48 protein-coding genes, 11 pseudogenes and 1 CRISPR repeat array (1 of these 60 running past the window's edge) are annotated in these 57,671 nt (G+C 35.3%); of the genes and pseudogenes, 44 read left to right on the top strand and 15 right to left on the bottom strand.

Annotated features, from left to right (window positions below; translation table 11 throughout):
- The 3 genes and pseudogenes from ATHE_RS13550 to csx2 all read left to right on the top strand — a co-directional run.
- On the top strand, positions 1 to 185 hold the 3' end of the coding sequence (locus tag ATHE_RS13550; RefSeq protein ID WP_015908985.1) for an ATP-binding protein. Its footprint begins 1,207 nt before the window's first position; the window shows 185 of its 1,392 coding nt (coding positions 1,208-1,392); its start codon lies off the left edge, out of view; the stop codon is at positions 183 to 185.
- A 203-nt stretch (positions 186 to 388) separates the two neighbouring features.
- Positions 389 to 876: pseudogene (locus ATHE_RS13545) on the top strand (AAA family ATPase); the annotation flags it as partial.
- Between the two features lie 707 nt (positions 877 to 1,583).
- A complete protein-coding gene (csx2, locus tag ATHE_RS13540) occupies positions 1,584 to 2,909 on the top strand; it encodes a TIGR02221 family CRISPR-associated protein (RefSeq protein ID WP_015908984.1) in 1,326 nt (441 codons plus the stop codon).
- A 260-nt stretch (positions 2,910 to 3,169) separates the two neighbouring features.
- Here the strand turns inward: csx2 and ATHE_RS14710 are convergent, their stop codons facing one another.
- Positions 3,170 to 3,325: a hypothetical protein gene (locus ATHE_RS14710; protein WP_156046815.1), complete on the bottom strand. Its 156-nt coding sequence runs from the start codon at positions 3,323 to 3,325 to the stop codon at positions 3,170 to 3,172.
- 180 nt (positions 3,326 to 3,505) lie between these two features.
- On the opposite strand from ATHE_RS14710, the pseudogene ATHE_RS13535 reads away from it, so the two are divergent.
- From ATHE_RS13535 to ATHE_RS13500, 8 genes and pseudogenes are all read left to right on the top strand, one after another.
- Positions 3,506 to 3,859, top strand: a pseudogene (locus ATHE_RS13535) (DUF1848 family protein); the annotation flags it as partial.
- Positions 3,855 to 4,129 (top strand): annotated as a pseudogene (gene tnpA / locus ATHE_RS13530) (IS200/IS605 family transposase); the annotation flags it as partial. The pseudogenes ATHE_RS13535 and tnpA (ATHE_RS13530), both read left to right, overlap by 5 nt.
- A pseudogene (locus tag ATHE_RS15410) lies at positions 4,113 to 4,190 on the top strand (helix-turn-helix domain-containing protein); the annotation flags it as partial. The pseudogenes tnpA (ATHE_RS13530) and ATHE_RS15410, both read left to right, overlap by 17 nt.
- 18 nt (positions 4,191 to 4,208) lie before the next feature.
- Positions 4,209 to 4,733: a zinc ribbon domain-containing protein gene (locus tag ATHE_RS15190; protein ID WP_306426534.1), complete on the top strand. Its 525-nt coding sequence runs from the start codon at positions 4,209 to 4,211 to the stop codon at positions 4,731 to 4,733.
- Between the two features lie 97 nt (positions 4,734 to 4,830).
- Positions 4,831 to 5,136 (top strand): STAS-like domain-containing protein, encoded by a 306-nt coding sequence (locus ATHE_RS13520; RefSeq protein ID WP_015908983.1) that lies wholly within the window; start codon positions 4,831 to 4,833, stop codon positions 5,134 to 5,136.
- 689 nt (positions 5,137 to 5,825) lie between these two features.
- Positions 5,826 to 6,821 carry an Rpn family recombination-promoting nuclease/putative transposase gene (locus ATHE_RS13510; protein WP_015908982.1) on the top strand — a complete coding sequence of 332 codons (996 nt, stop codon included), beginning with the start codon at positions 5,826 to 5,828 and terminating at the stop codon, positions 6,819 to 6,821.
- Positions 6,822 to 6,906: 85 nt separating this feature from the next.
- A complete protein-coding gene (locus ATHE_RS13505; protein WP_041727251.1) occupies positions 6,907 to 7,230 on the top strand; it encodes a hypothetical protein in 324 nt (107 codons plus the stop codon).
- A gap of 126 nt (positions 7,231 to 7,356) precedes the next feature.
- Positions 7,357 to 7,533: pseudogene (locus ATHE_RS13500) on the top strand (ISLre2 family transposase); the annotation flags it as partial.
- Positions 7,534 to 7,787: 254 nt separating this feature from the next.
- Here ATHE_RS13500 and ATHE_RS15090 read toward each other — a convergent pair.
- The 3 genes and pseudogenes from ATHE_RS15090 to ATHE_RS15085 all read right to left on the bottom strand — a co-directional run bounded on the left by ATHE_RS15090 (position 7,788) and on the right by ATHE_RS15085 (position 8,644).
- Entirely contained in the window at positions 7,788 to 7,976 is a 189-nt protein-coding gene (locus ATHE_RS15090; RefSeq protein WP_231503194.1) for a hypothetical protein, read from the bottom strand.
- Between the two features lie 15 nt (positions 7,977 to 7,991).
- Positions 7,992 to 8,183 carry a transposase gene (locus ATHE_RS15185; RefSeq protein WP_252864506.1) on the bottom strand — a complete coding sequence of 64 codons (192 nt, stop codon included), beginning with the start codon at positions 8,181 to 8,183 and terminating at the stop codon, positions 7,992 to 7,994.
- Positions 8,132 to 8,644 (bottom strand): annotated as a pseudogene (locus tag ATHE_RS15085) (transposase). The gene ATHE_RS15185 and the pseudogene ATHE_RS15085 overlap by 52 nt, the downstream one beginning before the upstream one ends.
- 192 nt (positions 8,645 to 8,836) lie before the next feature.
- On the opposite strand from ATHE_RS15085, the pseudogene ATHE_RS14415 reads away from it, so the two are divergent.
- The 16 genes and pseudogenes from ATHE_RS14415 to cas2 form a co-directional block, all read left to right on the top strand.
- A pseudogene (locus ATHE_RS14415) lies at positions 8,837 to 9,187 on the top strand (UPF0236 family transposase-like protein); the annotation flags it as partial.
- An 874-nt stretch (positions 9,188 to 10,061) separates the two neighbouring features.
- The gene (locus tag ATHE_RS13485) at positions 10,062 to 11,024 is read left to right on the top strand and encodes an Rpn family recombination-promoting nuclease/putative transposase (protein WP_015908979.1); all 963 of its coding nucleotides are present in this window, start codon (positions 10,062 to 10,064) and stop codon (positions 11,022 to 11,024) included.
- A gap of 430 nt (positions 11,025 to 11,454) precedes the next feature.
- The gene (locus ATHE_RS13480; protein WP_015908978.1) at positions 11,455 to 11,811 is read left to right on the top strand and encodes a helix-turn-helix domain-containing protein; all 357 of its coding nucleotides are present in this window, start codon (positions 11,455 to 11,457) and stop codon (positions 11,809 to 11,811) included.
- Entirely contained in the window at positions 11,804 to 12,571 is a 768-nt protein-coding gene (locus ATHE_RS13475) for an ImmA/IrrE family metallo-endopeptidase (RefSeq protein ID WP_015908977.1), read from the top strand. Before ATHE_RS13480 ends, ATHE_RS13475 begins: the two co-directional genes overlap by 8 nt.
- Positions 12,543 to 13,097 (top strand): hypothetical protein, encoded by a 555-nt coding sequence (locus ATHE_RS13470; protein ID WP_015908976.1) that lies wholly within the window; start codon positions 12,543 to 12,545, stop codon positions 13,095 to 13,097. The genes ATHE_RS13475 and ATHE_RS13470 overlap by 29 nt, the downstream gene beginning before the upstream one ends.
- 273 nt (positions 13,098 to 13,370) lie before the next feature.
- Entirely contained in the window at positions 13,371 to 15,053 is a 1,683-nt protein-coding gene (locus ATHE_RS13465; protein ID WP_015908975.1) for a hypothetical protein, read from the top strand.
- An 8-nt stretch (positions 15,054 to 15,061) separates the two neighbouring features.
- On the top strand, positions 15,062 to 16,159 hold the full coding sequence (locus tag ATHE_RS13460; RefSeq protein WP_179122070.1) for an Athe_2463 domain-containing protein: 1,098 nt from the start codon (positions 15,062 to 15,064) through the stop codon (positions 16,157 to 16,159).
- A gap of 63 nt (positions 16,160 to 16,222) precedes the next feature.
- On the top strand, positions 16,223 to 16,630 hold the full coding sequence (gene tnpA / locus ATHE_RS13455) for an IS200/IS605 family transposase (RefSeq protein WP_041727460.1): 408 nt from the start codon (positions 16,223 to 16,225) through the stop codon (positions 16,628 to 16,630).
- Positions 16,624 to 17,166 (top strand): annotated as a pseudogene (locus ATHE_RS13450) (RNA-guided endonuclease TnpB family protein); the annotation flags it as partial. The gene tnpA (ATHE_RS13455) and the pseudogene ATHE_RS13450, both read left to right, overlap by 7 nt.
- Before the next feature lie 774 nt (positions 17,167 to 17,940).
- A CRISPR array of direct repeats spans positions 17,941 to 21,423; the repeat unit is 30 nt; unit sequence GTTTCAATCCCCAAAGGGAAGGCTACAAAC.
- A 431-nt stretch (positions 21,424 to 21,854) separates the two neighbouring features.
- Positions 21,855 to 23,915: a TIGR02556 family CRISPR-associated protein gene (locus tag ATHE_RS13440; RefSeq protein ID WP_015908970.1), complete on the top strand. Its 2,061-nt coding sequence runs from the start codon at positions 21,855 to 21,857 to the stop codon at positions 23,913 to 23,915.
- Positions 23,916 to 23,935: 20 nt separating this feature from the next.
- Entirely contained in the window at positions 23,936 to 24,841 is a 906-nt protein-coding gene (cas7b, locus tag ATHE_RS13435) for a type I-B CRISPR-associated protein Cas7/Csh2 (RefSeq protein ID WP_015908969.1), read from the top strand.
- A gap of 20 nt (positions 24,842 to 24,861) precedes the next feature.
- On the top strand, positions 24,862 to 25,614 hold the full coding sequence (gene cas5b, locus ATHE_RS13430) for a type I-B CRISPR-associated protein Cas5b (protein WP_015908968.1): 753 nt from the start codon (positions 24,862 to 24,864) through the stop codon (positions 25,612 to 25,614).
- 91 nt (positions 25,615 to 25,705) lie between these two features.
- Positions 25,706 to 28,129: a CRISPR-associated helicase/endonuclease Cas3 gene (locus ATHE_RS13425; RefSeq protein ID WP_015908967.1), complete on the top strand. Its 2,424-nt coding sequence runs from the start codon at positions 25,706 to 25,708 to the stop codon at positions 28,127 to 28,129.
- Positions 28,130 to 28,157: 28 nt separating this feature from the next.
- Positions 28,158 to 28,655 carry a CRISPR-associated protein Cas4 gene (cas4, locus tag ATHE_RS13420; protein WP_041727458.1) on the top strand — a complete coding sequence of 166 codons (498 nt, stop codon included), beginning with the start codon at positions 28,158 to 28,160 and terminating at the stop codon, positions 28,653 to 28,655.
- Positions 28,656 to 28,701: 46 nt separating this feature from the next.
- Complete coding sequence (cas1b, locus tag ATHE_RS13415; protein ID WP_015908965.1) at positions 28,702 to 29,694, top strand: type I-B CRISPR-associated endonuclease Cas1b; 993 nt, start codon at positions 28,702 to 28,704, stop codon at positions 29,692 to 29,694.
- A 5-nt stretch (positions 29,695 to 29,699) separates the two neighbouring features.
- The gene (cas2, locus tag ATHE_RS13410) at positions 29,700 to 29,963 is read left to right on the top strand and encodes a CRISPR-associated endonuclease Cas2 (RefSeq protein WP_013404366.1); all 264 of its coding nucleotides are present in this window, start codon (positions 29,700 to 29,702) and stop codon (positions 29,961 to 29,963) included.
- Between the two features lie 197 nt (positions 29,964 to 30,160).
- Here cas2 and ATHE_RS13405 read toward each other — a convergent pair whose 3' ends face one another.
- Positions 30,161 to 30,607, bottom strand: a complete 447-nt coding sequence (locus ATHE_RS13405; RefSeq protein ID WP_015908964.1) for a hypothetical protein — start codon at positions 30,605 to 30,607, stop codon at positions 30,161 to 30,163.
- 170 nt (positions 30,608 to 30,777) lie between these two features.
- On the opposite strand from ATHE_RS13405, the pseudogene ATHE_RS13400 reads away from it, so the two are divergent.
- Positions 30,778 to 32,184, top strand: a pseudogene (locus tag ATHE_RS13400) (transposase); the annotation flags it as partial.
- A 4-nt stretch (positions 32,185 to 32,188) separates the two neighbouring features.
- On the opposite strand, the gene ATHE_RS15405 reads toward ATHE_RS13400, so the two are convergent.
- The 3 genes from ATHE_RS15405 to ATHE_RS13385 form a co-directional block, all read right to left on the bottom strand.
- Positions 32,189 to 32,545: a DUF975 family protein gene (locus ATHE_RS15405; RefSeq protein WP_408605152.1), complete on the bottom strand. Its 357-nt coding sequence runs from the start codon at positions 32,543 to 32,545 to the stop codon at positions 32,189 to 32,191.
- Between the two features lie 55 nt (positions 32,546 to 32,600).
- On the bottom strand, positions 32,601 to 33,710 hold the full coding sequence (locus ATHE_RS13390; protein WP_015908963.1) for a hypothetical protein: 1,110 nt from the start codon (positions 33,708 to 33,710) through the stop codon (positions 32,601 to 32,603).
- Positions 33,711 to 33,807: 97 nt separating this feature from the next.
- The gene (locus ATHE_RS13385; RefSeq protein WP_015908962.1) at positions 33,808 to 36,162 is read right to left on the bottom strand and encodes a hypothetical protein; all 2,355 of its coding nucleotides are present in this window, start codon (positions 36,160 to 36,162) and stop codon (positions 33,808 to 33,810) included.
- A 638-nt stretch (positions 36,163 to 36,800) separates the two neighbouring features.
- Here ATHE_RS13385 and ATHE_RS13375 point away from each other — a divergent pair.
- Entirely contained in the window at positions 36,801 to 37,724 is a 924-nt protein-coding gene (locus ATHE_RS13375) for a hypothetical protein (RefSeq protein WP_015908961.1), read from the top strand.
- Positions 37,725 to 37,761: 37 nt separating this feature from the next.
- The gene (locus tag ATHE_RS13370) at positions 37,762 to 38,844 is read left to right on the top strand and encodes a DUF1848 domain-containing protein (RefSeq protein WP_015908960.1); all 1,083 of its coding nucleotides are present in this window, start codon (positions 37,762 to 37,764) and stop codon (positions 38,842 to 38,844) included.
- A gap of 89 nt (positions 38,845 to 38,933) precedes the next feature.
- Here the strand turns inward: ATHE_RS13370 and ATHE_RS13365 are convergent.
- A pseudogene (locus tag ATHE_RS13365) lies at positions 38,934 to 39,884 on the bottom strand (transposase).
- Positions 39,885 to 40,233: 349 nt separating this feature from the next.
- On the opposite strand from ATHE_RS13365, the gene ATHE_RS13360 reads away from it, so the two are divergent.
- Positions 40,234 to 41,619 (top strand): ATP-binding protein, encoded by a 1,386-nt coding sequence (locus ATHE_RS13360; RefSeq protein WP_015908959.1) that lies wholly within the window; start codon positions 40,234 to 40,236, stop codon positions 41,617 to 41,619.
- An 854-nt stretch (positions 41,620 to 42,473) separates the two neighbouring features.
- On the opposite strand, the gene ATHE_RS13355 is transcribed toward ATHE_RS13360, so the two are convergent.
- Positions 42,474 to 44,918, bottom strand: a complete 2,445-nt coding sequence (locus ATHE_RS13355; protein ID WP_015908958.1) for a transglycosylase domain-containing protein — start codon at positions 44,916 to 44,918, stop codon at positions 42,474 to 42,476.
- A gap of 182 nt (positions 44,919 to 45,100) precedes the next feature.
- Between ATHE_RS13355 and hydE the strand changes: the two genes are divergently transcribed.
- Positions 45,101 to 46,156 (top strand): [FeFe] hydrogenase H-cluster radical SAM maturase HydE, encoded by a 1,056-nt coding sequence (hydE, locus tag ATHE_RS13350; protein ID WP_015908957.1) that lies wholly within the window; start codon positions 45,101 to 45,103, stop codon positions 46,154 to 46,156.
- 94 nt (positions 46,157 to 46,250) lie between these two features.
- Positions 46,251 to 46,907 (top strand): hypothetical protein, encoded by a 657-nt coding sequence (locus tag ATHE_RS13345; protein ID WP_015908956.1) that lies wholly within the window; start codon positions 46,251 to 46,253, stop codon positions 46,905 to 46,907.
- A gap of 44 nt (positions 46,908 to 46,951) precedes the next feature.
- Here the strand turns inward: ATHE_RS13345 and ATHE_RS13340 are convergent, their stop codons facing one another.
- Positions 46,952 to 48,376, bottom strand: coding sequence for an MFS transporter (locus ATHE_RS13340; RefSeq protein WP_015908955.1), 1,425 nt, complete (start codon positions 48,374 to 48,376; stop codon positions 46,952 to 46,954).
- Between the two features lie 234 nt (positions 48,377 to 48,610).
- Between ATHE_RS13340 and ATHE_RS13335 the strand changes: the two genes are divergently transcribed.
- Entirely contained in the window at positions 48,611 to 49,261 is a 651-nt protein-coding gene (locus tag ATHE_RS13335; protein WP_015908954.1) for a hypothetical protein, read from the top strand.
- A gap of 21 nt (positions 49,262 to 49,282) precedes the next feature.
- Here the strand turns inward: ATHE_RS13335 and queF are convergent, their stop codons facing one another.
- Positions 49,283 to 49,678 carry a preQ(1) synthase gene (gene queF, locus ATHE_RS13330; protein WP_013291477.1) on the bottom strand — a complete coding sequence of 132 codons (396 nt, stop codon included), beginning with the start codon at positions 49,676 to 49,678 and terminating at the stop codon, positions 49,283 to 49,285.
- 163 nt (positions 49,679 to 49,841) lie between these two features.
- On the opposite strand from queF, the gene ATHE_RS13325 reads away from it, so the two are divergent.
- A complete protein-coding gene (locus ATHE_RS13325; RefSeq protein ID WP_015908953.1) occupies positions 49,842 to 50,756 on the top strand; it encodes an AraC family transcriptional regulator in 915 nt (304 codons plus the stop codon).
- A 200-nt stretch (positions 50,757 to 50,956) separates the two neighbouring features.
- Here the strand turns inward: ATHE_RS13325 and ATHE_RS13320 are convergent, their stop codons facing one another.
- The 3 genes from ATHE_RS13320 to ATHE_RS13310 are packed head-to-tail and all read right to left on the bottom strand — an operon-like array spanning position 50,957 to position 52,509.
- Positions 50,957 to 51,202: a thioredoxin family protein gene (locus ATHE_RS13320; protein ID WP_015908952.1), complete on the bottom strand. Its 246-nt coding sequence runs from the start codon at positions 51,200 to 51,202 to the stop codon at positions 50,957 to 50,959.
- 32 nt (positions 51,203 to 51,234) lie between these two features.
- On the bottom strand, positions 51,235 to 52,206 hold the full coding sequence (locus tag ATHE_RS13315; protein ID WP_015908951.1) for a permease: 972 nt from the start codon (positions 52,204 to 52,206) through the stop codon (positions 51,235 to 51,237).
- Between the two features lie 6 nt (positions 52,207 to 52,212).
- Positions 52,213 to 52,509, bottom strand: coding sequence for an ArsR/SmtB family transcription factor (locus ATHE_RS13310; protein WP_015908950.1), 297 nt, complete (start codon positions 52,507 to 52,509; stop codon positions 52,213 to 52,215).
- A 551-nt stretch (positions 52,510 to 53,060) separates the two neighbouring features.
- Here ATHE_RS13310 and ATHE_RS13305 point away from each other — a divergent pair.
- From ATHE_RS13305 to ATHE_RS13280, 9 genes and pseudogenes are all read left to right on the top strand, one after another.
- Positions 53,061 to 53,537, top strand: coding sequence for a type II toxin-antitoxin system VapC family toxin (locus tag ATHE_RS13305; RefSeq protein ID WP_015908949.1), 477 nt, complete (start codon positions 53,061 to 53,063; stop codon positions 53,535 to 53,537).
- 5 nt (positions 53,538 to 53,542) lie between these two features.
- Positions 53,543 to 53,716 (top strand): hypothetical protein, encoded by a 174-nt coding sequence (locus ATHE_RS14855; protein ID WP_015908948.1) that lies wholly within the window; start codon positions 53,543 to 53,545, stop codon positions 53,714 to 53,716.
- A gap of 67 nt (positions 53,717 to 53,783) precedes the next feature.
- Positions 53,784 to 53,963 (top strand): annotated as a pseudogene (locus ATHE_RS14410) (helix-turn-helix domain-containing protein); the annotation flags it as partial.
- 46 nt (positions 53,964 to 54,009) lie between these two features.
- Positions 54,010 to 54,228 (top strand): M48 family metalloprotease, encoded by a 219-nt coding sequence (locus ATHE_RS13300; protein ID WP_015908947.1) that lies wholly within the window; start codon positions 54,010 to 54,012, stop codon positions 54,226 to 54,228.
- Positions 54,229 to 54,331: 103 nt separating this feature from the next.
- The gene (locus ATHE_RS13295) at positions 54,332 to 54,760 is read left to right on the top strand and encodes a hypothetical protein (protein WP_015908946.1); all 429 of its coding nucleotides are present in this window, start codon (positions 54,332 to 54,334) and stop codon (positions 54,758 to 54,760) included.
- Positions 54,757 to 54,888 carry a hypothetical protein gene (locus ATHE_RS15180; RefSeq protein ID WP_256861283.1) on the top strand — a complete coding sequence of 44 codons (132 nt, stop codon included), beginning with the start codon at positions 54,757 to 54,759 and terminating at the stop codon, positions 54,886 to 54,888. The genes ATHE_RS13295 and ATHE_RS15180 overlap by 4 nt, the downstream gene beginning before the upstream one ends.
- Before the next feature lie 387 nt (positions 54,889 to 55,275).
- Positions 55,276 to 56,895 carry a hypothetical protein gene (locus tag ATHE_RS13290; RefSeq protein WP_015908944.1) on the top strand — a complete coding sequence of 540 codons (1,620 nt, stop codon included), beginning with the start codon at positions 55,276 to 55,278 and terminating at the stop codon, positions 56,893 to 56,895.
- Between the two features lie 25 nt (positions 56,896 to 56,920).
- Positions 56,921 to 57,286 (top strand): hypothetical protein, encoded by a 366-nt coding sequence (locus ATHE_RS13285; protein ID WP_015908943.1) that lies wholly within the window; start codon positions 56,921 to 56,923, stop codon positions 57,284 to 57,286.
- 37 nt (positions 57,287 to 57,323) lie between these two features.
- Entirely contained in the window at positions 57,324 to 57,521 is a 198-nt protein-coding gene (locus ATHE_RS13280; protein ID WP_015908942.1) for a hypothetical protein, read from the top strand.
- Positions 57,522 to 57,671 lie beyond the last annotated feature (150 nt).

The raw sequence follows: 57,671 nt of genomic DNA, 5'->3' as shown, positions 1-57,671 counted from the left end.
GCAAATATTCGCAAAGTGTGGTTGATATTGATGTATTTTTTAATTTGAAGAAAAAAGCAGAAAATGTAAAGGTATTTCCTGATCAAAAAGAGCTTTATATTCTCTTTAGCAGAATGGGATTTTCAGAAAGGCTTTTGGAGTTTGCAAAAGAGACAAAGAATTTGATACTGATAAAGTTTCCTTAGTTATAGCACGGATATCAAAAATAAAATATAATACCAAAACAAAGTGATAATATAGATTTTGTCAGCAGTTGGAAAAACTTTCAAAAAAACAAAAAACACAATAGAAATCTAACTGAAAATATACTATAATATTTATCAACTTCAATGTAATTAACTTTAAAGTAAATAACTCAGAAGTTAGTAACTTTAAAGTAGTTGATTTTATGTTTGATGGAAGAAAGTATGAACTTGAAACATTAAACAGACTGTATAACGAAGACAAATTTCACTTTGTTGTTGTGTATGGAAGAAGACGTGTTGAAAAACTACTTTGCTTATGGAGTTTTGTAAAAACAAACCCTCAATATTCTTTGTTGCTGAAGAGTACAATGATAAAATTAACCTTGAATCTTTTTCAGATAATGTACTCTCTTATTTTAACCTTGGAGAGTTGATAAGTCGATTTGAATCATGGGAGAAAGCATTTGTGTTTTTGGCACAGCAAGCAAAGGATAAGAGATTGATTGTTGTAATTGACGAATTTCCTTATATAGTAAATACAAACAAAAGTATACCATCACTTTTGCAAAATTTGATTGTTCATCATTTAAAGAATACCAAACTTTTTTTGATTGTTTGTGGTTCTTCTGAAAGTTTCATTGAAAAGGAAGTTTTAAGCTATAAAAGTTCTTTGTATGGCCGAAGAACAGCGTACTACCCGTTATTTACATTGGAAATATCTCTTTGAAATCTTTTGCCTGTTCAAGAGTTAATTGTTCAACCAGTCTTAGAACTTGCCTTTCAATCCCTAAAGGGAGGCTGCAAACTAACATACAATACACCTGTTAAGATTGCAGGTGCAATCTTTCAATCCCTAAAGGGAGGCTGCAAACTGGATGAAAAGCTTGATTTTATTATATCAATTTTATGCACCTCTGTTAATGTTTTTATTTTAATACATCCCCTCAAAATCAACACAAACTAAGGTGCATCAAATGGAAGGATCCTTTCAACCCTTTCCGTCTATCCAGCGGCTGCCAGCAATCCATTAAAACCTATGTCCCGCATGGATGAAACCGAATATAAACCAATCAATAAAAATTTTGAACCTGAATTCGACGGATATGACTTATAGTCAAAATGAAGATATATTTGTAAAATTAACGTATTATGTGAATAATCATAAAATAAGCGCAGGTTGTTTTTTCAGCAGGAAGAAATTTATTTAAATTACACCTGTAGAAGATATTTGGATGTTATATTGTTAACAATAATAACCAATTATAACTATATTATTAAAAAACAAAATTTAATTTTTTGCAGGTATTATCAAAACGAAAAGCAAAAGCTTTTAAAAAAGGAAAAATTGGTTTATAATTTTGTTTAAATGAATAGCTAAAACAAGGGGGTTTTTTAAAGGTGAATGTACACAAAGCCTCGAATATTCTAATTTCCGTAATAGGCAAAGGTCGGCTTAAAAAGGACCAAACAGTAGGTTATGAACAAACTGAATACGTTTTTAATCCTGACAAAGAAAAGAATAATAGATATACAGCCTCAAAGACAGCTTTTTTTGGTATTGCATTATATGAATATCTTACGAATGTTGAATGTATTCAAATTGACAAGTTTATCATAATTGGAACTGATAAATCTGCATGGTCAGAACTTTACCAAATTCTCCCCCATTATATACAAAACTCAGAAGACATAGCAGAAATGTGCTTGAAAGTGTATGAAGAAGAAAAGGAAGGTATTTCAGAGCAAACGCTTATAGAGTGGCAAAGTACTTTAACAAAATACGTACCAGGCCTTAAGTTTTATAAAATAGAGCCAGTTGAGCTTGGTAAAGGCGTTGACATACTTTTAGAAGAGCTTGAGAAAGATGTTGATAACAATGTGATCTTTGATATGACACATGCCTTTAGGAACATTCCTATTGTTTTTTCCTATGGTATAATGCTTTTGAAATATTTGAGAAAAATAAACAAGATAAGAATATTCTATGGTGCACATGAGATGAGAGAATACTTTTCAGGGCTTGTGGATGGACAATCTCCTGTAATTGAAATTTCTTTTATAGACAAACTGGTCAAAATGATTGAGGCGATGGCTACCTTTGAAAATTCTGGCTACTTTGTGCCCATTTTGAATCAACTTGGTTTTGGCAACAGAGAGAAGACATATTTCAAGCTGGAGATGAACCGCCAGCCACGAAGAGAGATTGAAGAGATAATAAAAGGGCTTGAGGATAAACTAAATACAGCTGAGCATGTTTATGAAAGAGAAATAGTTGAGATAATGTACGAAGAATTTTCTGAAATGAACAGGCAAGAAAAACTCTTTCAGAGAATGTACAAAAGATCTCAGTTTTTCTATGAAAGAAAACAGTACCTCAAGGCTTTGATTCTTCTTTATGAAGCAATGATTGTTCTTTGTGCAGATGTATACAACAAAAATAATATGAATTATGAGGGACGAGAAGAAGCAAGAAAAATATTAAAAGAAATAGAATGCAAAAATGTTAACTTCTACCCAGAAAACAATAAGCTCATAAAAGACCCAAACGAAGTAGAGATAATAAAAGAGTTAGAATATGTAAGAAATGCCGCAGTACATGGTTCATCATCAAAAGGTAATCAAAACTATTTAGAAGATATAGAGTCGTTCAAAGTTCTATTTAACTCTGCGTTAAATGTATTTGAAAAGATGTTGCAAAGAAGAAACCAGATTAAAAAAGGTTAGAGATTTCTGAATATTCCTTTTAGTATTCCTATAATAAAACGTCATATGTAGTATGTTAAAAGCAGTGCAGTATACAAAAGAGGAATTAAAATTGGTGCAAGAAGAACATGAATGATAATTTTCCAAATATTACCTCATGCCAAACACCATCTTTTATGTGTCAGTATTCTACCTTCTGTATTATTCTTACACTTTAAAAGCCCTGTAAATTAGAAGCGGTGGGAGAAAGCAGAAAGTTAAAAACTCAGGTAGCTTTCTCCCTATGTTCTAAAACCCGTAATCAGGTTATAAAAGTCGTTGAGCTGGCTGTGCGGCACATAGAGTATAAGATTTTCAAAATTAACAGGGATATTATCTATCAGTGGCACAGAGATGACGTAGTGGTAAAAACTCTTGCGAATTTCCAAAAACCTCAATAAAATATTACTTCCAATACAATGATGACCTAAATCTTAAATTTGGTGCTGCACATTCAGATTTCAGAATTGACTTTTCTGATTTATCTGTTGACTTGAGAAACTATTTTGAGATATGGGACGAATACAAAAGTGCTCAACTTGTTTTATTTAAAAATGATTAAGTAGGAGATGACGCAGTTGATTATAAGTGCAAGCAGAAGAACAGATATCCCAGCATTTTTTGGTGACTGGTTTATAAACAGAATAAAAGAAGGTTTTGCGATGTACTGAAACCCGATGCGACCATCTCAGGTTTTTGCAGTATCGCTATTGCCTGAGGATGTTGATGCTATAGTCTTCTGGACAAAAAATCCCAAAAACTTTTTGGACAAGCTAAAATATCTTGAACATTATATATATTTTTTTCAATTTACAATCACATCCTATGGCAAAGATATAGAACATAACATTCCTCAAAAGGATGAGGTTGTTCAAACTTTCATAGAGCTTTCAAATTTGATAGGGAAAAAGAGAGTTATCTGGCGATATAACCATAGTTGAGTGGAATCATGATAAAGACCACATTCATGTTTTGTTCAAGGCAACTCCTACAACACCACTTTCTAAGTTTATAAATGCTTATAAAAGTGCCTCTTCAAGACTCATAAAAAAAGAATTTCCTGAAATTAAGCAAAAACTATGGCAGGAATATTTTTGGCAAGAAGTTATTATTTGCTGACAAGTGGTGGTGCTCCAGTTGAGGTAATTAGAAAATACATTGAAAGTCAAGGTGAAAAAAAAGAAAATGCTGAAAGCATATAAGTATCGAATATATCCTGAAAAAAGTCAGGAAGAATTTTTTGAAAAGACTTTTGGCTGTTGTAGATTTGTGTGGAACAAGATGTTAGAAGAAAAGTTAGAAGCACTGAGACAGGGTAGAAAGGTTCCAAGAATAACCCCAGCAAGATATAAAAAAGAATACCCTTTCGTGAGAGAAGTAGACAGTCTTGCTCTGGCAAATGTTCAACTTGAGCAGGAAAAGTCGTTCAGAGATCATTTCAAAAACCCGAAACATTTTAGAATGCCTAATCAAAAAATTCATCAGTGGTGTTTCAGAAAGATGGTGGAGATGATAACCTACAAAGCACAGCTACTGGGGATTGAAGTGGAACTTGTTCCAGAAGAATATACGAGTCAGGTCTGTCCTGTATGTGGTAGCAAAAATCGTCCAATAGGTCGCAACTATGAATGCAGGAGTTGTGGATTTAGATATCACAGGGACGGAGTGGGAGCGATAAACATTTGGCAAAGGTATCTTGGGAGAGAATCCCAAGTAGTGGCGGGATTGGCACCCGTCAGAGGAGTGAGATTTAAACCACACCTCTGTGGTCATGGAGTATCAAATGCTCCATGGAAGGCAGCCTGAAAAGAGCTGCTAAGAATCCCATCCCCTTCAGGGGATTGGGAGTGTCAAAGCATGTTTGAAGACCTATAAGAAAACAGTGACAAGGAGGTGGAAAATTATGATAAAACTTAATGAGTTTGGGAGCATTGTCTGCTCAAGAAAAAATGGGGAAATAGTAAGAGAAAAAATATTAGAAGAAATAAAAAACGGTAACACAGTTGTAATTAACTTCGAAGGTGTTGAAATGATTAATCATTCTTTTGCAGATGAAGCATTTGGGAAACTACTCTATGATCTGCCAGTAGATGTATTTAAAAACCAAATAAAATTCATCAAAGCTAATGATGATGTAAAAGGGATTATAAAAATGGCCGTTGCAGAAAGGTATAGACTTATTGAAGAAGAGAAAAAGATAGCAATCTGAGAAAAAACAAAAAATGTAGTAAACACAAAAGTCTTCCTTAAACAACCCCTGTTCGCCGGGAGCCAGACCTATTCAAAAAGCCAGTTAAAGACTTTCCTTAGCAACTGAAACCGTTGATAATTAGTTTTGCTTTTATTCACCCCAACAAATGTTCGCTATTCTAAAATGAAAATGAAGCAATTGAACTTTCTGAAACTCCAGCAGGCGCAGGGTAGCTCGAAAGCCCAAAGTGGACTTTGGTACATGACTCAAAGCAAGAATACAACTGGCTTTGCGAGAAGCAGACAAGTCCGAAAAGGGCTTTTGAGCCGGGGTTTGGGTGGTAGAGCAAGCAATAAAATGGGGAAGAGAGATTGTAAACGATTGCATAAGGACAAGGTGGGTAAAAAATCATATCAGTTGCAAATTCAGCCATCTCAAAAGCCCAAACAGGACTTTCGCCAGTAGTCAAAACTCTTGAAAAACCTGCATTCAAATTGTGTTGAAAAAACTGAAACTCGGATGTATAATAAAAACAGTTGAGGAAACCATATTCAAAACCTGTCTACAAAAATGTAAAAATAGAAACTGCCGCAGCAAAAGTTGTGGTTTTTGTTTTTAGTAGCATAACTGATTGGTTTTGTGGTATAATCTAAATATAAGGCAATATGCCCCCTGGAAGTTTGCCGTAAAAAGGGGGTTTGCAGATTGTGAAGTTATCAAGAAGTTATGATGTGGGATTCAAAAAGCTCTTTTCAGACAAGATAAATGTTTGCTGGTTTATAACTGAAATAATACCGGAACCAAGACTCAAAAACTATACACAATCGGATATTGAGATTGTTGCAACAGAGTCTATAAACGCTCAGTGGAAAGCACGACGCTCTGACATGGTGTACAGACTCCCCTATTCGTCATCGTGGATATACTTGCTGGTGGAGTTTCAAAGCAGGCCAAATAAACAAATGCATTGCAGAATCTATGAGTACGTATTTCTTATTCAAAGGAAGTATCAGATAGACAAAAGACTTCCTGTGGTTGTGCCAGTAGTTTTGTATAACGGGGTAGAGAAATGGCAACCTGTAACGCAATTTGCTGATAACGTTGAATATGCAGAAGATTTTCCTGAGTATGTCCAGAGATTGAATTATATTTTTATCGACGTAAGAGATATACCGGAGGATAAACTGCTAAACGGCAACAACGTGCTTGCTGCTGCCCTGTATGTAGACCAGGTTGCAACAAACCCGGACAGTGTTGTAGAAAGACTTCTGGAACTGGGCAAAAACATCAGAATTCCGGACGAGCAAAGAGAAGAGCTGGCAGAATGGCTTTATCATGCAGTACTGAAAAGTTATAAGATACCCCGGGAAGAAATAAACGAGTTGTTTGCAAAATCAAAAATTTTGGGGGTGGAAGAGATGTTTCAAAGTACTGCGATGAAAATTAAAAAAGGACTTGCAGAAGAAAAGAAAAAAATAAGACTGGAAAGCAAAATTGAAGGAAAGATTGAAGGTAAGATTGAAGGTAAGATTGAAGGAAAGATTGAAGGAAAGATTGAAGGAAAGATTGAAGGCAGAATGGAAGCACAACTTGAGATAGCAAGGAATCTGATACTTGAAGGAGCAGAAGATAGTTTTATAGCTAAAGTGACAGGACTTGATATTGAGAAAGTAAAAGAGCTTAGAAATCAGCAACAGAAATAATAGATTTCGAGGCAGGGGTTAAACCCTGCCTTTTGTTTTCAGGGACAGGGGGAAAGTGTAGCTAACAGGTGTTCGCTATTAGATAGTGATAAAATCCAATTGCGAAGGATCTCTCAATTGTGTCTGCAAAAAAGCTGAGTCCAAAGCTCAAACAGGACACAGGAGTGCGGCAAAAACACAGATATACTCAGGGGTTGCAGACAGTAGCCAAATCCAAGAAGGGCTTTCGAGCCGGGCTTTGAGTGTTGGAACAGGCAACAGGGTGGAGAAGGTGATTGTAAACGATTACATAGAGATGCGACAGAAAAAACATGTCAGCTACAAAACAGCTGGCTCAAAAGCCCAAACAAGGTTTGTGCCAGTATCTAAAACTCTTGAGAATCCTGGCATCAAACTGTGCTTAGTGTAAAATATTTATAGGACATTGGATGGAAAAAAGCTCCCTCCTCTTGGTAGAAGAGAAAAAATGAAGTAGAATATAATGATGAAAAAATAAAAAAAGAAAAAGGAAAAACAAACCAAAGGAGGGAGCAAAATGACTGAAAATATTGTATCAAAAATAGAAGAACTTTTAAAGACTTTTGAGGAAGGATTAGAGAAGATAGTGAAAAGGGAGAAGGATTTAGCGGAATATTCAATTGAACTTAAGAAGCAGTTAGACCTGATAGGCAAGGAGATGATAAAGGAAGCATGTGAACTTATAGATGAATCGAGACTTGTCAAGAATTTTGTGTTTCCAATTTATAACGCAAATTATAGAGTTGGGTTATGTTGTTAATGCATTTTCTAATGCTGGGAACTCCATTTTTCCATTTTGTACGGCGTAAGTTCTCCCGCTGTAAGTAAATATTAATTTCTAAGACTTCAACAGACTGAAAGTATCCACCTGAATTTACTCTAATCTTTTCAATCATGCTATTTACACTTTCAACGGCGTTTGTGGTGTAGATATGCTTCCTTAATTCCTCAGGGTATTTCATATGAACAGAATAAAACTCTGCTTTTTCTGATATTGCAGCAATAAAATCGAGGATATTTTGAAAGGTATCCATCGCAAAGTTCTTTAAATTTCAGTACAGCTTCGTCAAAATCGGAGGAAGAAATTCTAAGTCTGTCTAAACTCTTGTTAAAAGCTGAAGCATCCTCTTTTGTCATATGTTTTCTGCTATTTCATTGGAGGTGGACAAAAGCAAGCTCAAGGTCAGCAAGAGGATAAGCAAGTTTGACAGCATCTATAATACCAGGGAAGTCATCACTTATGACAATTAGAATCTCTTTTAGCCCTCTTGTAATTAAGTCTTCAAAAACTTTCATCCAATCAGCCTTATTTTCTTTGCCGAAGAAAGTGTAGACACCGAAAATGTCTTTTTTACCTTTCTTGAGTCGATACCGAGGCTGGTATTACAAGTAGCTTGTTTAACCTTAGAATTATCCTTAACTTCACAATGATAACCATCGATGATGAGAGCAAAAGCACTTGTTGGTAGTTCTCTTTGTTTGAATAACTGAAGCTCATTTTTAAGGTCTTCTTTGATTTTTAGTATTTCATTTTCGGAATATGGAAGATTCAAAGCTTTCAAAGTCTGGACAAGGGAACGCTCAAGAATGACCATTGATGTACTTGCGACATAAGCAGGTCAGTGTATGAACTATCAACTCTTTTGTAGCGGAAAGAAGAGAATAGAAGGTCGAAAGTTATCAGAACGTGTACGAGGGACAGAGATTTCAAGACACAAGGCAGGTGTTGCAAGTTTTCTTTCATAGAAGCCATTGCCTTTGTCGTTTTCGTTTTTAGCAAGGTAAACAGTTCTTTCTGATAACATAAAGCAATCGAGCAAGTTTTACTTTTAGCTGTTTTAGAGCTGGGCGAGTAGGATCATCACAGGAAGCAATACATATTTAGCACTTGTTCGATAGCCATATTTTTAGCGGTCTCAAAAATTTCATTTTTCTCCATAATCGTGAACCCCCTTTGGTGATTATTTCAATACTAATTATACAGTGGACACAATTTTATTTTAACTCCCCACTGGGATAATATAGTATTAGAAGCAGCGAATGTTAATATAAAGGGATGTAGTGCAGAAGGGCATGTAAGTCATGTATTAGCAGAGAGGATGAGTTCAAGACCAAGAGGATGGAGCGAAGATATAGCGGAGACCATGGTAAAGTTATTGAGTTTAAAATACAATGGTTTTGAACTTATGAATGTATATTTAGAGAAGATAAAAGCCAAGAAAGCAGAAAGGCAAGAAGTTAAAGAAATAGCAAAAGGAATTATAAAGAACGGGAAAAGAGTACGAAAAGGTACGGAAAAGTGGAATAATATACCAGTTATAGCAAATGGTAAAGTTAACCAGTTATGAAGAGCATTAAAGTCTTTGATTAGTTGTAGCTTCTATAATGCAGGTATATTCTGATAAAAATTTTTTCCTACAAACTCTTGACACTATCCACTATCTCAAACTGTGTTGCAAATTTTAAAGTTAGAGTATATAATAAAAACTGTCAGGGAAAGTGTATGAAAAATACGTCTACAAAAATGTAAAAATAAAAAATACGTTTTCAAATTAAGCTAAGAAGGGTATAATAAAAGTAGAGGATTTTTAGAATACTCATCGAAGAGAGCAAGTAAGGTGTGGTATGCACCTTAAAAGCATACCGGGCTGTGGCAGCGAGCCTCTCCCTAGCTTCGGGACGTAAAATATAGAAGCGCATTGGGGCTTTTCCTTCGTGTTGGCGCCCTGCTGCCTAGGGATGAGAAATTCATCCCGAAAACAAAACACGAAGGCATAGTGTTTATAGGTGAACAGGAATGTAATAAAAACAACCAGGAACAATATATTCAAAATGCGTCTACAAAAATGTAAAAAATAAAAATCAAACCGCAGATTCTCTGCGGTTTTTGTTTTTTCGGGGTGTTCAAAATGCCAAAAAGACCATCAAGGCTTTGTATTCGGGAAGAAATTCAAACTCTAAAACTGCTCCTGCAGAAGTTATCCTATTCCTCTTAATGCTTGCAATGCTTGTAATTCGAATTCTTGTTGCTTTGCTGTATTGAGCTCTTGAAAATAAGCTGCAGATGTGATACAATATACTAAAATATATTGCCAGAAATACAACTTTTAGGTGTTTATACAGAGTGTCAAATTTTCAAACAAGGTGTGGTATAATAAAAGTGAAAGGAGTTCCTCTCCCCCGCAAAGTCTGAGTAGAAACTAAAAAAGGGGGAGTAGACAGATGAATAGCAATCTACCATCAAAGGAACACGATTCAACTTTCAAGCTTTTGTTTGAAAACCCAAAAGATATCCTCTTTCTTGTCAGGGATGTAATAGGCTACAGTTGGGCAAAAGATATTCAAGAAGACTCAATAGAACTTGCCGACAAAGAGTTTGTAGATGAAAATTTCCAGCAAAGAAGAGCAGACATCATAGCAAAGGCAAGACTAAAAGAAAGGGAAGTATATTTTTACATTATAATTGAGAACCAGTCAACAGTAGCTGAAGACATGCCAGAAAGACTACTGAGATACATAATCCTTCTATGGGCAAAGAAGATTAGAGAAGGTGTAAAGAAACTTCCAGCAATAATCCCAATAGTCACATACAACGGTCTGAAAGAGAAATGGGATGTGACAAAGGATATTATTGAAGCTTTTGAAATCTTCAAGGATAACATATTCAGATATGAGCTGGTAGACCTATCAAAGATAGATGCAGAAGGACTTTTTGACAAGGAAGAGGATAGTCTTGTTCCAGTAGTGTTCTATCTTGAACAGGCAAGGAACGACACAAAAGAACTTGTAATAAGGTTAAACAAGATAAAATCTGTACTTGAGAAAATGGGCAAATACAACAGAGAGAGATTTGCAATTCTTGTAAAGAACATAGTAGAACCGAGGCTAAACGAAAGACAAAGGATAGAGATTGAGAAGATAACCAGAACTCTTTTGCAGGGGGGAGAGAAAATGGGTGAGTTTGTGTCAAACATTGCAAGAGTTTTAGATGAGTCACTGGAAAGGAAGTTTAACGAGGGAATTCAACAAGGAATTCAACAGGGAATTCAACAGGGAGAGTACAGGACAAAAGTTGAGATAGCTAAAAAGTTGATATTAAAAGGAACAAGTGATGAGGACATAGCAGAAGTAACAGAACTTGCTATTGAAGAAATAAGAAAACTGAGGAAAGAGCTTGCAAATTGAAATTTCTCAGCCACAGGCAGCTAAAAACAGCCTGTGGGTTTGTTTTTTAGCAGGTTAGCATTGAAATAGAACAAACAATGAGATACAATATACTTAAAAATATCTGCCAGAAGTGTAGCTTTTAGGTGTTTATATAAAGTGTCAAATTTTTTGTTGTTGCAATTTCAGGCTACAATGGTATAATATATTCAGAACCAATTGCCAGAAATGCAACTTTTAGGTGTTTATATAGAGTGTCAAAAATTTTAGATGAGTAAAACGAAGGTAAGTAAAATCAAAAGGAAGTTAGCCACGGCAAAAATTAGGAAGTAAATTGCCGTGGTTTTTTGTTTTTCTTAGCAGAAAAAACTGTTTACTATGATAACAAATGTGGTATAATTGAGTAAGGAAGAAGTGTATTTATAACAAAAAGTTATATGGAGTGATGACCGTGAAGGAAGAGGTATACAAGAAAATAGGTAAACGTCTGCAAGAGCTGCGAAAACAGAGAGGTTTTACCCAAGAACAGGTTGCAAAATATCTGGGTATTACTCAGGAACAACTTTCACATTATGAAAATGGTAAACGTGAAGTTAGTGTTGATATTCTCCTGCAACTTGCCAGATTATATGGCTGTGACTATAACTATCTACTGGGTGAAGAACAAAATACAGACGAGCAGATTACGATGAACTTTAGAGCAGATGAGATTTCCGACGAAGATTTAGAAGTTATTGCCTTTGCCAATCAGTTTGTAGCAAACCTTGACATGATGTACAAAAAATTGGAGGAGATAAAAAATGAATAATTTGGCTGAGATAAAGGCTACAGAAGCAAGGAAAACTCTTGGTCTTGCATCACACGAGGCAGTTGACATTTTCAAAGTTCTCCATGAGATAGAAGGGGTTTCTCTTGCTTTTATGGAAATGAGCGAAAAAATGTCAGGTCTGTTTGTAAGAAAAGGCAGAGCTGCTTTAATAGTTGTCAATTCAAAGAAAACACTTGGGCACCAAAGATTTACAGCAGCTCATGAGTATTACCATTACAAATACAGCAAAGGTGCTGTGAGCAGAGTATGTCCTATCAGAAAATTTGTCGAAGATAATCCGGAAGAAAGGGAAGCAAATATTTTTGCCATTAATTTTCTACTGCCAGAAGAAGGTGTCAAGTACATGTTTTTTAAAAGGACAGAAGGGAAAACTCCCGACATAAGTGATATTATTTTTCTGGAACAATACTTTGGAGTAAGTCATCAGTTCATGCTTATCAGATTAAAGGAATTAAATTTGATTACAGAAAAACAGGAAAAAGATTTTAGCAAAGATGTAATCAAAAAAGCAAGAGAATACGGTTATTCAACACAATTGTATAAAGACACGTCTGACAAAGACATACAGGTTTATTCTCCGTACGCAGAACTTGCCAAAAAACTTTTAGACGCCGGTAGGATATCTTATGGCAAATATGAGGAACTGCTCATAGAAGGTGGATACGCACATCTGATATTTGAACCTGAAGAAGACACAGAAGGTGAAATTAATGAACTTGAAGATGCCTATAGTCTTTGATAACGATTGTGTCTGTTCATTTTCATGGATAAATCGGCTTGATATAATAGACAAACTTTTTGCTGGCAATATCGTTATTCCCAGAGTCGTTCTGGATGAAATAAAGGAATTACAAAAATACCGCTTCTACAGATTTGTTTTTCTAAACATAGACCAGAGAATAAAGAAGCGGCAATATGAAATCAAAGAGATTCCTGAATTAAGCCCTTACAAGGATGAGTTTTCAAGGTTAACAGAACGAAAAAGTGCAGATTCCATAGGCAAAGGAGAAGCTGCTGCTATAGTAATAGCAAAAATGTTAAACGGCACTCTTGCAAGTAACAATCTCAAAGATGTATTGCCGCATATTCAACAAGACCAACCACCGCTGATAACCACAGAAACCATTCTATACCTTGCATATCAGAGAAAACTCATAAGCTTTCAAGAAGGACAGCAAATATTAGATGAGATGAAACTGAGAAAAAGGAAACTCTCAACTTATAGCTTTTTTGAGCTTATTGAAAAGTACAAAGAAACAGAATAAATAACTGTTGCAATTTCAAACTACAGTGGTATAATATATACAGAATCAATTGCCACAAATGTATCTTTTAGGTGTTTATATAGAGTGTCAAAAATTTTAGATGAGTAAAACGAAGGTAAGTAAAATCAAAAGGAAGTTAGCCACGGCAAAAGTTAGGAAGTAAATTGCCGTGGTTTTTTGTTTTTTAGCAGGCAAAATTTCTGTGCAGTAAATTTCAAAATCATGGTATAACTATAATGAGAAAAAACTTTAGCAAAAGGAGTTGATATAGCCATGAGAAAACTTTTGAGTTTTGCAGTCATCCTGAGTCTGCTTTTGAGCTTTGCCTTCCCAGTAGCACAGGCTGGAACAATCACACAGAAGGTACAGGCAGCAATAAACAAAATAGACTACATCACAGCAGGCGAGTTTGTAACATCGCTCTTAATAGGTGCAAAGGTAAAACCAGACAAGCCTCTGGACTACTGGGGAAAGGCAGTTTCTATGGGCTTGATACCGGGTGAGGTCAAACAAGACAAGCCACTTACAAGAGCACAGGCAAGTTACATTGTGTGGAAGCTCATAAATGCTGTGCCTGAACTGAGAAAGAAGAATATACCTGTCAAAACCGAAATACTCACACCATGGGATTTAACACTGAGAGGTAGAGGTTACCTGTATGACTATATGACAAACCTTGACTTTGTGCTGTACTGGTCTGACCTGCTCATAATTGACTATTACTACGCAGATGGGAGGGTCAAGACAAAGTATGTCTGGGACGTACTAAAAGGTTATGTCATGAGAGATGATTATGCCAAGTTCCTGCAGGACTTTGCAAAGAAATGTCCTGATAAGCTGAAAATTGCTCCTAAAACTGAGTACTTAAAGTATGACGAAAAATACAAGGGGTATTACTACCAGTTACCTTTTGAACCAAAAGGTCGTTACTTTGTAACTTACCCAGGGATAACTCGTACCAAGGATTCTGGTGACAGAGAATGGAATTCGGCTTACGACCCACGTGCAAACAAGTATCTTGAAGAATATATCAAGAACCATCCACGCAAGTATGCACTTGACCATACAAGGTTTGCACAGATGGCAGATGATTACACAAAAATACCGCAGGCGTACAGAGAACCAATGTTAAAACTTGCCGACCTTGGTATCATAACTCCTGAAATGTCACCACTGTACGTGTCAAAGATAAGATTCAATCCTGCAAAGATGCTCACAAGAGCAGAAGCAGTTGCAATGATTTCAAGAGTGTTCGATGAGTCAAAACGAGAAGTATATGACGAGTTTAAATGGCAACTGAGAAGTTATGTGGATATGAAAACAGGTATTGTGTACTTGTGGAACAGCTATAAACGAACTTATGAACCAATAACAAATGATTACAAACAGGTAATAGATATTGTATACTCGTGGGACAGCGATAAACAAACTTTTGTACCAATAATAATTGATAATAGGTACAGGAAACTTAGAAGTAGCGATACTCCTGAATTTGGTGAACCAGTATTAACCTTCAGAATGGACGAAATGAAGTTGCTGGCTTTCATTAAGGATTCTATCAATTATGCTTCAAAATATTCAATTGGAAATTCCTTTGTTAGATATTCCTTTGCGGGTCTAGAATTTTTTATACCCGGGGTTTATGGTTCTATTCTTCCTTGGGAAGACAAACCATTTTACCGTTTTCCATGGTATCATGGAGCTAATTTTAACTATCTGCTGGTTCCTCTTGCATACAAGAAAGAGGCAATAGCTGACGCAAAGTATTACACCAACCCAAAAACCAAACTCCCGGCGGATGGTATTGTAAAGTGGTACGGTGATATATGTATATGGTATGTCAACCTCAATGGAGAAGACAATGTGGGTTACTGGTGCACAACGAACCCCACATACAAAGGTTATTTCGAGAAAGCAAAAGTTCTGTATGCAAAACCTGACCCGAATATCAAGTGAGATGAGAGGTGAGAAACTTGAAAGGACGTAAAAAGAGCTTATTCAAAGCTCTTTCTTTTTTAGTTGTTGTCTCACTTTTGCTTAGCTTGTTTCCCGCTTTTCCACCAGTAGTTAAAACAATGGCTGATAATTTTTCAGACAAGAGAGATGGGGTTTATGAAGGTGGTTCAAACTTCAGTGAGTACAAAGGTGTAACACGTGATAAGTGCGCAGAAAGTTATGGGGTTTCTAAGGAAATCAAAATATCGTCAACCAGTTCAGCATTCGACGACCTTTCTTCATATGCCAAGCAAAAGTGCCAATCCGGTGTGTACGGTTATGGAATAAGAATAGAAGACAATAAAACATACTACATCATTCCTCTCAACGTAGAAGCGACGATAGACAGGGGTTATGCAATATACGGTATTCCAGAAGATGTGGCGGACAACTTCACAAAAGCACAACCGGGATTCAAGCAGGTGTCTAATGGATACTTCTACGCCACACTCGGTGCAGATGGGTACTATCATCTTTCTTCACCTGGCAATGGAGTTAGAGGATACTTCAGATACTGGGGATTTTCCCAGACCGGCGCAGTGCAGTCTGATAAGGATTTCCCACCTGACAGAGATTATGTACCTGTTACATCCAGTACAAAGATTTTGTACAAGCCATGGCAGAACTCAATAGCAAGACAGATTTGTGCAGTGGCGGATTCATATAACCCTTCTAATGTCAGTCCAAACGCAATCACGCAGGTCTGGAGCGCACTTTCTAGGTTCAAAGATATGAAGGGACAGACTCTGGCAGATGCCATAAACATAGCACAAACACAATATGGTTCAAAGATAAGCTCAGCGTCCATGCTTGCAGATTATGCAATGATTTCGAACGCAACACCATACGCAGGTGCTCAGGTAGTCCTCGTCCTGCAGGAAGCTGATGGCTGGATACACTACAGGACATATGATGGTATCCCACCAAGAGCAAAACCTCAGGTTACAACCGACAGTATGAGCTATAAAGTTACATCCCAGAGTTACCTTGTTAAGAATAGCGATGGTACACTTAAATATGACCCGGCTGTTAACAGGCTTTTCGCAAGAAGTCTTCATCTTCTATAAGACGGAGATGAATTGCGGTTGATAAATATTCAGTTTCGGTATATAATAAAACTGGTGATGATTATGAAATTTGACTCAAATAAACATTCAGTATTTCTTCTTTACTACCATTTGATTTTAGTGACAAAATACAGAAGAGATGTGATAGATGAGAAAATTTCAAAAAGACTAAAAGAAATTTTTGAGTACATTCAACCCAATTACAACATAACCATAGTTGAGTGGAATCATGATAAAGACCACATTCATGTTTTGTTCAAGGCAGCTTTTACAACACCACTTTCTAAGTTTATAAATGCTTATAAAAGTGCCTCTTCAAGACTCATAAAAAAAGAATTTCCTGAAATTAAGCAAAAACTATGGCAGGAATATTTTTGGTCAAGAAGTTATTGTTTGCTGACAAGTGGTGGTGCTCCAGTTGAGGTAATTAGAAGATATATCGAGAGTCAAGGTGAAAAAAGAAAATGCTAAAAGCATATAGGTATCGGATATACCCTGATAAAGCACAGGAAGAATTTTTTGAAAAGACTTTTGGCTGTTGTAGATTTGTGTGGAACAAGATGTTAGAAGAAAAGTTAGAAGCACTGAGACAGGGTAGAAAGGTTCCAAGAATAACCCCAGCAAGATATAAAAAAGAATACCCTTTCGTGAGAGAAGTAGACAGTCTTGCTCTGGCAAATGTTCAACTTGAGCAGGAAAAGGCGTTCAGAGACCATTTCAAAAATCCGAAACATTTTAGAATGCCGAAGTTTAAGAAAAAGAAATATAAGCAGTCATACACAACAAACAACCAGCAACCCAAAAATGGTAATGAGACAATTAGAGTAGATTTTGAAAAAGGGTTTACTTACTTGCCAAAGATAAAAGGTGGAATAAAAACAGTATTTCACAGAAAGTTTGAAGGGAAAATAAAATCTGCAACAGTTGCGAAAACAAAAGCAGGCAAGTACTATGTAAGTATACTTGTAGATGTACAGGACCCAAGAAATGATGTAAAAGAGCCAAAGAAGCCTCCACCTCTTCAGGTGGATGGCAGTTCACTTCTGCACGGAATGTATTTGAAATTATGATGCAGAGAATAACTTTCTTTATCTGCCTCAACAAATCATATCTACTTTGTAATGTTCATCCTCTAAAAGTTTAAAATTTCCGATTGCAGCTGTGTCCGAGTCAGATGGGATGCAAAGAAGTATGTATATTGTTTCGATAAATTTTTGTAATGTTTCCTTGTCGTCACTGTTTGTTTCAAAAACAGCACGTCATGCAAGCTTTCTGTAATGCTCAAGAATTAGCTCCTCAAACTTGCTTTCATCAACCAAATTGGAATTGACTTAAAATTTTTTGGTTACATCAATCAGTCGATACACTATCATAAACCTTTTTTATAAAAATTCTTCCCCTATATTTAGATACAACTTCAACAACTGTTACTTTGTTCTTTCATTATTTACCTTTTCTGCTTGTCCTTCCTGCTGTTTGAATGATTGATTAAGGGGGCTCAATGCATCTTACAAAATGGTTAAAATCATTGGCACCCCCTGCTTCAACAGGCTAAGTTGACAATAATTTTATTCTTCTTATCCCATATTTACCCAATTCATCTTAATCTTTCTTTGGAGGATATATAAGCTACCAAAATTGTAACTTAATTTAGTATTTTTGAAAATTCTTTACTTATCGTTCCCAAGAAGAGAGCTACAAATAAACCCGTTCTAAAAGAAAATCAACAAATTTCAAGATATTATTTCAATTCCAAAAAGGCAGTAAACAAGCCCACTTCATCCTCAATCCCCAAAGGGGAGGCTACAAACAATCTTTTTGACAAGTATTCAACAGTCAGGTTACCAGGTTTCAATCCCCAAAGGGAAGGCTACAAATAAAGAATAACAGAGAAGTTTGGTAGAGAAAATGTAAGTTTCAATCCCCAAAGGGAAGGCTACAAACATTCTGCATTAAAAACCTCACAGCCTCGCTTTTCTTGTTTCAATCCCCAAAGGGAAGGCTACAAACTATTCACCAGCTAGTGGAGTTTACAATGCTGGAACAAAGTTTCAATCCCCAAAGGGAAGGCTACAAACTAAATCCTGCGATACACCAAGCAGACATATTCTATGTTTCAATCCCCAAAGGGGAGGCTACAAACACACGAAAAGTATTAGGTATACTACCACTATAATTGTTTCAATCCCCAAAGGGGAGGCTACAAACATATTAAGTATTCCATTTATTGTATCTCCATTTTTACGTTTCAATCCCCAAAGGGGAGGCTACAAACTTGTAGAAGGATTGAGAGGTTACAATTTAAAGGCATGTTTCAATCCCCAAAGGGGAGGCTACAAACCAATTTCTTCTTTTGTTTGAAGAACTTTAATAATTTGTTTCAATCCCCAAAGGGGAGGCTACAAACAATTTACACTTCCTGTTACTGCTTGTGTCAAATTCAAAGTTTCAATCCCCAAAGGGGAGGCTACAAACTTTATATTGGCGCTGGTGATAAGGCTTGTGATAGCCTGTTTCAATCCCCAAAGGGGAGGCTACAAACATTTGCCATATAAAGAGGATTTTTTGCTGTTGTACCGTTTCAATCCCCAAAGGGGAGGCTACAAACCCACTTTATTACCATTCTAATAGCGTTACTCTCATATTTCAATCCCCAAAGGGAAGGCTACAAACGAATAATTTTATAACGGCAAGAATAAGCTTGTATATCTGTTTCAATCCCCAAAGGGAAGGCTACAAACCTGAATCAGGTGATGTATTATACAAACCTGAGCTATGTTTCAATCCCCAAAGGGAAGGCTACAAACGGGCTGAAGAATTGGAACAAAGAGTAATAGAGTTTGGTTTCAATCCCCAAAGGGAAGGCTACAAACAATTATGATGATTGTAAGTCTATGATAAGAGATATGTTTCAATCCCCAAAGGGAAGGCTACAAACAATGATTTTATAACAGCAAAAGTAAATCTTTATATCTGTTTCAATCCCCAAAGGGAAGGCTACAAACGGGAATATTGGACAGAGATATGGAAAAATGAAAAAAGTTTCAATCCCCAAAGGGAAGGCTACAAACTAAGACTATTATTAAGAATCATAGGAGGTTTTATGAAAGTTTCAATCCCCAAAGGGAAGGCTACAAACAGTTTTAAGTAGTACGTTTAGAATCAGTGGTTACATGTTTCAATCCCCAAAGGGAAGGCTACAAACACGGCTATTGTGACTTACTACGATAAGATAGTGGGGTTTCAATCCCCAAAGGGAAGGCTACAAACCTTTAGGTGTTTACACAAATGTAGCTATGATACAATGTTTCAATCCCCAAAGGGAAGGCTACAAACCTTTAGGTGTTTACACAAATGTAGCTATGATACAATGTTTCAATCCCCAAAGGGAAGGCTACAAACTGTGCCACAGGATGGGACGGTGGATTTGGAAAAGAGTTTCAATCCCCAAAGGGAAGGCTACAAACCAAAAAGTCTAAAAATAACAAATATCAAAGTTATATATAGTTTCAATCCCCAAAGGGAAGGCTACAAACATTTCATTGAAACTGCGCACAACATGTTGCAGATGAGTTTCAATCCCCAAAGGGAAGGCTACAAACTCAAATCACTTTCACTAAAGATTTCACTCAAAATTTGTTTCAATCCCCAAAGGGAAGGCTACAAACACTTCCTAAAGAACTAAATGCATCAGCAATAAATTTGTTTCAATCCCCAAAGGGAAGGCTACAAACACCATACCAAACTAACACAGCTGATAGCCAAACACTGTTTCAATCCCCAAAGGGAAGGCTACAAACTGGAAACCATCCGTAAGCAAAACGAACTCATTAAGGTTTCAATCCCCAAAGGGAAGGCTACAAACCGTTCTGCGTGGTCTGTGGAGCTTCTTCAAAGTTGTGTTTCAATCCCCAAAGGGAAGGCTACAAACCCATTTAGGGATTAAAATTTAGAAAGGAGGAAATTAGTTTCAATCCCCAAAGGGAAGGCTACAAACCAGCACAATATTTGCTTACGTCATTTTTCTTATCGTGGTTTCAATCCCCAAAGGGAAGGCTACAAACGTGATGATGCAAGAGAGAGAAAGAGAAGAGAAAGAGTGTTTCAATCCCCAAAGGGAAGGCTACAAACTGGTTGGATAAGGAAGTGATAGAATGAATGAGACACAAGTTTCAATCCCCAAAGGGAAGGCTACAAACTCATATTTGAAAGGTTCACCTTCTACATCTATTAATTTGTTTCAATCCCCAAAGGGAAGGCTACAAACTAAAATTTCAAAACAATCAACAAAACCTAAAAAGAAGTTTCAATCCCCAAAGGGAAGGCTACAAACTTGTATCCTTTACCGATGCAAACAAAGTCGAAAAATGTTTCAATCCCCAAAGGGAAGGCTACAAACATTTATGTTTTTTAGTTGTAAGAATGCTAGGTTCATGTTTCAATCCCCAAAGGGAAGGCTACAAACATACAGGAAAAGTTATTTTCAAAAATAATCGAGAAGTGTTTCAATCCCCAAAGGGAAGGCTACAAACAGTATATAATCTGAAAAAAGGTAAAGATGTGTACACGTTTCAATCCCCAAAGGGAAGGCTACAAACCGAGCAAATCTATCTACCTTGTGAACGATAATAAAGTGTTTCAATCCCCAAAGGGAAGGCTACAAACACGAACCAAAAGAAGGCAATTGTTACTAAGGCAAGATAGTTTCAATCCCCAAAGGGAAGGCTACAAACCAACAGACAAGGCAAGTGAGAAGATACGAGATATTGGTTTCAATCCCCAAAGGGAAGGCTACAAACCCTTCGTTATCTAAATTTCTGTCATAAATAATGCATAGTTTCAATCCCCAAAGGGAAGGCTACAAACGAGCTCAAAGTTTTAGAGCTTGAAGCAACCAAGCAGGTTTCAATCCCCAAAGGGAAGGCTACAAACCAATTATGAACAAGACAAACTTGAGATTGAAGCTGGTTTCAATCCCCAAAGGGAAGGCTACAAACTCAAAGATGACCTTAGTTACAAACTAATTGCTTTTATGTTTCAATCCCCAAAGGGAAGGCTACAAACTTCCTCATAGTTCGAAATAAAAACACAAATCATAAAGTTTCAATCCCCAAAGGGAAGGCTACAAACAAACCTGGAAGCGGAAAGTCTTATCATATGGTAAAGAGTTTCAATCCCCAAAGGGAAGGCTACAAACTTTATGATTTTAAGTATATAAAGGTTTTGGAGATTGAGTTTCAATCCCCAAAGGGAAGGCTACAAACCCGTGGATAGCTTGCAGAATGCAACAAGGAACAAATGGTTAAGTTTTCAAGCTGCAGTATGTTGTTTCTATTATACACCACAAGCTCTTGAAAGTCAACACATACCAGAAATTACCTTTTGCTGTCGACCCCCGGGGGTTTTTGGGGGTACTGCAGGTCGACAGCAATTGGTAAATACAAAAGTCATAATACGCCACAAATCACAAAGTACATAATTAAAAATGTCAATTTTTGCACAAGCAAAAATAATATAAAATGAAAAAAATGACATATAAAGCTAATTAACTTCGCATAAAATTTGACCTTAAAAATTAAATGATGGTATGTAAAATTAAAAAGTGTACTAAGTAACGAGGATTGCAAGTTCAAAATTCGGTTGTATCTTGAAAATAAAATTGGTATAATTAACATAAAAGTGAGGTGAGAGGCTATTGATAGAGGAAATAGTTGAGATTGGTGATATTTTAATTGGTGATGCATCTGGAAATGATGCCTATTTATCTGTTCTTACAGAAGATATTGAGGTTCCAACTGGGGATGAAAAGAGATATGTTGCAAAAATTGACTTTTCTACAAATGAGAAAAAGATTAATATAGACTGTGCTGAAGAAATTGATGATGAAACTGCTAAAAAATATGTTTATGTTGGTTCGGCAGAAGGTGCAAATTCGTCACAATGGTTTGCTTCTACGACATCTTTTGCATATTTTCTAACAGAAACCATTCCAAACCTTGTTGAATGTAAAATACCTGTAGTATCTGATATATGTAAAAAAATATTGGATATGTATTTTGTCAAAGTCAAAGAATATCTGAGCAGATCTTCTGAACTTATCGATGAAGAGAAGAGGTATTTGCAGCAGAAGATAGAGAAAAAATACGTTTATTTTTTAGATACTGACAATATAGTGGTAAATGACAACAAGAGATTGACTGAAAAGCAGCTATCACAGATTTACAAGGAACTAATTAACAATACAAAATCAACTGATAAGATTTTTAAGCAATTGAGAGATGTTTTTACAAAGGAATGTACAAATGGATTAAAAAAATTAACAGAGATAAAACCTCAGCAAATAGGCTTATATGTACTTTGTGTTGATGGAAAGCCTTTGACAAGCTATCCAGAGTATATTGACGCTGTTATTGCATACAAACGCCAGGTCAAAAAAGGCTCAAAAAAGGCTAAAAACAAACAGGAAGGTAATATATGTTATATATGTTTGGACACAGATAACTTATCATTCGAAGGATTTAAAAAGACAAGGTTTAAATATTTTACAACAGACAAAAATATATTTGCATCTTATCTTGACCAAAAGAACTATGCCAAGAATATAACTGTATGCGAAAAATGTCTTTTAAAGCTTGTGGCAGGAGACATATTTTTAAGAAATAAACTTAAAACACAGCTTGGAACATTTGATGTATATGTTCTGCCAACTTTTGTTTACACAAGTGCAAAGCTAACAAAAAACTATTTAGAGGAACTTTCCCAAAATATCACGAATTCGATGAACACTGCATGGAACTATAATAGCTTGGAAAAACTGCGAGATGATATATACAACTTTCTTTCATATTTCGACCAAAACCACTATTTTTTACTGAACCTGATTTTTTACAGAGAAGCACAAGCAAGTACAAAGATAATAAGGTTTATAGCTGACATCAATCCTTCAATTTTCGACAAGATTTACAATGCAGCTTCAAAAGTCTTTTCTCAATATACTGACCTCATTGGGAATGACCCTTCTTTTAGGATTTCCCTTGAAAGCATTTATTACAGCGTTCCAATAAGGCTCAAAAACATAAGTGAGAGCAAAGAAGCGCAAAGGCTTTTGAACATCTACGATGCTATTTTTTCTGGCAAGAGAATAGCAAGAGATGTTCTCATCGAAAACTTCATAAAGGCAGTAGGTGTTGTTGTTTACGGGAAAGAAGGGTATAACCTTTCAAAGTTTATAGAAAACGACATTGCTTCAATGGTTATCAGAATGGTTTTTGTCATAAGATTTTTGGAAATTTTGGATTGTTTGGAGGTGAAAAGAGGGATGGATATTGCGCAGCTGAATTTGTCCGACGATCTCAAAAGCTATATTCAACAAATGAATTATGATGAGCCAAGGACCGCTCTATTTTTGCTTGGAGTTTTGATTGGCGAGATAGGAGCAAAACAATATCTTACTACCAAAGATAGGCAAGACGACTCTGCTGGGCACAAACCAATTTTGAACAAGATAAATTACAATGGAATTGATAAGCCAAAGCTTATAAGACTGTGCAATGATGTTCACAACAAGCTGAGGCAAGAAAAACTTTTACCGTACACCGAGATGATTTTTGCCGAGATGAAGAGGCTTTTGGACAAGCACATAGATTCATGGAAGCTTGACAAATACGAAACTCTATTTTACATCCTCTCTGGCTATGCATACAAAACTCAAAAGGTTATATTAAATGCTTTGAACTCTCAGGATACATCTAACTAAAATAGGAGGTTTGATGAAAGATGGAAAAGAAGATTATTGATAAGAACAGCGAGATTTTGTTTACCTATGATGCTAAGCTTTGCAATCCAAACGGTGACCCAGATGAAGAAAATCGACCAAGGATGGATTGGGAAAAAGAGATAAACCTTGTGTCAGATGTTCGTGTAAAAAGGTATATCCGTGATTATTTAGAAGATATAGGACAAAAGATTTATGTTCGAAAGATTGAAGGCAAGAGTGAAAAACCAGAAAAAGTTTTAGATGCTACAGCAAAAGAAAAAAATACTGAAGTTGATAAGTTAGATGTGCTTGATACATTCATTGACATAAGACTTTTTGGTGCCACAATTCCTATTAAAGGAAGAACTGAAACTTACATTGGACCAGTACAGTTCAACTGGGGATATTCTTTGAACAAGGTTGAGCTTTTAGAAGCATCTATCACAAGCCATTTTGCAAGCGATGAGAAAAAACAGCAGGGTGCTATAGGCAAAGACTACAGAGTGAAATACTCTTTCATAGCTTTTTCTGGAATAGTGAGCGCAAGAAGAGCAAAAGAGACAAAACTTACAGAAGATGACCTAAAGTTTTTAGATAGGGCAATGAAAGAAGCAATTCCACTTTTAGCAACCAGAAGCAAGATAGGTCAGTATCCAAGGCTTTACATGAGAGTAGAGTATGTAGATGATAAGACCTTGCTTGGAGACCTCAGAGATTACATTAAACTCATTGAGGTTGTCGAAAAACCGCGAAAAATTGAAGATGTTCAGCTTGATATTACAGATTTGGCTGAGTTTTTGCATAAGAACAAAGACATAATTTCAAAGATTTACTATTTCAAACACCCAGAACTTTGCCTTGTTTGCGGTGGCAATGTTGTGGACTTTAAAGATACATTTGGTACTTTTGAGCTTGAAGAAGTTTAGAAAAACAAGGTGAGAAGAAAATGAAATTTTTAGTGTTTGACCTCAAAGGCAAGTTTGCTCACTTTAGAAAATTTTATACAAATTCATCATCGCTTTCGTATCTTGTGCCACCGAGGACTGTGATTGAAGGTATGGTTGCAGCTATCTTGGGTTTTGAGAGGGATAGTTATTATGATATGTTTTCAGCCGAAAACCTTTTAGTTGCAGTGCAGAAATTAGAAAAGACATACAAGATTGTACAGACGGTAAATTATATAAAAGCCCAAACTATAAGTGAACTAAAAAATCCAAATACCCACACACAGGTGCCGCTTGAGATCTTGGCTGGATACAATGGATTTGTAGGTTTTAGAGTTTTTGTTATGCCAAAAGATGAGAAGATATATTCTTTCTTGAGGGCAAGGCTTGAAAGTGGCAAGTCAGAATTTCCAATATACTTTGGCAGTGCTCCGTTTGCTGCAAAAATTGAGTTTTTGGGTGAATTTGAAGCCTGCAGGTGGGAAGACAGCAGGGCAGGTATTTTAACTGTGCTTGATACAGGCTTAATAAAATCTTTGAACTTAAGCTTAGAATTTTCTTCTTCTCTTGCCCTCATGAAAGACAGGATGCCGTGCGATTTTGACAAAGATAGGTTTGCCACAAAGGTCAAGACGTATATTCACGACGAAAATCTCAATCCTATCTGGGTAGATTTGAATAGCAGTGCGCAGGACAAGGTGTATTATATAAAAGAATTTTCAGGTGACAGAAAAGAATGCATTTGTGTGATGTAAAAAATATTTTGCCATTTGGGGGATAGTCCCAAGTGGCGTTTTTCTTGTTTTGGTGTAAAAGTTTTTATTTACAGGAAAAAGGGGGATTTGCATGGAGTATTATTCTCACAAAAATCCTGATAAGCTTCTTTATGATCATCTTCTTGAAGTTTATCACTATGCTATGGAGGCAAATGTGGAGCTAAAAAGCTGGGAAAAAGAAGCACTGCAAATTATATGTCTTTGTCATGACTTTGGGAAATTTACAACATTTTTTCAAAGTCATCTTAGCGGTGTATCAAGCAAGCATTCACAGCATGGTTTTTTATCAGCCATCTTTGGAGTATTTTGCTGGATGCAAAAGAAAGGACTGTGTTTACAAAAGATGAACTCCCCAGCTTCTTTAGATGAAGTCATATCTCTTTTGATTTACGCTTGCATTCTTCACCATCACGGAGATGCCAAGGATATTAGCAAGAACCTGCCAGAAAAATTTGCAGGGGATTTCAAGGCAGATATAAACCTTGTTCAGAAAATAGATGATGCCTATGTTCAGATTGAGGATTTGAGGTGCAATGCTGAGGATATAAAACCTTTGCTTGAAAAAATTGGACTTGGCAATAAATTTGAAAAGTTTTTAGCACAGCAAAGGGGTTTTATAGAGGATATCCTAAGATATCTTAAAAAAATTGAATATGGCATTCGCTTTATTGGTTTGATACCGCAGGCTTTCAAAGATGGAACTGAGCTTTATTTTGTCCAGCAAAAGTTGTATTCTCTTCTCATATGGGCAGACAAGATGTCGGCTGCAAATTACAAGGTACTGTCGCCCTGCTATGCTTCGTTAGATAGACTTATTGTGGCAAGAGACAAAGTTATCAAACCGACTCAAGATAAAAATCTGCATAGAATAAGACAAAGTGTGTTTGAGGCTGTACTTTCAAATATTGAAAAGAATAAGGAAAAAGACATATTTTCGATCACAACTCCAACAGGCACAGGGAAGACTTTGGCAGGAGTGTTTGCAGCAGTAAAACTGAAAGAAATTTTGAAAAAGTCTGGAAGGATAATATATGCTCTTCCATTCACCTCTATAATAGACCAGAACTATGATGTTGTCAAAAATCTATTTGAGACAATAGAAGATTTTGGAAAAAACAGAGACAGGTACTTGTTAAAACACCATCATTTAACTGATGTTGAGTTCAGGGGGAAAGAAGGAGCGCTAAAAGAAATTACAGATGAAATTACTGTATTTGAAAAAGTTGCTTCAGAGTGTTTTATAGAAAACTGGACATCTGGGTTTGTAGTGACAACATTTGTTCAGCTGCTTGAAACTTTAATTTCAAACAGAAACAGGATGCTCAAAAAGTTCCATGCTTTTTACGATTCAGTACTCCTCCTTGATGAGATTCAGGCAATTGATGTTGAGCTTCTGCCGCTTGTTGAAGAGGTCTTGAGAAAACTGACACAGCTTTTCAGGTGCAAGATTATTCTCATGACAGCCACAAAACCGCTTATATTCGAAGATGCTTGTGAGCTTGCAGGGTTTTGTGACTATTCAATTTTTAACAGAACAAAGCTTATGTATCACCACAGCGATTTAAAAGTAGCTGAATTTGTGGATTTCTTCTCAGAAGACATATATGAAGACGAAAAATCGTTTTTGATTGTTGCCAACACCATAAACCAGTCGCATCAAATCTACAATGGCATAAAAAACAACCTCAAAAATAAAGAGGTCATTTACCTTTCAGCAAGCCTTGTACCAAAAGATAGAAAAGATATTATAAAGAAAATAGAAAAAATGTTAGAAAGCGGAGCAAAACCCATTGTTGTTTCAACTCAGGTGATTGAGGCAGGGGTAGACATTGACTTTGATTGTGTAATAAGAGACATAGCTCCTATTGATTCAATAATCCAGTGTGCAGGAAGGTGCAACAGGCACAATGAAAAAAGCCAGGGCAATGTGCTGGTTGTAAACATGAAAGATGAAAGTGGCATAACCTTTGCAAAAAGAGTTTATGGCAACACGGCAATTGAAATATCAAGAGGACTTCTTTTGAAGCATCCCGAAGTGGAAGAAAAAGACTATGGTATGCTGATTGATAATTATTTCAGGATGATAAAAGAAAATAAATCATTTAAAAAATCTGAAGAATTTTTGAAGGCAATAAGGCTTTTAAAGTTTGACAGTATTCTGGAAAAGGAAGAACTCACAATCTCAAGGTTTAGTCTTATCCAGCAGCGGGGTGGGTATGTCAGCGTCATCATAAGAAACAACCAAGAAATAGAAGATACGTATGAGAAGTATATAAACTCTTTTTCCATAAAGGATTATTACAAAAGAAGAGAAATATATCTTGAGCTCAAAAATATCCTTTTTGAATACACAATTTCCGTGCCAGTAAAATACGCCCAGATTTTTGATGAAGAGAAAGGAATATTATCTTTGCCACCCACATCCTGTGAGCGATACTACAGTCCCGAGACAGGATTTGTGTATGACCCAAACGACAATGTCATTTTTGCTTGATTTTAAAAAACAGGATGGTGTTTTGAAAATGGATATTTACATGACAGGTGTTTACATCTGGTATTACAACATCTGCAAAAGACAGGTGTGGCTCATGGCACACAACATCTTGCCAGATGAGAACGACGATAACATAGTGCTTGGCAGATTTCTTCATGAGTATTATTACAAAAAAGATCAGAAGGAGATAAAATTCGGCAATGCAGTGTTTGACATTCTGTATCAGGACAAAGATGAGATAGTGATTGGTGAAACAAAAAAATCTTCAAGGTTCAAAGAAGCATCAAGGTATCAGCTTTTGTTTTATATAAAGCTTCTAAAAGAAGCAGGAATTTCAGCAAAAGGAGTGCTTTTTTATCCAGAGGAGAGAAAAAAGGAAGAGGTTGTTCTGACAGCTGAGGAAGAAGAAAAACTGGAAAAGATGATAGCTGAGATTGAAACGATAATTGACAAAGAGAGCCCGCCTCCTTCAGCCTACTGTAGGTATTGTCCAAAGTGTGCTTACAGGGAATATTGTTTTGCTTGAAAAGAAAAGGTTTTGTCCACAAAAAAGATTTTCGGGGTGATTTTAAGTGAAAAAAGACCTTTATGTTTTCAATTCTGGGTTTTTAAGAAGGAAAGATAACACCATCATGTTTGAAACAGATGAAGGCAAAAAGTATTTTCCGGTAGAAGAGATAGAATCAGTTTTTATATTTGGAGAGGTTGACATAAATAAAAGATTTTTGGAGTTCATGACAGAAAAGAATATATGTGTCCATTTTTTTAACAGGTATGAGTACTACGTTGGCACATACTACCCGCGCGAACATTACAACTCAGGCATTGTGATACTCAAGCAGGTAGAATTTTACAACGACTACAACAAAAGAATGACCATTGCAAGGTCAATTGTTGAAGGAGCTGTTCTAAATATGCTTGTGGTTCTGAGGTACTACAATTCCCGTGGAAATATGCTAAAAGATGAGATAGAGACAATCGAAAGAATGCGCCATAACATAAACTCCTGTGATGATGTAAATACGCTTATGGCTTTGGAGGGGAATATAAGAGAAATCTACTACAGGTGTTTTAACAAGATACTGGATAATGAAAATTTTACATTTGTCCGCAGGAGCAAAAATCCGCCTCTTGACAGGATAAATGCTCTGATTAGCTTTGGGAATTCTCTTTTGTATGCTACAACTCTTGGAGAGATTTACCAAACACAGCTTGACCCGCGCATAGGATATCTGCATTCCACAAACCAGCGCAAGTTTTCATTGAACTTAGATATTTCCGAAATCTTCAAACCCATAATTGTTGACAGGGTAATTTTTTCTCTTGTTAACAAGAAAGTGCTGAGCGAAAAACATTTTGAAAAAGAACTAAACGGCATTATATTGAACGACCAGGGCAAAAAATTGTTTGTCTCTGAGTATAACCAGAAGCTCTACTCTACTATAATGCACCCGAAACTGAATACTCAAGTAAGTTACAAAAGGCTCATCCGAATGGAAGCATACAAGCTCCAAAAATTGTTTTTGGAAAATATAGAATACAAACCTTTTGTTGCAAGGTGGTAGGAGCTATGTTTGTGATTCTTGTTTATGATGTCAATGAAAAACGGGTGGCAAAAGCTTTAAAAAAATGCAGGCAGTATCTCACATGGGTGCAAAATTCGGTATTCGAAGGAAACATATCAGAAGGAACCTTGAGAAGACTTATTCTTGAACTTGAAAGAATACTGGACTTGTCTGAAGATTCAGTTATTATCTACAAATTCCAAAATACCTGGTACTCAGAAAGGCAAATAATTGGCATTGAAAAAAATCCAGTGGATTTTATGACATGAAAAATTTATGTATATGTTTGAAATTACAATCTTCTCAATCTCCAAAAAACATATTAAAGCACCCAGCATCTGCACTGAGGTGCTTTTTTGTTGTTTCAGCTACAAAGTGAAGTTTTACTATCTTCTTAAATTTTTTGCCATTATTAGCACCTACCTTTTTCTGATAATGTTATTATTTTACTTTTTCCTGCCTCGGGTTATCCGCCAATAATGACTATTTTAGGATAATCAACTGGACTTTTGTTTTTAAAAGTGTTTTCCCTAATTTCACACAAGATTTCATCATGATCTTTGCTATTTAGTTTATAAAGATTTTCATTAATCATTTGTGTTTTCCCCTTCTTGATATAAAAGACTTCAGCATTTATAACTTCTTCTTCGTCAATTAACCTATAGAGGAGAGCATAAGTAGTTAGTGCCCTTTCAATCGCATCCTTATCACCACGATAGATGAGATCTCTTTCTTTACACAGTGTTTCTCTGATTTTTTCTATTTTTTGAAGCTTTTGTTCTTTTATTTCTTTATCAAGATCTAAATGTACAATTTTTAATTTTATATTGGTTAGACTGCCAAGAAGTCCCGCAATTATGTCAATGGCAACTTCGTGTTTAATATCCTCTTGAATAATTTTTATATCGCTCATCTTCATCATCCTCCTTCAATTAAATAATAGTATAGCCTTTTGCAAAAACGCTCAAGATGAGCGTTATCAAGCTTTACATAGAATCAAAAAAGTCTGGTCACCTTCCTCAATTGTAGGTAGTAAAATATGATTATATAAAACAAATCTTCTACTATGAGGAGGGTTCCAAAATGTTCAACACCAAACCTAAACAACTTTCTTTCATAGCCCTATTCTCCCACCTAAAGGCTTTGGCTCTCTACAAGCCTGAAAGCCTCTTGGGCTTGTTCAATAAATTCATTGACTTGTCACATTATATACCTTCTTCTTTCTACAATGCTTACTATAAACATTTTGCAAGCATAGATACTTCTCCTTAGAATCTATGCTTCTGTGCTTCCTTGTCCAAAAATTACTCAAACTAAATACCCTAACACAGCTTCGCGCTGTTGTTCTTAACTCTTATGAACTCCGTTTATTTTGTAACTTAAATGGCAATGTCCCCTCTATTTCTACTTTCTCTCGCTTCAGAAAACTATTTAACGGTGAAATCCACAAACTCTTTCAAAATATCTCTATCCACGCACACAATATTTCTCTCCAACAATGCCCTCAAGATTCTTCAATCTTAATCTTTGATACACAACAGGTATTGTCCCTCAGGTCCGTGAAAATAACCCTAAGTTCATTCATCTACTGCTGAAAAATACATCAAAAGCTAATCCTGAGCTGTCTTCTGATAAAATCTACTTCTGCTGTTTATTCTTCTTTGCCTAAAAGTGCTAACGCTAATCCTAACATCCGCCTTATGTTCACAAATGGTCATTTCCGCTGGGCTTTGAAATTTGCTGTCATTACCACTGCTTCTGGTATCCCTTTAGCTTTAGTTCCTCTGTTTAACTCTGATTCTACTTCTTCTGACCCACATCAAGAAAAAGCTATCTCCGACTTCTGCCGCTTTAATTCCTTCGCTCGAAACTTTATTCTCTTATATTCCCAAAAATTTTTCTACTTTCATCGCTGATAGCGCCTTGGATTCACATAACATCTACTCCACTTTAATAAATTCTTTCAACTTCTCTAAAATAGTTATTCCTCTAAATACAAGAGCCTCTAAAAATACTATACCTACTTCAGATCCTAATATCGTTATATCTGAAGATATGGTATCCCTATCTGCAAAAAGTTCAATCTACCTTTTAAACCCAAAGGCAAATGTCAGGGTAAAAATCGCTCTTTGCGCCTTAAATGGACTTGCCCTATGTCACAATACAAAGATGGCAAACGTGTCTGCTCTTGCCCTCAACCTTGTACTACCTCTAAATCGGGGGCAATAGTTTATATATCCTGACGATTTTCGCTCTTTCCCAGGTCTGAGCAGAAATTCTCAAGAGTTTTTAGAGCTCTACAAAAAAGTGTCGCTGTAGAGCAGACTATTTTCCACTTAAAATCCTACATGGGCTCTGATACTATTCTGTCCTTATGACCATATTTCTATTTTCTCTGATTTCTTGCTATCTGCCATTACTTTTTCTCTTTTATTTATCCTCGCTCACAACATTAAGCTTTATTGTTCTAAATTGACTATTAAAAAACTGATTATTAAATCATATATTGACTGGAAATTTCACTATTTACATATTCCTTACCTGATAATTTTTTGTATAAATAATACGATGTCACTGATATATAGGGTGTAACATATATAAATAATATACCTAAAGTTAGCATACCTAAAATGTACCATTCGATAAAACTAAGGTAAAACATTAATAATTTGAGCTTGGCTTTCTTTGTAATCCTAAAGCACTCTTTTATTATCTCAATTATAGAAACATCACTATTTTCATACAATATATAATTTGCTGGAAATAATGCTAATATAAATATAATTCCTGGTATAATAAATGCTATCAGACCTATAGGATTTATCAGTTGAGTTAATAAATATAGCAACACCACCTTATATATCAACTTGTCACTAAATCCTATAAAAAATGTACTAAAAGGTGGTTTACCACCTTTTGCTATCTCTACATAAAATGCTACAGCTCCAAATAACAATATTGAATATAGTTTCAATCCCCAAAGGGTAGGCTACAAACCTATACTTTTCCATAATTATTTTACCTATATTGGAATTAACGTCAACCTGTGTTACGTAATTGAATTTTAACTCCTTATTATCTTTTTCCCCTCCATTATTATCTTTTTCTCCTCTATTATTATCTTTTCTAACCCAAAAACTGCTGTTAAATAAAATATTTGAAGCAACCTCATTGTAACTATCAAGTAAATTTAAATTTCCATTCTTATCAAATCTATAAATCATGAACATTCTGTATCTAGAATTTGGATTAAACGCTTCTTGTGCATAAAATAACATCTTTTCATGATCTCTTGCTGTTGTTGCATTTACTAATCTGCCATCGCTGTCTATTACTTTAAACCATGGCCAGTCGAATACGTAAGAGTTTAATCTTCCATACAGAGTATCATTCTCTACATTACCTTTATCCTCTATTATTTCCTTTAAAATTCTCTCTATACTTACTGTTGCATCTGGTACTATTCCATCAGGAAGTTTTACATCGTTTTTTACCGATTCTAAAAATGGATATTTTATCGCTGTAGCATCTTTTAATTTAACAGCAACATCTTTTAAACCTGTGTTAATTTGCTCTCTGGTTAAATCTAAACCACTATATACCTTTGTTTCGTTTAATTTAGATTGAATGAAAAAATTGCCACTTGGTTGTAAAATATTTAAAAAAGGAATACCTTTAGTAAAAAATTTCTCTGCTATTAAATATATAAAATTATTACTATTAGACTCATTCGATATTACTGGTTGTATCAAATCACTTGTATAACCTTTTCTTTCTAACAAATCAAACAATCCCATTATATTTAAACTATACAAACCATGTTTTATCTTATAAAGCTTATCTTCTATATTGATCAATGGCTCGTATATAAATGATACTCTGTTGTTATTTTCCTCTGCTTTAACTGCATAAGGTTTAAATAAACTAAAAATAGTAATCATCATAATCACTAACACAACAAATCTCACAATAACTTTTATCTTTTCCCTAAAATTAATCCCTAAAATTTGACTCATCCAACTATACACCTCCAAATTTAATATTAGTTGCTTATGCTAAGTATATAAACATGGACACACAGGGTTACTAATATTAGTAACCCTGTGTGTTATATTATTTCTCAAATGCACTGCCTAAAATTGAACCGAAATATTTGGCTTTCTTTAAAATTACATCTTGTGTGATTGCATACTTCTTTGCTATTTCTATATCATTTTTTGTATAATTATAAGATGGACCAAAGTGTATACCAATAGTTTCTAAATCCTTACCTTGCTCTATATCTGACTTAACTGCCAGATTAGACCACCACCATCTCAATGGTATCTCTGCCCAATCTTTTGCTATCTTACCATCTGATAGTGGTATTGTTGGTTTATTATTAAATTTTACTCCTTCAAATATTATAGACTCTACTGCAAAATATGGATATGTTGTTTTGTCTTTGTTTACAAACTCTGGGAAAAATCTAAAGACTATTGGAAATGTATAACATGTTCTGCCACTAACTTGATTCCTATACTTAAACGGCTTACCGTTATTATCAAGCTCTGGATATCTGCTAGAAATAACCATTACATTGTATAAATGTGGCATTGCTGCTGGTACTAAATTCTTATAATCTTTTGTGGAATTTGCTTCAACAGAAATCGGTATTGCAAAATATTCTATATTATAATATTTGCTTAATATTGACTTGTTAGCAATCTTTTTATTCATTGCTTCTATTAATGTATAGTATTCTGGTGCATAGAAACAATCTTTTCCTATAGGCTTACCTACTCGATCCTCAAGATTGTATCCTGTAAATCCTACCTTCCCTATAGGCACTTTTCCTGCTACAAATACTGGATAAAGATCCTGTGATGTTTCAAAATCAAATAAATTTACTGGATCCAATGTTTTTTGGTCTGGTGTATTATAAACTGCACTAGCATATTTAGCTCCTAAATTCCATGCAGACTTAAAATCATCTAAATAGTCCATCTTGCTTAAAATATCGTAGAATATATCTACAATATACTTTCTCTTATAGTTTAAACAAGCTGCCCTGAATGTCGAAGTTGATGTTGTAACTACATATAATGGCTGCTTTGATTTGCCTAAATTTAAATAGGTGTCTCCTAACTTGGATGCATTTTTAAAATATTCATTAGACTTCCCACTTGTTAGCTTTGCTTTCTTTAAAAATTCAAAATACCCTTTTGCGCTTATCTTGCCGCTTCCTATTGCTTTATAAATTTTACCTAACTCAGTTAGTAATGGTCTCAAATCTTGCTCAGAATATAGTTCTGTTATATTGTATACTTTTTCAAATGAAATTGTATATGGGTCAAGCTGGATTACATATGCTAACTGATTTTTACCTATTTTTGGTACTTTTGTTTTAACTGGTTTTATATCAAGCGTAGGTTTAATATACATAAACTTTAAACTTATTGTGAATCGCTGTCCAGAATAATATTTTCCATACTTGAGAGGCTTACTTGACATTTTTACAGACACAAATGCATCTTTACCCAGCGACATTTTATATTTTTTAATTATAGAAGCCAATTTATTATAAACTTTTGTATCAAAATCCTTAAGAAATCTTACAGAAAGATAAGTGTATGCTCTTATCATGTCAAAATACTCCCAATTTATTAATTCAGCCTTAACATTGCTTCCACTATGTGATCCTATTTCCGATAGCTGTAAATAATCAGGGAATCTATCTTTTGCTCCATTTAAATCTGGCTCTAACTCCAAAACCAAATCGCAATTCATATAAAATTCTCTTCTATTTTTGCTTATATATTGATTGTCATACATATAAGTTGTATTTAACGTGTTACGATTAAGCTTAATAGGTGTAATTGCTGAAAACCAATTATAATAATAATTATACCACGATGCTACCATTCTCTCCATAAAAGACACTTGAGGATAATAATCTTCGCCTGAATCACAACTTGCTTTATAAAATGGCTGTCCTATTCTTTTATAAAGCAATCCCCATCCTACTCTGTCATTACCCTCAACAACATACTTTTCTTTTACATCTTTTACCTCTAACTCATACAATATCCTGCAATACCTAGCTAAAGTTTCTGGAGAAACATCATTTAACCTATACAATTTTCCGTTCTTCTGGTATATTACTGGGTTAATCTCCCCTGGCTGCCATACTGGAACTAAATATGGTGCATCATTAACTATCTCATTATCTATATTGCCATCACTGTCACTGTTTGTATTATCTGCATATGCTTTAAATATGTTCATCCAGTTGAACAATTTATCTGTTATAGTAGTAGATTTTTCTGTTTGGGTATTACTATCTGTAGGTTGCTGGCTGGTAATATCCTGCTTAACGCTTGACTTTTGGCTACAATTATAAAATACAGGACTTAATAAAGTTACTATAATAAATGTCACCACCACTGCCAATGATATTATTGACTTTTTGTTTAATTTAATCTTCATAATGTCAACACCTCCATTTTTTACTTTTATTTGATTTTCATATTTATATTAATTTGTTTCAATCCCCAAAGGGGAGGCTAAAAACTCTGATAAGTGTTAACTATGAAAAATATCAAAATTAGTTTCAATCCCCAAAGGGGAGGCTAAAAACTGCAAAAAACCCCTTACATACTCCTTATTTTTTACGTGTTTCAATCCCCAAAGGGGAGGCTAAAAACCGTGGAGGTTTTTGAAAAACGTCGCAAGGAATAAATGGTTATGTTTTCAAGCAACTATAGATTGTTTCTATTATACCCCACAAGCTCTTGAAAATCAACACATACCAGAAATTACCTTTTGCTGTCGATCCCCGGGGGTTTTTGGGGAAATTGCAGGTCGACAGCAATTGGTAAATACAAAAGTAAAAAAGTATAGGAAAAAGTAAATACAAAATACAAAAATTAAACATAACATCATAACAAAAAAGAAAATATAAACTGAATTACAAACAATATCATTTAACTAATGTAATGAAAATTCTAATTTTCCATGTTCATAAATGAAATTCGCATAATTTTTGACCTTAAAGTTATCAAAATCTCATATTAAAATTTACTATGTCTTTTGTATTTCCAGTCTGTTAAGGAGAGTGAGAAAAAGTGCATTTACTTATGCATGATGTTATGAGAATTGCAAAAGAATTTCACTCACCTGTTTGTCTTCGCTTTTCCAATTCGAATTATCAGAGAGTAAGCACTTGTGAGAAATGCCTTCCAAAAGTTCACTTTAAAAGGAAGAATAATGGCAATATCCGTGATTATGATTGTCAAAATATGATATACTATTACTGCGGAAGATTTTCTCTTAAGCATTTAGGGGAATTGTTTATGCTTCTTCAAAGAATTAGTCACAGGATTCCTAACAATCCCAGAATTTTTTCAATTGGATGTGGACCTTGCACAGATCTTTTTGCGTTTGAAAAATATATTAAACATAACAAATTAAATGAGAAAATAAAATATCATGGCATTGAAAAAAATGTGCTTTGGAAGGAGATTCACAATTTTATAATTAAGCACGGAAAGAGGCATAAACTGTCGAAAATAGAAGTATCATATTTAGATGCAATTAGAGAATTTCAGGAGGTAGTTAGAATTATGAAAGAAGAACAGCCTAATGTTATTTTATTTCAATATGTTTTATCTGATATTGCAAAATATTATCCAGTGGACCTGGTAAAGCGATTTTCAGAGAAATTTGTGGAAAAAGCTTTTGAAATACTTCCAAAGTCAACAATGATAATTTTCAATGACACGAATGTAACACAAGAATATGCAAAGAGAAATCCTGATGAAATAAAAGGTCGCATATTCCTTGAGCATTTATCTGAAAGATTTTGGACAAACCGCAACATATCAGTAATCAAATATTACTTTCCATACAAAGATGACCCAAGTCTTAAATTTGGTGCTGCACATTCTGATTTCAGGGTTGACTTTTCTAATATACCTGAAGACTTAATAAACTATTTTGAGATGTGGGACGAATACAGAAGTGCTCAGCTTGTTCTAATTAAAAATTGAATTGTATTAGAAAATTTGTAATCAGGAGATGATACAGTTGATTATAAGTGCAAGCAGAAGAACAGATATCCCAGCTTTTTTCGGTGATTGGTTTATAAACAGAATAAAAGAAGGTTTTGCAATGTATCGGAACCCGATGCGACCATCTCAGGTTTTTGCAGTATCATTATTGCCAGAAGATGTTGATGCTATAGTCTTCTGGACAAAAAATCCCAAAAATTTTTTAGAAAAACTAAAGTACCTTGAAAATTATATATACTATTTTCAGTTTACAATCACGCCTTACGGTAAAGACATAGAACCTAACATCCCTCCAAAGGATGAGGTTGTTCAAACTTTCATAGAGCTTTCAAACTTAATAGGCAAAAAAAGGGTTATATGGAGATATGACCCTATAATTATTACCGACAAAATGCCACTTAGTTACCACAAAGAAAAGTTTGAGGAGCTCTGCGAAAAGCTTGCACCTTACACTCAAAAGTGCATAATAAGCTATGTTGACTTTTACAGCAAGGCAGTGGATGAGCTAAACAAAATAAATGCAAAGGATTTTTCGGCAGATGAGCTTTACAATGTCTTTGGTGCAATAGGCAGTATAGGGAAAAGATATAATCTGAGCGTTGAGACATGTGCAGAAGATGTGTCCATTGAACAGTTGGGGCTGAAAAAAGCGCACTGTGTGGATGGCGATCTTATAAGGGAACTCAGAAAAGAAAAAGGTTTTTATGAAGTTAAAGAATACAAGAAAGACAACAATCAGAGAAAGGCGTGCGGGTGTGCTCAGAGCATAGACCTTGGAATATTCAATACCTGCAAACACTTTTGTACTTACTGTTATGCAAATTTTAGCAGAAGTTCAATTGTCAAAAATGTGGAAAAGTATGATGAAAAATCTCCTCTTCTGTGCAGCTATCTTGACCTTGAAAAAGACGAGATAAGAATTAAGGAAAAAGATGGTTCAAGGAAGATTGAGAAAGACAATATTCTTCAGAAAAAATTCAATGAATTAAAAACATTAGAGCAAAGGTCTTTTTGTACTATGGAAGAAGTTTTTTCAAAAGAAGGTTCTAACGATTGGCTTGAGAAAAAAGTTTTAGAGTATCTTGAAAAATTAAGATAAGACTATTAGCTGCAGATTTCTTTCCAGCTTTTCTTTTGAATAACAAGTTGTTGAATAAATAATTGTACCATTAATGTTATTGTATAGAACTATAAATTATTCCACGTATATTTAAAAGAAAATTTACAGTTTCCAATTTTTTGAATATAGACCTCTATCAAATAAGTAATCATTATTCACCTCTACATGCCTCTTATATGTTCTAAAACCTCTTAACCTTACTTGTTCTAAATTGTATTCTCCTTCTAATTTCCCAAATAATCTTTCAATTTTTGTCCTTTGCTTATATAACCTTTGCCCTTCTTCACTTCCTAAAAATTCTATATTCTTTATCCTCAAAATATTTTTTACATTACTAAAATCCTTACTATTTCTCTTATTTACCGCCGCTACAAACTTTATCTCAAGTTTATCTGCCACCTCAAAGCACTTTACACAATCATAACCTGCATCTGCTAATATCACATCAAGCCAAATATCTTAGATCAATACAAAAGTTCTACTACTTTACTGTCATGGACATTTGCACGTGTCAACCACCATACTATTGGTATAACCTCATCTTCAACTGTTGCTAACACATGTAATTTATATCCATTGTAAAAACCTAAACTAATACATACTCCTGTTCCTGCTTCTTTGTCACCCCTCAAACTTCTCAAAGGGGTAGAATCTATAGCACAAACTTTTGTCTGCGGTTCTATTCTTCTTGCTAAAATTCTTGCTATTTCTTCTATATATTCTTCTTCAATTACCTTTGCCCATTTCGAAAAATATGAAATGTCAAAAGCTCTTCTCTATCTCCCTATAGCTTTTTTAAATTCTTCATCTTCGTTTATTTTGTATTCTAATTCCCTGAAGCTGTTTATCTTGTTTTTGACTTTGTAAACAAAACAAGCTATTATATGGCTTAACTTAAACTTCTTTGGTCTTTTACTTCTGCTGCTTTTTATCTTTAATCCCATGGCTTTTATTACTTTCTCAACTGTCATAAGTATCTTTAATAATTTTTGATTTTGTGTTTTAATAAAATTAGTCATTGCCATCCTCCTTTGTTATGTGTTTTTTGTCTTCTCTTCCTATAATTTTACCTCAAGGAGGATGGCTTTTTATATATCTATTTATTATCTTTTATGTTAATTTCTTTTATTCAACAACCTATTTAATTAATTTAAAACACATACATCTATGGATAATGATAATATAATTGAAAAGTTAATTCCAATTACAAGGGAAACATAGATTATAGCAGTAGTTGTGATTAGCTTTAAAAAATCAAAAACACAATAGAAATTGAACTAAAACTATGTTATAATATTTATTGATTTCAAAGTTATTAACTTTAAAGTTAGTAACTCTGGAGTTAGTAACTTTAGAGTAGGTGATTTTATGTTTGTTGGCAGAAAGTATGAGCTTGAAACATTAAACAGACTTTATAATGAAGACAAATTCCACTTTGTTGTTGTGTATGGAAGAAGGCGTGTTGGAAAAACTACTCTGCTTACTGAGTTTTGCAAAAATAAACCCTCAATATTCTTTGTTGCTGAAGAATACAATGATAAAATTAACCTTGAATCTTTTTCAGATAAGGTACTCTCTTATTTTAACCTTGAAGGGTTAGTGGGCAGATTTGAATCATGGGAAAAGGCATTTATATTTTTGGCACAGCAAGCAAAGGATAAGAGATTGATTGTTGTAATTGACGAATTTCCTTATATAGCAAATACAAACAAAAGTATACCATCACTTTTGCAAAATTTGATTGATCATCATTTAAAGAATACCAAACTTTTTTTGATTATCTGTGGATCTTCTGTAAGTTTCATCGAAAAGGAAGTTTTAAGTTATAAAAGTCCTTTATATGGACGAAGAACTGCTCAACTAATAGTTGAGCCATTTAGATTTTTTGAGAGTAGAGAATTTTTCCTTAATTATAGTTTTGAAGATCAGGTTATTGCATATGGAGTTTTGGGAGGAATTCCTCAGTACTTGAGTATCTTTGACAGCACAAAAGACATATACGAAAACATCAAGACAAAAATATTGGACAAGTCATCTTATCTTTATGAAGAACCAAAACTGCTTTTAAGGCAAGAAGTAAGAGAACCTGCTTTGTATAATTCGATAATAGAAGCAATAGCAACAGGCAGCAGTAAATTAAGTGAGATATCTGCAAAAGTGGGAACTGACATTGATAAATGTGCAAAATATATTTCTGTACTCATAGATTTAAAAATTCTTGAAAAGGTAACTCCTCTCAAGTTAGAGTCAAAAAGCAGAAAAAGTATTTACAAAATCAAGGATAATTTTTTTAGATTCTGGTATCGATTTGTTTTTACCAACAAGACTTTGATTGAACAGGGATTAATTGATGAAGTTATCGAGAACAAAATCAAACCTTTTATGAATGAGTTTATTGGAGAAGTTTATGAGGAGATTTGCATGGATTATCTTAAGATTTTAAATAAGGCAAAAAAATTACCCTTCATTTTTGAAAATATAGGTAAATGGTGGGGAAATAATCCTTATAAAAAGCGTGAAGAGGAAATTGATATAGTAGCATTTGACAACAATAACATCCTGTTTGGTGAATGCAAATGGAGAAACCAGAAAGTTGATATGTCTGTTTTGAATAACCTAATAGAAAAGAGTATGATTTTTAATAATCGTAAAAAGTTCTATGTGTTATTCTCAAAAAGTGGTTTTGCAGATGAGGTAATAAGTTTTGCTAAACAAAATCCTTATGTCCTATTAATTAATAAATTTGACTATTAACTTGCAAATAAAGCGAATTAAACTTATTTTGTATTGGAACTTCTTATTTGTTTCGTATAAAATTTTCGATTTTCATTTAATAAATAAGTTAAATTTTTCAAAAAGGGATATATTGATATGTATAAGAGATTTTTGGAGTCATAAAAGGTATAACAATCCTAAAATTTTCTCAAAAACAAAAATTAAAAACTACGGATATATTTTTTAAGGTTATTTGATTATCAATTTTTATGATATTTTTATGATAAAACAGCAATTAGCGGGTGTTCATACCCGCTTTTTTGTTTAGTTTCAATCCCAAAGGGGAAGCTTCTCCCTCCTCTCAATCCCCAACGGGGAGGCTACAACAATAGATGGTTTGAGAAATTTCACAAGGAACAAATGGTTAAGTTTTCAAGCTACTGTAGATTATTTCTATTATATTCCACAAGCAATTGAAAGTCGAGGGATGCTAAAAACGACCTTTTGCTGTCGACCCCCAGGGATTTTTGTGGGATTACAGGTCGACAGCAATTGGTAAATACAAAAGTTTTAATTAATAGAATACAAAGTACATGACTTTAATAGGAAATAAATATTATAACAGGTATGGTAATTAAATGATTACAAAAAATTTAATTTATAATTGATTTTTGGATATAGTTTTAAATATCAGAAAATGTGCTCAAATAGTATAACAGCGCATATAAAATGTTCAGAATAATAGACTGAACAAAGATGAAGAAATTAAAAAAAGAGGCTATCTAAAAAGAAAGGTTGATAGCCCCTTTATGTAATAAAGTATTGCTTTGTGTGGCAGAGTTTTGCCTTATTTTGCTCAATGAAAATTTCAAATATTTATTAGCCCCTTATCTCTACTGTGAAGAATAAGTACTTGATTGTGTTGTGTCGCTTTCAAGAGGCAAGTTTTCTTCAACGCTTTGCTGGCTGCCTTGTTCAGCAGAAGAGGGCTGCTGGCTCTGTGAAGAAGACTGCTCCTGCTGCGAGGTAGTGCCTTTCTGCGGCACAATCTCCTCTTGCGGTGCTTTGTGAATATCACAGTAGCTGGTTGGTGCTTGGTACATATAATCATCAGGTGGGACAACCGAAGAACCTGGCCAAATAGGATTATCTCTTTTTATAAACACCTTTTCAATTGTTGTTGGGCAGTACTGTGTTGCAAGCTTGTTAGACTGAGTGCAAACTTTAAGTTTTACATGCTTGTCGCAGTACTCTGTTGGTTCTGTGCCTTCAACAAAAATCTCTTTTATAACCTGACTTCCACGAGGGTCTTGTTTGCAAAGGCTTGTTGCAAGCTTACCTGACTCTTTACACACATACCTTTCCACAATTCCAGCAGGTCTTAAAAACTCTGAGCTTACACCTTTTTGACGTACAACCCTGTCCATTATTGCTTTGAAAATTTTCAGTGACGGATTTGTTCCGGTTATATAATTTAATGCAACAGGTTTGTCTTCGCCAACCCATACGCCAAGCGCATAGTTTGGAGTGTATCCTACAAACCATCTGTCTTTGCTGTCATCGGTTGTACCTGTTTTTCCTGCAACAGGATATGAAAATTTAACTCCTACTGTTATCCTTGCAGTGACAACGCTCTGGAGCATATTTGTAAGTATATATGCATTCTTTTCATCCATTACTCTTCTTTTATAGGGCGTTCTTTCAAATATTGTAATACCGTTTTTGTCTTCAATTTTTGTTATAAAATAGGGTTTTATATACACACCACTGTTAGCAACTGCAGCAAACGCAGCAGTAAGTTCAATTGGTTTTACTCCATAGGTAAATCCACCAATTGCAATTGAGAGACTGTTCATATCCTGTGGTGCAAGAGTTGTAAAACCAAACCCTTTTAGATTCCTGTAAACATTTTGAATCCCCAGATTATATGCAACCTTTACAGCAGGAACGTTTGCCGACCACTGCAAAGCTTCTCTCAAGGTCATTAATCCTTTATACCCTCTTTTGCCAGAAACAACGTTACTTTTATACCAGTTTCGTGGTGTGTACCTGCCAACCGAAAATGGCACATCATCAATCACAGTTGCAGCAGTATAACCATTTTCAAGCGCCAAGCTATAATCCGCAATAGGTTTTATAGCTGACCCAGGCTGGCGAACAGACATTGTAGCGCGGTTCAAGAGCCTAACACCTTTTAAATTTCCTCTTCCGCCCATGATGCCTTTGACAGCACCTGTTTTAAAGTCAATCAAAACAGCTGCTGCCTGAGGTTGTGGTATTCCTGATGCATCGTAGTGTTTTATCTTTGGCATAATTGACAGGTCTGAAAAGACATCTTCCATTGTACTTTGTATGTTTTCGTCCATTGTTGTATAGATTTTAAGTCCGCCACCATAGATTAAGTTTTCTGCTTCATCTTTTGAAATTCTTTTCTTTTCAGATAGAATTTCAATTGCTTCATCTATTACAGAATCGACAAAGTACGCATGTTTGTATGCACTTTCTGCAGAGATGTCTTTTTTTACATAAACAAGTGGCTGATTTATTGCTTCTAAGTACTCTTGTTCGGTTATATATCCAAGTTCAAGCATCTTTTTGAGAACAATTTCCTGCTTTTTCTTTGCATGGTCTGGAAAAACATAAGGATTATAATATGAAGGATTTTGAGTAATTCCGGCAATTAGGGCGCACTCTGCCAGAGTCAGCTGCGATACATCCTTTCCAAAATAGGTGTATGCTGCAGCTCCTACACCGTATGCTCCGCTGCCAAGGTTAATTGTGTTGAGATACTCTTCTAAAATCTGTTCTTTTGTCCATTTTTTTTCGAGCTGAATGGCAAGGTACTGCTCTTGAATCTTTCGTTTGAAGGACTTTTCAAAGGTTAAAAGTTTGTTTCTCACAAGCTGCTGGGTGATTGTACTTGCACCTTCTGAAAGACTGCCGGTTTTTATGTTTTTGAATATTGCGCCGAATATTCTTTTGATGTCAATCCCGTTGTGCTGCCAGAACCTCTCATCCTCAATTGCAACAAAAGCGTTTATGAGATTTTTTGGAATCTTGTTGTATGGCACTCTTATCCTGTTTTCATTGCCATGAAGCCGGGCAATTTCGTTTCCGCTCTGGTCGTAAACAATAGTTGTCTGAGTATCTGAAGAAGAAGTTATTATATCAAGAGCATTTGCTGGTATTGCCTTTATGTATCCTGTGACCATTCCAAAACCAGCACCGATTAAAACTGCCATGCTTGCAATCAAAAGTACTAAAATAGTTCTTACAAAGCTTTTGAGAAAAAGCCTAAACGGCGTTTGTTTTTTTACTTTTTTATTTTTGCTTTGCAACGAATATTCCTCCCCTCTTTCCTTATTCAATTATACCACAAAAATAAATATGTATACCATTCTGGTAAAAAGTGGATTAAGGTAGACTTTTAAACCATTATATAATATGGTATAATAAAATCAAAAGCATTAAAATAGATAGAAATACTCAAATTTTCTGTTTGACAGGAGAGACCAGTAAAATGAAAGTAAAAGATATTTTGGAAAAAGCATGTTATGAGAATATTCTCACAAAAGATGAGATAAAACTTTTGCTGATGGCAGAAGGTGATGATAAAGAACTTCTTTTCAAAACAGCTGATAGTGTAAGAAAAGAACATGTTGGAGATGAGGTCTTTTTAAGAGGGCTTATTGAATTTTCAAGCTACTGCAAAAACGACTGTTTTTACTGTGGTCTGAGACGAAGCAATAGCCAAGCTCAGCGTTACAGAATGCAGGAAGATGAGATTGTAGAGGTTGCGAAAAGGGCGTATCAGATGGGGTACCGCACGGTTGTATTGCAGTCTGGTGAGGATATGTATTACACCAAAGACATGCTGTGTTCAATTATAAAAAAGATAAAAAGTAGCGTGGATGTTGCTATAACACTTTCAATTGGTGAAAGGTCATATGATGAGTACAAGGCATTCAAAGATGCCGGAGCAGACAGGTTTTTGATGAGATTTGAAACTTCAAACAAAAAGCTATATAGAAAATATCATCCCGGAATGAGCTTTGAAAACAGGATAGAATGTCTCAAATGGATAAAAAATCTTGGGTATGAGCTTGGGACAGGTTTTTTGATAGGTCTTCCGGGGCAAACTATTGATGATTTGGCACAGGATATACTTCTTGTAAAAGAGCTGGATGCAGATATGATAGGCATAGGACCTTTTATTCCTCATCCACAGACGCCTCTAAAAGATGCAGAGGAAGGTTCGGTGGATTTAACTTTAAAGAGCATTGCCATTTTGAGGCTTTTGATTCCAGATGCTAATATTCCTGCAACAACTGCGCTTGGCACTTTAGACCCTCTTGGAAGACAAAAAGGTCTCATGTGCGGTGCAAACATTGTGATGCCAAATGTAAATGACCTTGAGTACAAGCTCAAATATGAGTTGTATCCTGGAAAGATTTGCATAAATGAAGATGCGACAAAGTGCAGAGGTTGTATTGAGTCAATTATAGTTTCGCTTGGTAGAAAAGTTGGACAGGGAAAAGGACAAAGCAGGCATTACAAAAGAGCTGCTGCGTCTTAAAATTCCATTGATTTTGATTAGGCTTTGCTGTAGACTTATAAGTATGTAAGAAAATGTGACTTTTCATTTGGCAAAGAAGGAGTCAGGATTTTTTATGAGAATAAAAAAAGGTGCTGCAAAAAGGTTGTGGATTGCAGTTTTGATTGTAGTGGTATGTGTTCTTGGAGGTTTGGCAGGTTATTACATAGCGGGGTATCTCAATCAAAAACCTGCTGTGCAGCAGCCTCATCAAGCAGATGAGAATTCAAATCAGCCAAGGCAAGAACAGAGTCAGCTTGAGCAAGAAAATCCAAGCCAACAGCAAAGCCAAGAGGTTTTGTCTGAAGTGTATAAAGCTGTTGCAAGGTTTGTCGGTGGTGTTGATGCACACACTATACAGCTTTCGCTTATTAACACAAACTTTGACTTCAAAGAATTTGAAGTTGATGAAAATCTCACTCAGGGGCTTAATCTTTCAGAGGGTGAGATTGTTGAAGTTGAATTTGAAAAGCCCAAAGATGGTGGTAACCCACGAATTGTGAGTATAAAAAAGCCTGATAAGGTGACTCTAAAAGGGAAGTTTGTGGGACTTGCAGACAACAACTTTGCAGAGTTTGTGTTTGACCAAAAACACATAGTTTTGCAAATTAGTAATGTTTCCGATAAATTAGCTTACCTTAATGAAAATACCGACGTTGAGGTAACTTTTAAGACAAATCCTCAAAGTCCTAAGTCAAATCCAGTTGTTGAGGATATAAAAGCATTGGAATAAAAGATATAAGAAAAACAGGGGTAGCCAGAGTTTGAGCTGCCCCTTTATTTGCTTTGTTTTACTTCAGAGTAAATATTTCCTCTTTTGTATGACGCAACAATTCCCAGAATAGAGAGAAGTGCAAACACCAAAAAGCTTGTCTTCATGCTCTTTAGAATAAGAAGATAGTTTTCGTGCGAAAGTTTTACGCCTTTCAAAAACATGATTGATACAAACGAAACAATTGCCATTGAGAATGCCTGTCCTATAACTCTCATGACAGATATTGTTGATGATGCTGTGCCATAGAGTGATTTTGGTACACAGCTCATAACAACATTTGTGTTTGGCGATGAGAAAAGTCCAAAACCAATCCCCATGATAAACAGATTTAAGATAACAATAACAAGGTTTGTTTTAGCAGCAAAAGTTGAAAAAATAAAAAGACCAGCTGTGGTCAAAACCATGCCAGATGTTGCAAGCTTTCTTGGTTCTATCTTTTCAGAGGCTCTGCCGGAAATTAATGAAGTAATAACCTGCGACAGTGGTTGAACAATCAAAATAGAGCCTGCAAGCTGGGATGGCAGAGCTTTTACAAGTTGAAGGTACAGCGACATAAGGTAAGACGCAGAAAATGTGCAGCTGTAGTTTATGAGCGCTGCTAAGTTTGAAAATCCAAACTGCGGGATTTTTACAAACAGTTTTACGTCCAAAATGGGATTTTGAAGTTTTGCCTCTGCAACAACAAAAATTACCATCAAAATTAACCCTGCAAAGAACAAAATTTTAGAGGTATTTCCCAGTTCAAATGTGGAGGCTCCGTACATTAAAAGAAAAAGCCCTGTCATCGACAGGATTGTGCCCATTTTGTCAAGCGATTTAAGGCTGTCAAGTAGTTTTGCCTGCCTTGTATTTTTCACTTCTTTTTGGAGTAAAAATAAACTCACAAATGAACCAACAAGTCCTATGGCAAATCCAAACAAAAATATGCTTCTGTATCCCCAAAGTTTTACAAGCAAACCACCCAAAAAAGGTCCTAAGGATGTCCCCAAGTACACAACTGCTGTGTTTATCCCTAAAAGCCTTCCCCTTATTTGTGGTAAGTGTTCTTCAATCAAGATTGGCATAGATGTCACAAATGTGAATGCTGAGAAAAATCCCTGAAGTGCGCGGAAGACAAAAAGAATTTCTACTGTGTTTGAGAGTGCACACATCAGGGTTGAAAGTGTAAACAGCAAAAGCCCTGTTTTGAATATCTTGGTCCTGTCAAATGTGTCAGAGAGCTTTCCCATGGGAAGAATGAAGGCTGCAGAGAATATCAAAAATATGCTTATCACAAGGTTCAGCTCTTCAGCGTTGAGCTTAAAACTTTTTGCTATATCTGGTGCGGCAATATTGACTGCGCTTGACATAAACGGCACTAAAAAAGAAGAAAGTGTTGTTGCGATGAGTATGTTTTTATTTATTTTTCTGTCTTCTTGAGTGTGCATAGTCCCTGTCAATCGCTCCCTTCGAAATTTCATGAACTATCAATCTTTAAAAATTACATATATAATAATATCACTTTATGACAAAAAATAAATACGCCTGGGAAGGACAATTTTGTATATTTTAAGGCTTTTGAGAAGAATTTTGAGGATGGTAAAATAAATTATATAAAGTACTTAAGAAAAATTGTTTGTCCACATATTTGCAAAACTACAGCACACAGGGTGAGAAAGTAGATGAAAGTTGCATGGAGCGCAACTCATCAAGAGTTTCTGCTCACAGATGGTTATTACTTTTCAGGACTTTACAAGGAGCTTTGCAAAAGAAAAATTGAAATTGAAGAGGTAGACGATTTTGACAGGCTTTTTGAGTATGATGTCATAGTTTTCAACTACCCAGAAAATCCTTTCAGCAATGAAGAGAAGGAAAAGATAAGAGAAGCTTTGCAGCAAAAGGGCAAGAAAATCATCTTTACAGCACATTTCAAAAACAAAGATGGTGTCTCTGAGATTTGCAATAGCATCACAAGAGAATATGGAATAAACATATTGCCAGAAGGTATAAAGGATGAGATACACCATTTAGAAGATGACCTTTTTATAATAACAACAGATGAAGTAAAACTTTACCGAAAAGGTGTTAAAGAGGTTGTGTTTCCGTACTCAGCACCACTTGAGGTTGGAAATGGAGCTGAGGTTGTGCTTGAGGCAAGAAAGACTAGCCTCACAGACAGTGGCAAAAAATCGCCTGTGCTTATCGCTCAAAAAAGATTTGAAAGCGGTGGAAAGCTAATTGTGTGTGGAAGCTGCATCTTCTGGGATAACTTTTCCCTCTTTAGGCTTGACAATTTGCAGTTTGTGATAAATATTTTTGAAGGAGCTGAGTAAAAAAATAAAAGTGGCAAGGTATCATTTTTCGTACCTTGCCACTACTTTTGTTGATATTCCTCCACGTTCATGGAACTCTCCAATCACTTCCATAAACTTTGGCTCAAGCAGTTTTACAAGGTCATCAAGGATTCTATTTACTGCATGTTCCTGCAGTATTCCCACGTTTCTGTATGAAGTTAGATAATACTTGAGAGATTTTAGCTCAACAAGTTTTTGGTGAGGGATATATCGAATTGTAAGCTTTGCCGTATCAGGAAGACCTGTCCACGGACAGACTGATGAAAATTCTTCTGTGATATATTCCACTACCGTGTTCTTTTCAGGGTATTCATAGGGGATTGCTTCTAAGACCTCTGTGTCAATCTTTTCATACCCATAGATGTCAAATCTTCTTTGCTGGTATTTGTCAGACATTAAAAACACTCCTTTACCTTGTTTTTTTGACCGGGGTTGCTGCGACCCGTGCAGCGCTATGTAAAAGCTGCAAAAAGATTTTAGCACACTTTAATTTGCATTGTAAATTGGTGTATAATGAAAATTAACACGAGAATTTAAAATTGTTAAGGGGAAATGATAAATGCCAGAAAAAGAGCCTCTTTACATAGAAGAGATTTTTGATTATGTCAGCCAGCGGCCACAGAAGTTTGCCCTGAATTTCTGGGAAGACCCAAGATATTTTAAGCTTCACAGGCACAACTTTGTTGAGTTTATGTATGTTGTAAAAGGTGAGGGGACAGAACACATAAATTCAATCAGCTACAATTTAAAACCTGGCACATTTTCAATTGTCATGCCGTACCAGATTCACAGAATAGATTATTCAGAGCAAACTCCTCTTTCAATCTATGTTGTTGCCATTTCGTTTGAGGAGCTTTTAGCACCATCAAGCATTTTTTACAGAATAGGAGAACTTCTTTTGAGTTATGACGAAAATGTACTTCCCTATTACTACTTTGAAGGCAAGGAAAAAGAGGTGATGGACAGGCTCTTTAAAGAAGCATGGATATATTATAACCAGCAGGATGTGTGGGCAGAGATAATACTCAAAGCCAAGATTTTAGAAATAGTTGCGTATTTTGACAGGTGCAGAAATTTGGCATGTGATAAAAGCTTTCAAAGACCTGCTTCTAACTCTGTCACAAACAGAGCTCAAAAAGAGAGCATTCCTGTTCCGTTCGACTACTGGCAGCTTGTGTACTATGTACATAAGAATTATAACCAGAACATAGACCTGAAAACCTTGTCAAAAGAGTTTCACTTAAGTCCCTCTTACATAAGCCAGCTTTTTAAAAAGCTTGTTGGGAGCAACTTTCACAACTTTTTGAATGAAGTGAGGCTTCAGCACGCATGCAGTTTGCTTCTTTCAACCGACAAGCCTGTAACAGACATCGCGCTTGAGGTTGGATTTGATTCATATTCCACTTTTGCCAGAGTTTTTCATAAACACAAAGGTATGAGTGCTCAAGAGTTCAGGAAAAGAGGAGGAGTTTGAGTAGGTCTGAGTCTAAACAGGGCAAGCAACAGTGTACAAAGTGATGTTATGTAAATTGATGAATAAAAAATTTTTTTTGAAAATTTGGAACAAAAAGCAGGTCTCACAAATAAATTTTTGGTAGCTAAAAGAGTGATAGAAAATTTAATACCGAAAAGTTAAAAGGCGGGTGTGCTGCCCGCCTTTTATTAAATAACTATTCACTTTCCTGCCTCTTTTTTCAAAATTTCTTTTATTTCCTCAACACCTGCAACCCTGCCTGAGAATATGAGCTTTTCATCAACAACAAGAGCAGGTGTTCTCATAACACCGTAAGACATTATCTTTTCGATGTCTTTTACCTCTTCAAAATGAGCCTCAATTCCAAGCTCCTCAGCTGCCTTTTTAGCATTTTCCATTAGCTTTTTACAGTTTGCACATCCACCACCAAGAACTTTTATAACCATCTGTCAATCACACCTTCCCTTCTTAAAAGTTTTTATCCAAGAATAAGGTTAAATAGATACCCTGTTATAATTATTCCACAGCCCACAATTGCCACAAATATTCCGAGAAGCTTTGGCTTTAATACCCTGCGAAGAAGTATCATCTCAGGCAAAGAGAGGGCTGTTACACTCATCATGAAAGAGAGTGATGTTCCCATCGAAACCCCAAGGCGCCTGAATTCACTCACAAGTGGAATTATTCCTGCTGCGTTAGAATAAAGAGGTATTCCGAGTGCTGTTGCAAAAATTACAGCAAAAGGATTGTTCTTTCCAGCAATCTTTGTCAGTGCTCCTGTTGGGATATAGCCGTGTAAAAAAGCACCAATACCAATTCCAACAACAACAAATACCCATACCTTTTTTATAAGCTCAATGGTAAATTCCAGTGTTTCTTTGAGACGCTGATTTAAAGTTTTTTTGTCCTCAGCAATCTGAACGTTTCCAACTTTGATTTTAAAAACATAGTCCTCAACATATTTTTCAAGATTAAGCTTTCCAATTAGGATGCCACTTGCAATTGCAATTATCTCACCTGACAGTACATAAATGAGAGCGATTTTAAGACCAAAATTTGCATATAAAAGTCCAAGCGCCACCTCATTTACCATTGGGGCAGCAATCAAGTACGAAAATGTCACACCAAGTGGAATGCCTGCTTCAACAAATCCAATAAAAAGCGGAACTGCTGAGCACGAACAAAATGGTGTCACAATTCCTAAAAGCGCTGCTAAAATGTGGGCAAGGAAGATATTTTGTTTTTTGTGTGAAAGAATTTCTCTTGTCTTTTCTGGTGAGAAAAAGCTTCTTATAAAGGTTATGACAAATACAATCAGAAATAGCAGAATGAAAATCTTGATTGTGTCAAATATAAAAAAGTTCACAGCACTTGCGAGCTTTGAATTCTGAGGGATTTTAAAAATATTGTAAGTTACAAAATCTGCAAATTTTTGAATGGGGAAAAACAAATTCTATCACATCCTTTCAAAATTTTGGTTCTCAATTATGAATTTTTCTGCTATATTCAGCAAAGCCTTGACATATTCATTTTTAATCCTGTAATGCATATTTGCACCCACTTTGCGGTGTTCAAGCAAACCGGCCTCTTTTAAGATTTTTAAATGTTGAGATAAATTTGGTTGAGAAAATTCAACAAACTGTAAAAGTTCACATACGCACTTTTCACCGCTCAAAAGGTTTTGAACTATCTTTATTCTAATTGGGTGAGAAAGCGCTTTGAACACCTTTGCAAGTCTTTCTTCCGTAGACATATTTTTCGCACAATCTTTCTTTTTTCAGCTTTAAAAGAAAGAGTTGTGCTTTTTACACCTCTCTTTCAATAGCTTATAAGCATTTAATTATATAATAAACTAATAATCACAAAAAAGCAAGCATAATTATTTAAGAAATAGAATATTGCAGTGCAAGTTCTGTTTTGAAGTCAAAAATTTTGAGATTATAACCAGCTGAATAAAAGTTCATGATCAAACTAAAGTCTGTAACTAATTTTGTGCAGTATATTAATCCGGTGTAGGACAACGCATAAGTTTTTAGGGTTGAGTCAATTATTTGGTGAAATAACGACGATAATTACAAAATCATCTAATATTGGTTTATGATATCCAATATAAAGCAAAAACCTTTTATGGCAGGGACAAAGTTAAGTCAAAGTAGAAAAGTGAGAAAAAAATTGATTCTAATAATTTTTAGTGTTTCAATTGTACGTTCATATTTTTTAACACAGAATATGCAGGTTTGTGGTATAATTAAATCAGAGGCAGGGAAGAGATGTTAGTGTAAGAAGGGGAGAAAATTTGAAACATTGACCAGGCTACGAGTATATCTTGACACTTCAGTTATAAGTCACTTAGACCAGCAGGATAATCCTGAGTATATGCAGATAACAAAAAAATTTTGGGATGAGCTTAAACAAGGAAAATACAATGTATACATTTCAAGTGCAGTAATAACTGAATTAAATAAGTGCAAGGAACCAAAAAGAAGCAGGCTATTAGAGTATATGTCCCAGATAGAATTCACGAGAATTGAGATTAACCAACAAGTTTTGGAACTTGCGCAGAAGTATGTAAATGAATGTATAATTCCGTCAAAGTATTTCGACGACGCAGTCCATATTGCAGTTGCAAGCATTAACGAATGTGATATTTTGGTATCATGGAATTTTAAGCATATAGTTAAATATAGGACAATTCAAGGCGTAAACGCAATAAACAAACTTATGGGTTATAGAGAAATTCAACTGGTGTCCCCACTTATGATATTAGAGGAAGAGGAGTGACAAATATGTTTGAAACAAGTGCGATGAAAGAACTGCACAGGATACAGGAGGAGATCTACGAAGAAACAAAAGACATGACTCCAGAAGAATTGATTAGATATTTTGAAGAAACGGCAAAAAAAGTAGAGAGAGAATTAGAGGAACTGAAAAAGAAAAAAAAGAAAGAAATTATTCAATAATTTCATAACAGATAGACCACAGATAAATTTTTCTGCAAACCGTCTGTGGCTTTTTTGTTTTTAGAAAGCCAGCTTTTTAAAAAAGCTTGTTGGGAGTAACTTTCACAACTTTTTGATTGAGGTGAGGCTTCAGCACGCATGCAGCTTGCTCCTTTCAACGGACAAGCCGGTGACAGACATTGTTCTTGAGGTTGGGTTTGATAGGTATTCAACATTGTTTGAAAAAGGCATGCAACGACTGTCTTGAATATGCAACACAAACGCATAAACTTGCAAACAAATCTTGAGAAGGTTTGATTTTACTTGCAGCCGGCAAGGATTTGTATAATAGAATTGATATTGATAAGCTTTTAAAAGAAGCAAGAGAGGATAAAAGTTTTTGGATGAATTTTTCAGAACTCTTTTCTACTCATCCTTGCTTAGTAAAAAGAATAGAAGCTGTGAAGGAATTTGTGCGTTATATTAACCCAGCTCAAGACAATTCACAAGTTTATGACTTTGAGTCTATTTAAAAAATTACAAAAGTTGTATATCAAAGGTATTGTGTTTTACATATAAAAAACATGGAACTACCAATAGGTAAGTCTTGGTTTAAATAGTAAGGTGGGCAAGCAGATGAAAAAATATTATCTCAGAACATTAGTAATTTTCATAAGTGTACTTTTACTTATGTTAATTGTTTTCAATTTAAATTTTGTGAAAAATTTGGCTGAAATATTAGTTTCAAACAATCAGGTTTTGCAGGCGATAGTTAATATCATTGCTATTATTTCTGGTATTGGTGGTATAATAATAGGCGTTGCAAGTTTTAGAATATCATCCTTGGAAGCTGTAAAGGAATATTTTTCTCAAGGTGATACTGCAGAAATGAAAGAAAGAAGGAAATACATTTATGATAAAGTGAAAAATGGAGAAAAAATTGGTCCAGATGATTTAAATGCCTCAGTTGTATGTTCATATTTTCATTTTTGGGGTTTAATGGTTAAAAAAAGATACCTTCCTATCTCTGGATTTTTGAAAGTGCTTCGGGAACTCAGGTGTTGAAGTTATATAGAGATTTAGAAGAACATATAAAAGAAAAGAGAAAAGAGAACCCGTTTTATGCCGAATATTTTGAGTGGCTGGCTAAGAAAATAGAAAAGAAGTATGGTAAAAAATGGGGCAAATTTTAAAATTTTTTCTTTAGATTTAGTAAAAAAGTGTACTTTTTAATTTTTTATACGAAGTTTAAAATTTTTGAGGTGTTAAAAAATAGTGTAATATTACTGGAGTAAAGCTAAAAAACCTGAAAAAATAGTTGATATGCTATTGAAATCAGAGTAGAAGTGGTTATTCCTAAAATACATTTTTCAGGTTGTAACACAGAGTGTCAAATTTTTTTACGCATGTAAAACGGAAACGAGTAAATCAGAAGGGAGGTTAGCCACGGTACAGGTTTGCAGGGAAAACCTTGCCGTGGCTTTCTGTTTTTTGGCAGGCAAAATTCTGTGTAGCAAATTTCGAAATCATGGTATAACTATAATGAGAAAAAACTTTAGCAAAAAGGAGTTGATAGAGCTATGAGAAAACTTTTGAGTTTTTTACTCATCCTTGGTTTGCTTTTAACCTTTTCCTACCCAGTAGCACAGGCAGGGTCGCTTACACAGGCAGTCAAAACAGCAGCAGCTAAGATAGACTACATCACAGCAGGTGAGTTTGTAACATCGCTCTTGATGGGAGCAAAGGTAAAGCCGGATAAACCTCTGGACTACTGGGGAAAGGCAGTTTCTATGGGCTTGATACCGGGTGAGGTCAAACAAGACAAGCCACTTACAAGAGCACAGGCAAGCTACATTGTGTGGAAGCTGATAAATGCAGTGCCGGAGCTTAAGGATAAGAACATACCGGTCAAGACTGTTGTACTGTCTCCAGTAGACTACACGTTCTGGTTAGGAGAAGATGTAACTCACAATTTCAGAGGTGCTTATGTTGCATGGACTCCACCAGAATGGGATGATAGCCCTTGGGCGCATTTTAATTCAAAATACGCTGTAATGGCATATGACCTTGTTGTGATTGACAAGTATTACAGGGATGGGACAGTTAAGACAGTGCATGTATGGAACAGACTCAAAGGTTACTTTTTGCCGCTTGATTGGTGGAAGGTTCTGCAGAGATTTATGAAAGAGAACCCTAACAAAGTCAAGTTTGACCTGCCAGCAGAAAGGTTAAAAGCTCAGGTGTGGGTGCTGGGGCATCATAGTCTACTGGGTGGTTTTTCAACAATAACAGATAAAGAGTTTGTCTCAACTGTTCAAAACAGAGAACTTTACAAGTTATATTACGAACCAAAAAGAAATGATAAGCTAGCATATTGGTCTGGTTGCTATACGTTTTTTACTTACAAATTTGATTTTCCACCAGATGGTATATGGTTTACCAAGCCAAGGTACTTTCAAATATTTTTGAGTTATCTTGAATTTGGCAAATACAAGAGCACAAACATAGATGACTGGCAGTGGACAGCAGAACTCAATCCTGTGACAAATGAAGCACTTAACAGATGGCTTATGAAACTGCCAAGAAAGTTCCCACTTGACTGGACAAGGTTTAAATACATTTGCTCTGACTTTAACAAAATACCAGCATTATATCAGGAAGCAGTACTCAGACTTGCTGATTTGGGTATTATCCAGCCAGAAGCTAATGTTGATGTAAACATATTTAAGAACGTTTATAAAAACTTCAAACCGATTGCTGATGTATGGACAGGTATTCCAAAATACCCACCTGTGATGAACATGCCTGATATAAGATTCAATGTAGGCAGGCTTTTAACAAGAGCAGAAGCAGTTGACATGATAACAAAGATATTTGATGAGAGCAAAAGAGTTGTGTTTGATGAACTGACATTTAAAAATGATACTATCGATGATTATGGATATAATTATAAGTTTAAAAAAGCAAGGGGATATGAACCTGACGGTTTATACTGTGTTCTCTACTACCATACAGGCAAGACAATAACGTACCGAATAGATGAACTGTGGCAACTGTTGTATTGCAAATATAGACTTACAACTGAAAAGAGGTTGGTGCTTCTTAGTTCGGAGGACTCTGTTGGAATAGTTTTTAATAGAAGATATGGTGCAATAGGAACAACAGCAGCTCAGATATCTTTATATGATGGGACGTACTGATTCTGCTGAGGAGGTGTTTTCAAGGATGAAAATATTCAAGAGCAAGGGTCAAAATAAACCTTTTGCTTTATTTTTAATCTTGGTATTTGTATTTGAACTTGTAGTTCAGTTTTTACCTTTGGCAAAAGTATATGCAATCGACTATAGTGCAGTATCAAACAATTATTATGAAGGTGGATTCGACAGCTATAATGGAATAACAAGAGATGATGTATTAAGAGATGTATTACCACAAGGAACACGAAAGTACATTATTAAAGATGGTTATGGTACCTTTTACCTCAACACCGAATACGCAATAGACTACAGGAAAGCAGTATATGGGCTGCCGGGAAATGTACCGGGCAACCCTTATGGTGCAACAAAAGTAAGCTACAGTGCAAATCCGTGACAATCCTTATCAATTGGTTACTGGTGGATAAAAGAATATGAACCAAACATTGCAACAAGAGTTATATTCCAGTACACAAGGCACTGTTACAATTTCAAACGGGCAGTACAACATATCTACAATCCAGCACAAATTACAACCTGCAAAGGTCACAGGTCTAACAGTACCAGCAGGCTGGAAGGTTGTCAGGCTTGATTTTGAATTACAACACAACGTACATTCAGCCGCCCAATAAACGTACACGCATACTATGGTACTGAGAATACTTTCTTTGAATTAAATTGCTATACAAGAAAAGTGAGTATATAATAAAAACAACGCAAGTGAGTGTTTTTGAGATAACTTTATAAAAGAGAGAGAATAAAAGCTATCGGTGCAAAGATCT

Origin of the sequence: Caldicellulosiruptor bescii DSM 6725 (genome assembly GCF_000022325.1) — a bacterium.
Classification (GTDB): domain Bacteria; phylum Bacillota; class Thermoanaerobacteria; order Caldicellulosiruptorales; family Caldicellulosiruptoraceae; genus Caldicellulosiruptor; species Caldicellulosiruptor bescii.
The sequence above is the reverse complement of the archived record's forward strand: the minus strand, read 5'-3'. Positions and strand labels throughout refer to the sequence as shown.

What these genes read in the sequence shown, in the direction of transcription:
- cas2 (WP_013404366.1), top strand. Translation starts at nt 29,700, where the DNA reads ATGTTTGTGATTCTTGTTTATGATGTCAATGAAAAACGGGTGGCAAAA.
- ATHE_RS13325 (WP_015908953.1), top strand. Translation starts at nt 49,842, where the DNA reads ATGCCAGAAAAAGAGCCTCTTTACATAGAAGAGATTTTTGATTATGTC.
- ATHE_RS14855 (WP_015908948.1), top strand. Translation starts at nt 53,543, where the DNA reads ATGTTTGAAACAAGTGCGATGAAAGAACTGCACAGGATACAGGAGGAG.
- ATHE_RS13280 (WP_015908942.1), top strand. Translation starts at nt 57,324, where the DNA reads ATGAACCAAACATTGCAACAAGAGTTATATTCCAGTACACAAGGCACT.
- ATHE_RS15190 (WP_306426534.1), top strand. Translation starts at nt 4,209, where the DNA reads ATGTTAGAAGAAAAGTTAGAAGCACTGAGACAGGGTAGAAAGGTTCCA.
- queF (WP_013291477.1), bottom strand. Translation starts at nt 49,678, where the DNA reads ATGTCTGACAAATACCAGCAAAGAAGATTTGACATCTATGGGTATGAA.
- ATHE_RS13320 (WP_015908952.1), bottom strand. Translation starts at nt 51,202, where the DNA reads ATGGTTATAAAAGTTCTTGGTGGTGGATGTGCAAACTGTAAAAAGCTA.
- hydE (WP_015908957.1), top strand. Translation starts at nt 45,101, where the DNA reads ATGAAAGTAAAAGATATTTTGGAAAAAGCATGTTATGAGAATATTCTC.
- ATHE_RS13485 (WP_015908979.1), top strand. Translation starts at nt 10,062, where the DNA reads ATGAATAGCAATCTACCATCAAAGGAACACGATTCAACTTTCAAGCTT.
- ATHE_RS13425 (WP_015908967.1), top strand. Translation starts at nt 25,706, where the DNA reads ATGGAGTATTATTCTCACAAAAATCCTGATAAGCTTCTTTATGATCAT.
- ATHE_RS13470 (WP_015908976.1), top strand. Translation starts at nt 12,543, where the DNA reads ATGAACTTGAAGATGCCTATAGTCTTTGATAACGATTGTGTCTGTTCA.
- tnpA (WP_041727460.1), top strand. Translation starts at nt 16,223, where the DNA reads ATGAAATTTGACTCAAATAAACATTCAGTATTTCTTCTTTACTACCAT.
- ATHE_RS13390 (WP_015908963.1), bottom strand. Translation starts at nt 33,710, where the DNA reads ATGAGTCAAATTTTAGGGATTAATTTTAGGGAAAAGATAAAAGTTATT.
- ATHE_RS13285 (WP_015908943.1), top strand. Translation starts at nt 56,921, where the DNA reads ATGAAAATATTCAAGAGCAAGGGTCAAAATAAACCTTTTGCTTTATTT.
- ATHE_RS13290 (WP_015908944.1), top strand. Translation starts at nt 55,276, where the DNA reads ATGAGAAAACTTTTGAGTTTTTTACTCATCCTTGGTTTGCTTTTAACC.
- ATHE_RS13465 (WP_015908975.1), top strand. Translation starts at nt 13,371, where the DNA reads ATGAGAAAACTTTTGAGTTTTGCAGTCATCCTGAGTCTGCTTTTGAGC.
- ATHE_RS13520 (WP_015908983.1), top strand. Translation starts at nt 4,831, where the DNA reads ATGATAAAACTTAATGAGTTTGGGAGCATTGTCTGCTCAAGAAAAAAT.
- ATHE_RS13335 (WP_015908954.1), top strand. Translation starts at nt 48,611, where the DNA reads ATGAAAGTTGCATGGAGCGCAACTCATCAAGAGTTTCTGCTCACAGAT.
- cas5b (WP_015908968.1), top strand. Translation starts at nt 24,862, where the DNA reads ATGAAATTTTTAGTGTTTGACCTCAAAGGCAAGTTTGCTCACTTTAGA.
- ATHE_RS13475 (WP_015908977.1), top strand. Translation starts at nt 11,804, where the DNA reads ATGAATAATTTGGCTGAGATAAAGGCTACAGAAGCAAGGAAAACTCTT.
- cas7b (WP_015908969.1), top strand. Translation starts at nt 23,936, where the DNA reads ATGGAAAAGAAGATTATTGATAAGAACAGCGAGATTTTGTTTACCTAT.
- ATHE_RS13385 (WP_015908962.1), bottom strand. Translation starts at nt 36,162, where the DNA reads ATGAAGATTAAATTAAACAAAAAGTCAATAATATCATTGGCAGTGGTG.
- ATHE_RS13360 (WP_015908959.1), top strand. Translation starts at nt 40,234, where the DNA reads ATGTTTGTTGGCAGAAAGTATGAGCTTGAAACATTAAACAGACTTTAT.
- ATHE_RS13405 (WP_015908964.1), bottom strand. Translation starts at nt 30,607, where the DNA reads ATGAGCGATATAAAAATTATTCAAGAGGATATTAAACACGAAGTTGCC.
- cas4 (WP_041727458.1), top strand. Translation starts at nt 28,158, where the DNA reads ATGGATATTTACATGACAGGTGTTTACATCTGGTATTACAACATCTGC.
- ATHE_RS13345 (WP_015908956.1), top strand. Translation starts at nt 46,251, where the DNA reads ATGAGAATAAAAAAAGGTGCTGCAAAAAGGTTGTGGATTGCAGTTTTG.
- ATHE_RS13340 (WP_015908955.1), bottom strand. Translation starts at nt 48,376, where the DNA reads ATGCACACTCAAGAAGACAGAAAAATAAATAAAAACATACTCATCGCA.
- ATHE_RS15090 (WP_231503194.1), bottom strand. Translation starts at nt 7,976, where the DNA reads ATGACAAAAGAGGATGCTTCAGCTTTTAACAAGAGTTTAGACAGACTT.
- ATHE_RS13295 (WP_015908946.1), top strand. Translation starts at nt 54,332, where the DNA reads ATGAAAAAATATTATCTCAGAACATTAGTAATTTTCATAAGTGTACTT.
- ATHE_RS13310 (WP_015908950.1), bottom strand. Translation starts at nt 52,509, where the DNA reads ATGTCTACGGAAGAAAGACTTGCAAAGGTGTTCAAAGCGCTTTCTCAC.